Source organism: Lentilactobacillus hilgardii DSM 20176 = ATCC 8290, assembly GCF_000159315.1.
Classification (GTDB): Bacteria; Bacillota; Bacilli; order Lactobacillales; family Lactobacillaceae; genus Lentilactobacillus; species Lentilactobacillus hilgardii.
The window spans coordinates 294,380-341,094 of the sequence record NZ_GG669993.1 but is presented as its reverse complement, the minus strand read 5'-3'; the positions used below and the strand labels follow the sequence as shown (position 1 = coordinate 341,094).

Genomic DNA, 46,715 nt, shown 5'->3' with positions numbered 1-46,715 from the left:
TAACAAAGAAAGTGGTGCATATAAATGATTAAATTATATACGGATGCGGCAGTTAATCAGCAATCCGGTAAGGCTGCTATTGGCATTTTAATCATCCAAAACGGCCATCAGATTCAGCTTAACCAAAAAATTGTGTCGATGGATAATCATCATGCCGAATTTGAAGCAGCCATTGGTGGATTTCAAAAATTAATTGGCCTGGGAATCGATCCAGCCGAGTTTGTTTTCTACTATACAGATAGCAAAATCGTGATTGACAGTTTGAATAAAGCGTATGCCAAACACTTTGAAACACAAACAGAACAACTGATTACATTGCAGAATCATTTTACAACTGTTATTAACACATGGATTCCCGATACTCAAAATCATGGTGCTCATAACCTTGCCATGCAAGCTCTCCATGCTAAATAATATAGTGACTAATCGGCTTGGTATATTTATCCCAAACACCTAACTGGCCTTCAACGACAGCCCTTGCCAGAAAGTATCCGATAAGTGGCCCTGTCGTGAGCCCAGATGAGCCCAGACCTCCTCCAAGTAAAATGTTTGGGTTATCTGGTAGATGTCCAAAGAACGGCGCAAAATCATCGGTATACGCTCTTGTACCAACACGAACGCGGTCAATTTGATCCATCTGAAGATGTTGATCGAACGCCTTCGCATTTGTCAGTAAACGATTACGCGCTTCACTAGTGGGTTTTAGATCAAATCCACCATCGTTTTCATGGGTTGCACCCACAACCAGCTTGTCGTGTTCGAATGGAATAATATCAGAACTGCTCTCGGGCATTAAAACAGGTAAATGGCTCCCATAGTGTTTTGATTTAATTGTTAAATCGATTAGTTGCCCCTTTTGCGGTCGAACTTTAACCAAGTAATTAAGCGGCTTTAGAGTCCCTTTCATCCAAGCACCAGTCGCAATAATAATTTTATCAAATGATTCTAACCCTTTTGATGTCCTTAATTTGCCACTTTCATCAAAAAAGACGCGCTGCCGGCTTATTTCAACATGCCTTTTTTGTGCCTGATCCAATAGAGCTTCAACGAAACGCAAGCCATCAATCTTAGCACCACCCTCGACCAAGATGCCTGCAGGCGGGTTGGTTAAAAAAGGGAGGCGCTTACCGACGTCTTGAGAGGAAAGAAGGGCCACTGACCGCATTGCCGGTGTGTGACGGAGCTTTATTTCAGCTTCTTGAAAAAGGCTGTCAAGATCATTTGGGTCTTTTCGAGTCACAATGGTTCCGGTTTGTTGGTAAACGTTTGTCCCAAGGTTAGCATCTGTTACTAACTTTCTGTAAAAAGACGCGCCCTCTTTTGCCAAAGTATACCAACGTTTATTTCGGCGTTTGGATAACCAGGGAGAAATGATCCCGGAAGCGGCTTTTGTCGCTTGCCCCAAGTCATCGTCAAACAGTGTGACCGATAATGATTGGGTCTGATCTAAGTAACCAAGGTAAAAGGCTGCTGTTGCTCCAATGATGCCACCGCCGATAACAGCAATTCTTTTTTGCATTCACTCACTTCTTTCTACCAATAGTTCTTATTTTAGCATAAATAAAATTTGAAATGACCTTAATAGTTAGATAGACTATTCATATTCCGAACTTTTCTACCCCAATATTGAAAATAGTCCGTTCTTAGAGCGCCGTTATATAATTTTCGTCGTTTGGTAGCCTTTTCCCCGTAATATTTTTCAAATTCGAGATCAGAGGTTAAGAAGTATTTGGACCAGCTTGAAAGCGGCTTAAATGCTTTGCCCATTTGCTTATATAAATCGTGGACCTGATCTTTTTCACTCATCCGTTCACCATAAGGTGGATTTGCAATCATGACACCGTTAACTTTATCGGTTTTAAAATCAGCGACCGCCAGCTGTTTAAAGTGAATATCATCCAGAAGCCCAACTTCTTCAGCGTTTCTTTTTGAAATTTCGACCATATTACCGTCTATATCGCTAGCAGAAATATCCAATTCTCGATCGTAATCTGCTTTTGAATCAGCTTCGTCACGCACATTCTGAACCATATCCGCATCAATCCAAGGCCAATTTTCACAAATAAAATCACGGTTAAATCCAGGTGCAATATTTCTACCAATTAAAGCCGCTTCAATTGGGATAGTTCCAGAACCACACATTGGATCGATAAACGGCATATCAGGATACCAACTAGTCAGTAAAATTAAAGCTGCAGCCATATTTTCCTTTAGCGGTGCCGGGCCCTTTTCAACTCTGTAACCCCGCTTAAATAGACTTGAACCGGTTGTGTCCAAAGTTAACATCGCATGATCCTTGTTTATTGCAATTTCCAATGGGAATTTCGCACCCGTTTCTGGTAACCGGGTGTGACGATGATAGGATGTACTCAAGGAGTTTACAATCGCCTTTTTAACAATTGCTTGAACATCAGGAACACTATGTAGTTTAGAATTGCGTGAACGGCCTTCAACCGGGAATTCAGCATCCATTGGCAATAGTTTATCCCACTGATTGGCAGCGGTGGCTTCAAACAAATCATCGAATGTCTGAGCATCGAATTCATCAACAATAATTTTGATTCGATCAGCAGTCCGTAGCCAAAGATTAGTTTTAATAATATCTTTTTCGTCTCCGGAAAAACGAACTCGGCCATTTTCAACTTGGGTATCATAACCCAGATTTCGTAATTCTTTACCTACCAAAGCTTCTATTCCGGCGGCACATGTCGCAACTAAATTAAATTTCAACTTATTCACTCTCGCTTATCTTTTTTAGGTTCTAAAACTTAATCATTCTTTAATTCCGCCCTGTTATATGTTATTTGGTTAATAAAGCTCCAGGGTGATGCTCGTTAATAATATACATGATGATTCATTTTCAATACTTTACATGACTATCATACCGTATTTCAACAATAAACATTGGCTAAGAATTGTTTTTTATGAAGATATTAAAAAAGACAGGAGCAAGCTCCCGTCTTTTTTCCTGTTTAGTGCAAATCCCTATAAGCCATGTTTTGTGCTTCCTAACTTCCAGGAACAAATTAGGAAGTAGTAATTATCTATCTGAGAAATAGAACCTATTTCTCCCCCACACTTGGTTCAATTACCGTGTGTGAAGCTCCCCTACCAAAGTTTGGGTTTCCCGCTCGAGGGGTTTACCGCGTTCCATTGTCGAGATTTCTCAGGACATTCGTCACTGTGGCACCTTAAGGATTCTGCCGCATAGCTAAGCCTTAGCTTGGAATCCGCCGTAACTCTTAAAAAGAGTTCCCCGGCTTATTTTTTCACCGAGCACGAACACTACAGGCATCGCAGCCTGTGCGAGAATGGACTTTCCTCAGCCGGCATAAAGCCGACCGCAATTACTGAGGATCTGCACTGAAGTTAATCAACAAGTTAACTAATTACAACCGATGCGACTCATTTGAGCCACTATCAAGTTGCGATCCGAATACCCGTCGTTCCAAGTTTGACAAGCGTTTAAGAATGTCCATGTTTGTTGCACTGGACATTGGCTGGCTGGCAGTCTGCCGACTTGGTGTCGGATTAGCTGCACCGGTTGTTGTCATCGGTTGGTTACCAGAAACAGCAAGTTGCTTATTTAGTTCATCAACCTGAACTTTCAACCGATCATTTTCGTCACTTAGCTCCTGTAATTGTTTATTAAAGGCTTCATAGTCTTTAATAATATTATCTAGGAAGCTGTCAACATCATTTGGATCATACCCACGCATCTTTTGTCGAAACTCTTTTTGGAGGATATCTTTTGGAGTATAGTTAATGTTTTCCATTTTATTGGTTACACCTCGTCTTAATTTGCAACAAACCACTAAAATGATATCATATATTAATCATCTTGAAAACTATTATTTTGGTTTTCTTGATACTCATCTGCAGCATTTTGGAGATCATCAAATGTGATCAGCCTGTATGGATACGGATGACTATCTGCAAATTCTTTAATTTTATCGAAATCGTACTGCGATTTTCCTGGATTATCTAAATCATATATCATGATCACTTGATCCGTATGATTTAACATGAATTCTTGATAATTTCTTAACTGTTGCGGAGAATGGTATGGCTGTTGGCTAACAGACGCAGAAAAATCAACTGATTGTCTTAATTTCTGCAATTTCAGTTGGTTTTTTTCATTCCAATTATTGCCAAATTCTGCAAAAGGTAGCATCATTGAAGTCTGGAATTCATCCGGATACTCACTTTTTAAATAATTGGCAGCCTCCAAAGCCCACTGCTCCACTCCGAGTTGACCGCCTGAAATTATCCAGTCCGTACCGTCAATGATCGCCTGTCTGAGTTCGTTTGTCAATACGTAATCAATGACTTTGCGCTTTGGATCATCATCTTTAAATACGCCCAGTTCGTAGCTTCGATAGCCGGTTATCCATAGACGGCTCACAATATCACCCATTCATAAAACATTTTTCAATCACATACCCACTTGCTATAATATCATTATTAAGACTATTTTAAATGAAATTGCAGTACAATGTACATATTGATGTTAAAGGGGAGTTTGTTTTATGACAATTAAATACCCAGATGGTCATCAATTCCATCGTCAGTCCGGCTTCGAGCAGTCACATAATGATTCAATTGATTTTTCTAATCGTGGAATGACGCTTGAAGCTGAACTTAACGAAAGTAATAAATTTTATTTAAATAATGAAATTGCGGTGATTCACAAGAAACCTACCCCAATCCAAATTGTGTCGGTAGACTATCCCAAACGAAGTGCCGCAAGAATTAAGGAGGCTTATTTTCGAAGGGCATCAACAACTGATTATAACGGTGTTTATCAAGGTCATTACATTGATTTTGATGCCAAGGAAACGAAGAACAAAACGTCTTTTCCTTTAAAAAATTTTCATAAACATCAAGTTGAACATATGCGGGAATGTTTAAAGCAAAGAGGCATTTGTTTTGCTATTATCAAATTTGTCAATGATCAATCCGTTTTCCTACTTAAGGCAACGGATCTAATCGACTATTGGGATCAGCAGCAAGTCGGTGGGCGGAAGTCAATTCCGCGAAAAACTATTGAAGAAATCGGCGTTGCTGTTCCTTATCAAATTAACCCACTACTTCCCTATCTACGTGCGGTCGATTTGATCATTGAATAATCACGAAGGAGAAATCTATGTCACAGAATAATCCTCAGAATTCACGAGCGAATATGAGACAAGGTCGACAATTCACAAAGAAAAAAAAGAAGGGCCCGTTTAAACGCTTTATCAAGATTGTACTCAGTCTATTCTTACTTTTAATTTTGTTTGGAGCCGGCTTATTTGCTTATTACGCATCCAGTTCACCCCGGATCACTCAATCCGCACTTTCAAGCGATAATTCCACTCAAATTTATGATACAAATGGAAAAGTTATTTCACGGCTGGGAAGTCAAAATCGAGATTATGTCAAATCAAATAAAATACCAGGTACTCTGAAACAAGCGGTGGTCTCAATTGAAGATCGACGCTTTTATAAACATCATGGTGTTGATCCAATTCGTATTGTTGGCGCGGCCCTCTCCAATTTGACCGGTTCATCGTTAGGCATGCAAGGTGGCAGTACATTAACCCAGCAGTTGGTTAAGCTTTCGGTCTTTTCAACAGCGGCAAGTGATCGAACATTGAAACGAAAAGCTCAAGAAGCCTGGCTTGCAATTCAAGTTGAAAATCGCTATTCCAAATCCCAGATCCTTGAATTCTATATTAATAAAGTATATATGGGAAATGGTGTGTACGGTATGCAGACCGGTGCCGAGTTTTATTACAATAAAACATTGGGTCACTTAACACTGCCGCAGTTAGCGTTGCTTGCTGGGATGCCACAATCTCCAAAATATTATAATCCTTACATTTATCCCAAATACGCAACCGAGCGTCGAAATGAAGTCTTGAACGCAATGGTTAAAAATAAAGCCATTACTTCCGCTCAAGCTCAACGCGCCAAGAATACCAGTGTAAAAAGCGGTTTGGCGAAGACACATACCCAAACGAGTGGATCCGCCAAAACGTCGAAATACATTGACTCCTATTTAAAACAAACCTTGGAAGAACTAAAAGACAAGGGGTACAAAGCTAACAGTGGGTTGAAAGTCTACACGAATTTAAATATGAATGCTCAAAAGAAACTATATAAAGTTTCAAATAATGATCCAAGTATTGTTTATCCCAATAACCGGTTCCAGGTCGGGGCAACATTGGTTAACGTTAACAATGGTAAAGTAATGGCAATGCAAGGCAGTCGCAAAACCAAAGTAGCGTTTGGCCTTAATCGAGCCGTTCAAACCGGTCGTTCTTCCGGGTCGACTGCCAAGCCGATTATGGATTATGGCCCTGCAATTGAGTATCTTAAATATCCTACCTATCAGCCAGTGAAAGATACCCCTTATGTTTATCCCGGAACTGACAAAAACGTGATGGATTTTGACGATAAATATCAAGGAACAATAACCATGCGTAAGGCAATCGTTGAATCTAGAAATATTCCTGCTATTCGAACTTTGGAAAATGTGGGTATTTCCAAGGCCACTACTTTTCTGAAAAAGTTGGGCATGCCATTTAAGAAAACGTTGAGTCTTCAAAATGGTATCGGGTTATATATTTCTTCTGAACAGCTTGCTGCTTCCTACGCTGCGTTTTCAAATGGCGGTACTTACTACAAGCCTTATATTATCAATCGTATTGTTCAAGCAAATGGCGTTACTAAACGGTTCCATCCAAAGGGAAAACGTGCAATGTCGCCCGCAACTGCATTTATGATAACCAATATGTTAAAGGGTGTTATGACTGATTCTGACGGTTCGGGAACCACCGCAAAGATTTCCGGGTTGTACGAAGCTGGTAAAACAGGAACAACTCAGTATCCTGATGATTATTTAAATAAAGTTCCTGCAAATTCATCAATGGATGCATGGTTCTCCGGTTATACTAAAAATTATGCGTTGGCAATTTGGACAGGATATGATCATCAGTTTAAAGCAAATTCGTATATCACACAGCCACAAAGTGAAATTTCTCAGCAGATTTATAAGTCGGTTATGTCCTATGTTTCTCAAAACAAGCCTAATAGTGATTGGACACAGCCGAGTGACGTTGTTGCCACTAATCGTGGCGGTAACACTGAATATTACGTTTCCGGTTATCCCGGGACTGTAACGGATAATACTACGACATCTGCTGGGAGTTACTCAGTAGAAAGTAGTTCGAGCTCAAACGGGACGATTACGACGTCTCCTAGAAGCAATGAAGAAAATCGGGGCAGTTCAACAGAATCTTCACAAACCGCACCAACAACACAGCAACCAAGCGGTAGTGGTTCGTCGTCCGGTGATGGTACGGACAATAGCAGTTCCAGTACCAGTTCATCTTCAACGGATAATAATCCGGGAACGGGTTCCTCGAGTGATGGTGGTGGTTCAACCTCTGATTCTTCAAATAACCAAGATAGTAATTCGCCTGACTCGAATAACAATGATATAAATGATCAATAATAGGTCAATACAAATAGAGGACCAGCCAATGGCTGGCCCTCTATTTGTATGGTTGGGACATAAGTCCAAAAAAACACTATTTTTCAAAAAACCCCGTAAAATCACTTTACAAAAGCGCTGATTTTACGGGATTTTCACTTTGGAGTAGGAACGTTATAATATAGATTCTTGACTATTGTTCCAGCTTCTCTAGTTTGTGTCATAATCCCTATTTATCTTTATTAGGATTAGTAATATCGATAAATGGAATTTTAGGACCTTTATAAGGTTCTTCAGTTTCTGAATTATTTCGAGTACGATTTCGATTGTATTCCTCGATTTGTTGGGCTGTTTTCAAGTGTCGCTTTTCCCAATTTCTTAAAATACGATCCATATATTTAAGATTATATACTTGACTTAAAACGGCTTCTTTTAAAGCTAATTCAACCATTTTGGGAGAATAGTGATCCAAATCAATCCACTGACTAATAGATTCCATTTCTAACGGTGAAAGTGTTCTGCCAAACTCTTTCTCAATGCTTTCAAACATCTCTTGTCTTTGCTGATCACTGACTTGTGGTGCAGTTGACGGAATGGCTTCCCTTTCTTCACTGGTATTAGTAGAATCTACTTGTTCAACAAGCGATAATTTTTCATATAATGAATTAAAGTCATAGGCATCGACCTGCTGATTATCAACATTAACCTGAGTAATTTTAGCCAGCTTTTTTTGAATCATTTGATGAAAGATCTCAAAAAGTTGTTGTTTGCTATATCCCGTTAAAGCCGTTAGACCACCAATTTCAGGCATTGGGACAATTAAGGTCCGGTTGCGTTTGATTAGAATATAAAGAAGCAGTTCTTCATTGGACATCCCTATCTTGCGATAATTTTTTAACAAAAGATTCGTAATAGACGTCTGTCCGTATTGAAGCACATCGTGTGCATACCTATCCAAGTTGACTCACCTCTTTATACGACAGCATTATGGATAAATTCGGTTAAGCAATCGTGGAAACGGAATAGCTTCCCGGACGTGATCTTCACCGGTAATCCAAGTAAGCGCTCTTTCCAGCCCCAAACCAAATCCTGAGTGAGGCACACTGCCGTATTTACGTAGATCAAGATACCATGAATATTCCTTAGGATCTAAGCCGGCCTTAACGATTTGATCGTAAAGGTAATCGTAATCGACAGCACGTTCGGAGCCGCCGATGATTTCACCATAGCCTTCAGGTGCAAGTAAATCAGCACAGATGACAACATCGTCACGGGTGGGGTGCGGCTTCATGTAGAATGGTTTAATGGCTTTCGGATAGTTCAAAACAAATACGGGTTGGTCAAATTGATCGGCTAAGAAGGTTTCTTCCGGTGAGCCAAAATCTACGCCCCAGTCAAGATCGAAATCATTTTTCTTTAAGAGGTCAATGGCTTCATCATAACTGATTCGTGGATAAGGAAGGATTGTATATTTCTTTAGCGTTTCAATATCACGACCGAGTGTCTTGAGCTCCATTTGACAATTATCAATGACACGTTGAACAAGGTAAGCGATATAGCGTTCCTGAATATCTAAACTTTCTTCTTGGTGCATGAAAGCCATTTCAGGCTCGATCATCCAGAATTCAATTAAATGACGGCGAGTCTTAGACTTTTCAGCACGGAAAGTCGGGCCAAATGAGAAGACCTTGCCAAAGGCTTCAGCACCTGCCTCTTCATACAGTTGACCACTTTGGGAAAGATAGGCGTCTTTATCAAAATATGTTGTATGGAAAAGATCAGTTGTACCTTCAGGAGCACTGCCGGTCAAAATTGGTGCATCAATTTTGATGAAACCTTCATCATTGAAGAAGTCATAAGTTGCTTTGATGACTTCATTTCGGATACGCATAACGGCATGCGGCCGACTTGAACGAAGCCAAAGATGACGATGATCCATTAAGAAATCGACACCGTGCTCTTTGGGCGTGATGGGATACTCATGTGACTCACTGACAACCTCGATAGATTCAACTTCAATTTCATAACCAAAATGTGATCGGTTGTCTTCATGAATAATACCGGTAATCCACATACTAGTTTCCTGCTTAACTTCTTTTGCCAGTTCAAAGGTTTCCTCAGAAACGTTATTTTTAACCACGACACCTTGAAAATAAGCAGTTCCGTCTCGTAACTGTAAAAAAGCAATTTTCCCGCTTGATCGTTTATTGGTAAGCCAAACACCAATCTTTACTTTTTCATTGACGTATTTAGGTGCGTCAATCATGTTAATTTGTCTCAATGGAAATTCCTCCAGATACTTTTTTTTCTAAATAATGGGTCATGAACGTGTTAATACGTTTAACGGCAATTTTTAGGTCTTCCATGCCGGTTGCATAACTTAATCTTAAGTAATCGGACATACCAAAAGCACCACCGTCCACAACAGCAACGTGAGCTTCATTTAAAAGGAGTTCAACTAATTGTGATGAAGTGTCGACACCAACAATGTTCATGGCCTCTTCAACGTTTGGAAAGAGGTAAAATGCCCCTTCCGGTTTTTGTTCAATATGAAATCCCGGTACTTGTTGCAATAATGGATAAATCGTATTTAAACGTTTTTCAAACGCCTGACGCATTGTTTCAACTTCTGTTTGATCGGATCTAAATGCTGCAATTGCAGCGTACTGGCTAACTGTAGCCGGATTCCCGGTTGAATGTGAAAGAATCGCATTGATTTTGCTGATAATTTCGGGAACAGCAGCCACGTATCCAATTCGCCAGCCGGTCATTGAGTATGCCTTGGAAACACCGTTTACTAGAATAGTGGATTTCGCAATTTGTTTACCACATTGAATCAGTGAATAAAATTTGGTTTCGTTATAGACCAGTTTTCCGTAAATGTCATCGGCAATTAAAAGAACATGATGATCAACCGCCCACTGGCCAATTGTTTGTAACTCTGCTTTTGAATAGACGGTTCCGGTTGGATTCTGAGGTGAATTAATCACCAGAAGCCGTGTATGATCATTAACAACTCTATTCAGGCTATCCGTTGTGATCTTAAATTCGGCATTTGTATCAACAAGGATTGGTGTCCCACCTGCCAGTGAGACCTGCTGACTGTAACTAACCCAACTGGGTTTGGGCATTAAGACTTCATCCCCGTTGTCAACCAATGCCTGCATGATAACGTAAAGAGCCATCTTGGCACCATTAGTTACACTAATTTGTTCAGGCGCGTAATTAACATGATAATCTGCTTGAATTCGGTCGACAATTGCCCTTTTTAGATCGGGTAACCCGCTTGCAGGCGTATAAAAGCTGGTCTTACCATGTTGAATGGCATCAATTGCAGCAGTCGCAATAACTTTTGGAGTAGTAAAATCTGGTTCCCCAATGCCTAAGTTAATAACGTCAATCCCATTTCTGATCATTGCTTTAGCTCTATTTGACACGCCAACCGTTGCCGAAGGCTTAACTTGCATTGCCCGATTTGAAAATTTCATTGTTTTTTCCCTTTCATAATCTACGTCTAAATATTTTCAATCAATTTTTTAACTGACCCTGATTTAAAGTTCAAAGTCGCAAAACACAAATTGTTACTGGAATTAATGTAACTGATAACCCAGTAAGGCTTGTTGTTGATCAGCGTTAAGCCGACATTGTTAATCTTTTTTGGCCGCTTTAATTGTTGAATCCGATTTCTAATCTGGGTTTCGCTTAATCCTGCACGTTGATTAACAACCGTTACATTACCACCCTTTTTAGCAACGATGACATACACCGGCTTGTTTTTATTAGTCTTACCGGCAACCGAATAATAAGTTTTACCAAGGTTAGCCGAGTAAAAGGTATTTGCTGATTTTAAATCAGCGTATTTTTTTGCAATCGAAATCGTCTGACTTCGTGCAGTTGCCATCGGCTTTTCAGCCTGATGGATAATGATAAATGTTGTAAAACCCAGAATAAAAATCAGCAAGATGATAATCCATCTGAGTTTAACTTTGGGCTCACGCTTAATTCGCCGTTCTCGTTGCATGACATTTTCCTTTCAAATAATTTGATTGACGGTACCTCATAAAACATGTGGCTGAAAAGAATACTGGTAACAGATTTTAACTAGTTTCCACATACATTTTTTATTATATCAAATAATCAACTTATCGGGATAACCTTAATTCCTGCTTTCAAAAAACTTAACCATGTCATTAATACAATCGTCAAGTTGTCCGGTCATCACAGGAATCTCATTTTTTAAGTTGGTCAAAATTGTTTGTCCATAGCGTTTGGTTGTTAACCTTGGGTCCAATACAAAAATAGTGCCATAATCAGCCTTTGTTCGTAATAGTCGTCCCATTCCCTGGCGTAGCCTTAGTGTTGCCTTAGGCAAAGCCAAACTATAGAACGGATTCTTGCCCTTACTACGTTCAACTGAGTAAAGCGCATGATTATACGGATCTTCCGGCGTATTGAATGGAAGCTGAGCAATAATCAAATTTTCCAATAAATGAGCGGGAAAATCGACACCCTCCCAGAATGTGTTGGCTCCCAATAAAATAGCCGGCTCATTATGAATAAACTGCTTGCTTAAGCGGGCAGCGGTACCGTTAACGCCTTGAGCTAATACCAGATGAGTGGCCGTAAAACCGTCTTTAGAAAGAAATTGATGTGTTTTTTCAATTGCTTTTAATGAATTAAACAGTACTAGGGTTTGCCGGGGCGAGGCTTGATAAATTTTTTCGATTGACTGTGCAACCTGTTGCAGATAATCATCAGAGTTGGTTATAAAGTGTTCCCTTGACTGCTTATCAATTAGATAGATTCGCGCTTGATTTTTAGGATCAAAGTCACTTTGAAGCCTCCTAACAGAGGCAGCCTTTCGATCGATTCCCAGTAAGTTGAAAATAAATTGGGATCGTCTTGATGAAAAAATCGTGGCGCCTGTGAAAGTTGGAGGCTCAAATGATGCATAGATGCGGTGATTCAAGTAATCTTCGGTTTTTAAAATGCCTTGATTAATTGTAAAACTGTTAATGTCTTTTACATGATTGACAGTTACCCAAACAACATTTTGATTAATTGCTGATTCATCCATATCAATGGTGGAGAGCAAAAATGTCAGTTTTTCAGCAAACTCGTTAAAGTCCTCATAAAAGTCATATATACTGGAGTAATCACGATTAGTGAACGCATCAGTAGAATGATCGATCTCAGAGTTTAATCGAATTAACAGGTCTTCAACTTCGGACTGTTTATCCTGAAGCCGGGTAATGGTTTCGCGATTTTCGTTAATGATGGCCTTAAGGTCGCTGATTGGAATGAGCCGCACAAAGAAGCTGGCATTTTTGTGGAGCTGTTGATTAGCAATCATCTGGCTATATAGACGATGGGTCAACTGCTTGAGCAGGCTTTTAATTTGATTTAGGGATTCATCAAGATCGTCAGCAGAGTTGTTTAAAACACTGTTGCCGGAAAAGGCATCCCTCGCACTTTTATAATGGCCTTCCTGAATATCACCTCGGACCCGATTAACCGCTGACATAACGGTCAAAGGATTGATTTGTTTTTGATTATTTCGGATCGCTGTTTCAGCAAATTGCTGGGTTTCATCAATTAATAAGTATGGTTTAACTGGGAAGCCACTAAAGAACTGCCAGTTTTTTAGCAAATAGCTGTGATTTACGATAATAAAGTCGGCATTCTGAGCCTTTTTTAAATTATATCGTAAAAAGTCTTCATCATAAAAAGGTGAATTCGCATCGAGCCACTTTACTCCGGAATGTTGAATTGTCCAAACAAATGGCGTTTGTTCCACGTTCAAGTGCAGTTCGTCAAGATCTCCAGTAGTCGTCATTGTCAGCCAAACTAATATTTGCGCTTTAATGAATGCGGTTTGAACGGAACTATCGGCAACAAATAATAAATGACGGAACTTGTTAAGATCAATGTAGTGACTGGCCCCTTTCAAAATAACACTGTTAATTTTGAAAGGCAGACTCTGATTCAATAATGGCAGTGTTTGATTTTGAAGCTGAAACTGCAGATAAGTCGTTGCTGTACTAATGACAACGGGCTTTTGCGCGCTTGCCAAATAACTGAAAGGTAAACTATAACCCAAACTTTTTCCAATACCGGTTGGTGCCTCGATAACGAGTGGCTTGGCAGGATGATGACCATCGCTGGCATAGTTGTTGTAAATCATGTTCATCATCTTGTTCTGTTCAATTCGGGATTCCAAATGAGGCGGTAAAATTTTGGATTTAGCAGTTCGGGTCTTTGGGAATTTGGCTTCCGTCGTTTTGTTCTGACGTTCATTTAAAACCGGCTCCCGTTTTCGTAAAACCAATCCAGCCGATAATTTAAGTTGATCTGGCAATTTTTCTGCTAAGGATTCTGACCGATTTTCATCATTAACCTGTATAAAAACTTTCATCGTATCAAGTGGTAATGAAGGATTAATCTGAATGATTTGTTCAAGCGTTCTTCGAGGCAGCATCTTAACCTGTCGAAGTAGTATTAACAGAAGTTTGGCAGTTGCCAGTGCGTCACTATCAGCAGTGTGGGGATGATTGTGAATAATATTAAAGTAGGTGCTAAGGTCCTGAAGCCGATAGCTTGAGAGTGTCGGTAACAGAATTTGACTTAAAGTAACGGTATCAATAGCCTCGATGTCCAATTCGGGATACCCCACGCGTTGAAATTCACCGTTGAGAAACGGAAAATCAAAATTAACGTTATGAGCAACAAAGACTGTTCCACTTAAAAGTTTATATAATTTAGAAGATACCTGATCAAAAGTAGGTGCCTTCTTTAATCGTTCAGGCGTAATGCCGGTCAATTGAATAATTCGTTCGGGTACCTCACGCTGAGGATTAATATCACTCACATACGTTTCAACAATTTTACCGTGAGCCACCAACGTGCAGCTGAACTGAATAATTCGATTGTCAACACTCATATCTGTTCCGGTTGTCTCTATATCAACAACCGCATAAGTTGTTTTTGAGTTCATAATTGTTTCACCAAAATCGTTTAATTTTTAATAATGATTCTTAAACAATACACTATTTACTATGTTACTACAGTCAAGATGTGTTAGGCTACTGAAAATAAGCGTGAACGAGATTGATATTTTTATATACTAAGAAACAATTCAAAATAATCAATTGCTGTCAACTTAATTTAGTGTGGATTAAGTAATCATCATCCCCGATTATTTATGATTACTTAATCTCTATTTTTTATGAATATTTTAAAAAAATGGTTACGATTCTTTCTGCGCTTAAATTATGATAAAATTGAACTGTTTGAAAGTGAGCGGATAAAGATTGAAAGAAAATGCGAAAGCGAAAAGCTATGCAAAAATAATTTGGTTCGGTGAACATAGTGTGGTTTATGGAAAGCCTGCTATTGCCCTGCCGCTATATAACGTAGATGTCCACACCAGTATTAAGACCAATGTTACCGGTCAGACCATTAATTGCCGTTACTTTGATGGCCCCATAAGTGAAATGGCTGATAACTTAAAAGGTGTTAGTGTGCTTATTCACGAATTGTTAACGATTTTCAATGCAACCGACTTGAATTTCCATCTTGAGATCGATAGTAAAATTCCATCTGAAAGAGGGATGGGTTCTTCAGCAGCAACAGCTGTTGCGATTGTTCGGGTATTCTTTAACCTTTTTGAAGCCCCTCTAACTCGTGACCGGCTTCTTGAATTGGCCGAAGTTGAGGAAAAGATTACTCATGGTAATCCGAGCGGTTTGGATACTGCAACGGCCAGTTCCGATACACCGGTGTGGTTCATTCGAAATGAAATTAACGAACAAATCGACTTTAATTTATCCAAGTCTTCTTTAGTAATTGCTGACAGTGGTATTAAGGGAAAAACCGGCGAAGCAGTGTCGATGGTTCACGATAATTTACTTGATCAACCGGAATTTGCAAAACCCTTAATTGAGCAGTTGGCCCAAATTGCCAAGGACGCCCGCCATGCATTGCAGATATCAGATGAGCAGCGCTTAGGCCGCTTGATGACCCAGTCCCAATATAATCTGTCAAAACTGGGTGTCAGTACTCGGAAATTGGACAATTTTTGCCGTATTGCAATTCAAAATGGTGCACTTGGTGCCAAATTAACCGGGAGCGGACTTGGTGGTTGTATGATTTCAATTGTTGAAAATCAGGTAGACGCTCAAAGAGTGGCGACTGAGTTGCTTAAGGCCGGTGCCACTCAAACATGGATTCAATCTTTCACAAATTATGAATTTTCAATTGGAGATAACAATGGCAACCTTGTCAAATAATCCCGTCACTGCACGGGCCCATACTAATATCGCACTCATTAAATATTGGGGGAAGAAGGACGAATCGTTAATCATCCCTTACACCAGTAGTTTATCGTTGACCCTGGATCATTTTTATACGGACACTACTGTTCGGTTCGACGAATCGTTATCAACCGATCAGATCATAATCGATGGCCAGATACCTTCTGAAAAAAGTCGTCAGCGGGTTCGTGACTTCTTGGAAATTGTGAGAGGCAAGGCACAAATTGCCATACCTGCATCAATTTCTTCTACGAACCACGTCCCTACCGCTGCAGGCTTGGCATCATCGGCTTCGGCCTTTGCCGCACTCGCAGCATCAGCCAGTAAGGCAGCTGGGCTTCATCTGGATGCAACTGAACTTTCCAAACTTGCCAGACGTGGTTCCGGATCTGCATGTCGGTCTGTGTTTGGTCATTTTGTTGAATGGCAACGAGGAACAAATGATGCCGATTCATACGCCAAGCCATTACCAGACACCGGCTTAAATGATATTCGAGTTGTTGCACTGACCGTCGAACGTGGTCAAAAAGCTGTTTCGAGTCGACAAGGGATGCACCTGTCTGTGACAACTTCACCCTACTATCCGGCTTGGGTAAAAACCTGTCAGGCCGATCTTCTTCAGTTAAAATCGGCTATTGAAAAGGGTGATTTTACCCGTTTTGGTAAGATTAGTGAACTCAACGCGATGCGAATGCATGCATTGACTTTAAGCGCTGATCCCAGTTTTACATATTTCAATGGTCAAACATTGGCAATTATGAATTTGGTCAAGCAGCTTCGTCACCAAGGAACCGAGTGTTATTACACAATTGATGCCGGTCCAAACGTTAAAGTTCTTTGTCAGCAGTCAACGGTTGCAAAAATCTCCGCAACCTTTGCACAGGTCTTAGGTGATCAAAACGTTATTATTGCAAAGCCTGGACCAGGAGTTCAATATTTATAATTTTGAAAGGAAATGATCACTTGATAACCGCTAAGGCTCCAGGAAAATTATACATTGCGGGTGAATATGCCGTGGTTGAAACCGGATACCCGTCAATTATTGTCGCCTTGGATCAATTTGTGACTGTTGAAATTTCTCGGAGCAAGTCCTTTGGGAGCATTGTCTCCAAACAATACCGTGAAGATTCGGTTTTCTGGCGGCGTCAGGGGGATCAGATGATTCTCGATAACCGGGACAATACATTTAATTACATTATTTCTGCTATTCGGTTAACAGAAGAATATGCCCAGACACTTGGCCGACGGATGGCAGTTTATGATCTTCGTGTTAATAGCGATTTGGATAGTCCGAATGGCAAAAAATATGGTTTGGGATCATCAGCAGCTGTGACAGTTGCAACTGTGAAAGCACTTTGTGAGTTTTATCAGATTCCTTTGACCAAGAGTAAACTTTTCAAACTATCGGCAATCGCTCACTTGGATGTTCAGGGAAACGGGTCTTTGGGCGATGTGGCCGCGAGTGTCTATGGGGGCTGGATCGCCTACCAATCATTTGACCGTAATTGGTTAATGGCTGCTCATCGTCAACAAAGTCTGACAGAATTAGTTGACCAGCCATGGCCTAATTTGACAATTACACAATTAACGCCACCGGAAAATCTTCGATTGATTATCGGTTGGACAGGATCTCCTGCCTCAACTTCGCATTTGGTTGACAAAGTGGCCATTTCAAAAAGCCGTCAGCATGAAACTTACAATCAATTCTTAATTGACAGCAAGAGGTGTTTAAATGATTTGATCGACGGTTTCAAGAATGGAAGCTTATCGACCATTCAAGCAGGCATTCAAAAAAATCGTGAGATCCTTAAGCGTTTGGCGGATTTCTCAAAGGTTCAAATTGAAACGCCGACCCTCAAAAAAATGTGTGATATTGCGGTTGCTCATTCAGCAGCAGCAAAATCTTCGGGAGCCGGTGGCGGTGATTGCGGCATTGTCGTTATCGATAAAAATCAAAATATTAAATCACTTATTAAACGTTGGGAAGAAAATGGCATTACCAGATTGTCTTTAAGAGTTCACCCCGTTATTGATCTTGCTAAGGAGACAAAATGATATCAAAACATTCACATCGAAAAGACGAACATATTTCGTTAGCTGAAAAGTTTTATCAGGATACCGATGTTTTTGCCCCACTTAGATTTGTTCATCAAAGTTTGCCAAAGTATGCACTATCTGAAATTGATCTTTCAACTAAGATTGGGCCGATAAACCTTCAAATTCCCTTCTACATTGAAGCAATTTCGGGTGGCAGTCCGCATACAAAGGATATTAATCAAAAATTGGCAACAATCGCGAAAAAAACAGGACTTGCCATGGCGGTTGGCTCTCAAAGTGTAGCTCTGGGTGACGCTTCTTTGGTTGAAACGTTTACGGTTGCCCGTGAGGTTAATCCGGACGGCCTTTTATTTGCCAATATAGGTGCCGATAAAACGGTCGATGACGCCAGGCATGCAGTAGCTATGATTGATGCAGATGCTTTGGAACTTCACGTTAACCCTGCTCAGGAACTCATTATGCCGGAAGGCGACCGCCAATTTAACTTTTTAACCAACATTAAGCAAATTGTTGAGGGCCTTTCAGTACCGGTTATTGTTAAAGAAGTCGGCTTTGGAATGAGCCGTGAGACTATCCAGCAACTGGCTGACCTGGGTGTTGGCTATGTAAATGTTAGTGGCCACGGTGGAACTGATTTTGCTGAAATTGAAAACTTTCGGCGACGTGATAAAGAGATGGCTTACCTTAAAAATTGGGGATTAACAACGCCGGAATCTTTAATGGAAAGTCGGCCTTTCCAAGACCGCTTGACTGTTCTGGCTTCTGGTGGCATTAAATCTCCCTCTGATATTGCCAAATGCCTAGCGCTGGGAAGTCATGCAGTCGGTGTTGCCGGGACGTTTCTACATCTGGTTATCCACGAAAATATTGATGAAGTCATTAGGGTTATTGAACAATGGCAATATGGGTTAAAGACTATTATGATGCTGACTAACTCAAAGAATATTACTGAACTGCAAAAGAAGAAATTGATTTTACCGCTGTCCCTAGCGTCATACTTGGAACAAAGGCATTTAACTTATTGATCATTTTCTTAAAATAAACAAACACCACTCGCAAAGTGACATGTTAGTGGTGTTTGTTTATTTTGCCTCCTTAAAACTCAAACGAATTATTTGTCCATCTGACGAGTTCTACATTTTCGGTTACAATAAATTTAGTCCTTATTTTTACTCGATAAAATGACTATGAAAGGAAACGATCAATTAATCTCATGAAACTCATCATCTCCCCAGCTAAAAAAATGGTCACTAATTTAAATGATTTTGAGGTAAAGGACCTTCCAATATATTTAAGAGCCTCTCAAAAGCTTCTAAAAGCTATGCAAGACTTGTCTTACGCAGATGCCCAAGCCCTCTGGCATACCAGTGACAAGCTGACCAAAACTAATTATGATCAACTACAAAAGATGGAATTAACTAGTCGACTGACCCCTGCCGTTATTAGTTTTACTGGCATCCAATATCAATATATGGCACCGGATATTTTAACGGCCCCGGCCCTTAATTATATTCAGGAAAATCTTCGGATTCTATCTGGACTTTACGGAATTCTTAAACCATTTGACGGAGTTGTTCCCTACAGACTGGAAATGCAGGCACACATTCCTGTGATGGGCATGAAAAATCTTTATTCATTTTGGGGAAATCGTTTATATCAATCCTTAAGCATTAATAAAGAGCCCATCATTAATTTAGCTTCCAGGGAATATTCAAAAGCAATTATTCCTTTTTTAAAGCCAAATGATACATTTATAGATGTTGTGTTTGGTCATTTGGTTAATGGGCAATTAAAAACCAGGGCTACGTTGGCAAAAATGGCTCGTGGAGAGATGGTTCGATTTATTGCAGAAAACCAACTTACGATGGTTGAAGACATCAAGCACTTTGATTCTCCAAATTATGTTTTTGATTTAAAACGATCAACGAATAAAAAATTGGTTTTTATTGAGAAAACAAATCGTTCTAACAAATGAACAAAAGGCTAAATAAAAACAGCATTCATCCCTTTGAATTTAAAGGTTGAATGCCGTTTTTGAGTTTGGAATAATTAATCGTTATTTAGCATCATTAATGGAACTAGTTGGCTGAAACCGCAGTCCCTTTGGAAAGAAATTCTTGGCCGTTCCATTTACAATCTTCGAAAAGCCGATTGACTGGCCTTCACAGGCTAACAGATACCAGCCCTTTTTCAACTCCTTATTAACTGTAAAGGTATCTCCGTGGACATACTTTTTCCAATCATCAGTTGAAATGTCAATGACCCGTTTTGCCGTATCCGGTCGAAGTGCTAAGGCAAGAGCATAACTTGGTTCAAACCGATTTTTCTTGAAGAAGCCTAATTGCAAGCCATCTCTAACAATCTTTATTTTTCCAAGGTCAGGGGTTTCTAATGGTACCGAATACAACGTTTCTTTAAAAGTTCTTAAATTTCCAATCGGAAGTGTCTTAAACATTTCGGCTGCGAAATTTTCCCATAATGTTCTTTGATCTGCGGATAACGTTGTGGTATTTTTGGTATCGCGTTGGCGACGCTTCTTTTGCTTAGATGGATGTGGTATTGGACTCGAACTTTCTTTCGGTTTCTTCAATTTGGCAATGAAGTGGCCTTCACCATTAAAATGGTTTGGAAAAATGCGAACACAATTCACCAAATCCGGATTGCCATCTGCCCAATCAGGTCGACCGCTATCCATTCCAGGGAATTTTTTAACCGGTAAGATGTCAAAATGATATTGTTTGACAAGCCAAGCAATAATCTGTTCATCCTCTTCGGGTGCAAACGTGCAGGTTGAATAGATCAATTCTCCACCTGGTTTCAAGTTTTTAACGGTTTCATTTAAAATTTGGCGTTGTCTGGTTGCACATTCTTCTGGGTAATCAAGGCTCCAATAAGAGACCGCGTCAGGATCTTTTCGAAACATGCCTTCCCCGGAACAAGGCGCATCTACCAGTATTCGATCAAAAAAGTTTGGCAGTTGTTTAGCAATTATTTCAGGGGTACTGTTAGTTACAATCGTATTGGTTAGCCCAAACCGCTCCACATTTTCCATCAAAACTTTAGAGCGTTTATGATCAATTTCATTTGCGATCAGCAGTCCCAAATTTGCCATGTAACTGCCAACGTGAGTTGTTTTGCCGCCCGGTGCAGCACAGAGATCCAATACCCTTTCACCCGGCTTGGGAGCGGCAACCTCGCCTACATACATAGCACTGGGTTCTTGGCTATAGACGGCCCCGCTTTGGTGGGCAACGGTTTTACCGCTAACGTCCCCATAATACCCCAATTGGCAATGGGCTGTAGGATGACTTAGGTCGATATTAACCGGCTGATTTTGTTTTAACGGATTAAGTCGAAAACCATGGTTGGCTGTTTTTGAAAAGCTAGCAAGAAACTGCAATGCTTCTTGTTGACCAAGTAATTTTGTATATTTATTTTTAAAATCATCTGGTAACTGCATGATGGATCCTTTCTAATCATAAAATGTCAAATTATTATAGTTGGAATTCGGTAAGTTATTTTTGTACGTAACTTCTAAAATATCTTAAAGGTATTTAATTTTCAAGTCAATCGCACGTTCGAATAAATTGACGAGCGTCCTATTTTTCGATAGTATTAATGAATATGCTGGTTAAGGAGTGATAATTATTTCTAAAAAAATGATCGCGTTGGACCTGGACGGCACAACGTTGAATGACGATGCACAACTAAGTTCCAGGACACGGTCGGTAATTAACCAGGCAGTCAAAGAAGGTTGTGTGGTCAGTATTGTAACCGGCCGTCCCAACCGACTTTCTGAAAGTTTCTATGACGACCTTCATTTAAATACACCCATGATCAATTTCAATGGTAACTTAGGCATTTTACCACATAAAAATTGGGAGCGCGAATACCAGTACACAATTGATAAAGAAATTGTGATGGAGCTTCTATCCAATAGCCAAAAGCTTGGGTTAAATCTGATCGCAGTTGAAGGTCGGGACCTGTTTTTAGCCAATCGTGGCATTAGTAGTGGCTTCGGATTTTTCCCAAGCACATTACAATCCAACCAAATCTTAAATCAGAAAAGCCTTAAAGATAATCCAATTAGTATTACGGTTCAAGTTGAGCAGCCCGGACAAAAGCAAGCATTAATGGACTATGTCTTACATCATTTTGGTGATCAAGTTGAAGTTTCTCCCTGGGGTGGACCACACCCAATTGTCGAAATTGCGACCAAAGGCATCCATAAATCAACCGGTTTAAAGTTTTTGGCCGATTACTATGGCATTTTACAAAAAGATATTATTGCGTTTGGAGACGAAGCAAATGACGCGACTATGATGAAATACGCAGGCACAGGAGTTGCCATGAAAAATGCGATCGATTCCATTAAGAAAAGCGCGGATGAGGTAACCCAATACACCAATGATCAAGACGGTGTTGCCCGTTACTTGGAAGACTACTTAAATTTGGCCGTGGGATAATTTTTTTGACAGATAATAAAAAAGCGAAAGTAACGGCGTATCGTTGCTTTCGCTTTTTGTATAGACTTGAAAAATATTTTGACTTTAGTTATTTTCTGTAGGGTGAAATTGAATGGTCGCGTGAACAGCACGCTGCCAACCCGTGTAAAGATCATCACGAATATCTACATTCATTTTAGGATCAAAAGCATCCCGTACCTTAGCCGTTTTCTTGATGTCATCCAAGGAATTCCAAAAGCCAACTGCCAATCCAGCTAAATATGCAGTGCCCAAAGCCGTCGTTTCCGAAATAGCCGCCCTTCGAATCGGCGTACCAAGAATATCTGCCTGAAACTGCATTAAATAATTATTATTGGCGGCACCACCATCCACGGCAAGTGTCTTTAAATCAAGACCGGTTTCTGAAATCATCGTATCAATAACATCCCGGCTTTGATATGCCAAAGACTCTAATGTGGCACGGACGAATTGCTCCTTTGTCGTGCCCCTTGTAAGCCCAAAAACGGCACCACGGGCTTCCTGATCCCAATATGGTGCTCCTAAACCAGTGAATGCAGGTACCACATAAACACCGTCGCTGCTTTTGGCATCAATCGCCATTTGTTCAGATTCAGGTGAATTGGCAACCATTTTCATACCGTCCCTCAGCCACTGAATGGCCGAACCGGCTACAAAGATACTTCCCTCCAAAGCATAGGTGACTTTACCATTAATGCCATACGCAATGGTGGTTAAAAGCCCCCTTTTGGACAACGTCGGATGATCGCCGGTATTCATCACGATAAAAGCACCGGTACCATAGGTGTTTTTAATCATTCCCCGTTGATAGGCCATTTGTCCAAACAAAGCAGCCTGTTGGTCTCCGGCAATTCCGGCAATTGGCACTTGGACACCTGAAAAAGTATAGCCGGCCGTATAACCGTAAATTTCCGATGAAGAATGGACTTCCGGCAAAATACTTTCAGGGATGTTCAATAACTTCAAAATATCTTTATCCCACTCTAAAGTATGGATATTAAACAACATTGTTCGACTGGCGTTTGTATAATCGGTCGCGTGGACTTTACCACCTGTCAATTTCCAGAGTATCCAAGTATCGATTGTCCCGAATAACAACTCACCATTCTCCGCTCTTTGACGGGCGCCTTCTACATGATCCAAAAGCCATTGAATCTTTGTAGCCGAAAAGTATGAGTCGATAATTAAACCGGTTTTTTCGTGAATCAAATCATCATAACCATCTGTTTTTAATTGATTGGCCAAGTCTGCGGTCTGTTTTGACTGCCAAACAATCGCGTGATAAATCGGTTCGCCCGTGTTTTTATCCCAAATAACCGTTGTTTCCCGTTGGTTGGTTACACCGATACCGCGGACTTTATAAGGAGGAACCTCAGCGTTGATCAGTGCTTCGGAAATAACGGACTGAACCGCATTCCAAATCTCATTGGCATCATGTTCGACCCAACCGGATTTAGGAAAATATTGATGAAATTCTCTTTGAGCCTTACCAACAATCTCACCGTTACTATTGAAAAGGATCGCCCGTGTGCTGGTGGTACCTTCGTCAATCGCCATTATGTATTGTTGATCGTCCATGTAAACGTCTCCATTCTTGTTATTAATGCATTTATTCGAATTCTACCTAATTAGTATACAATATAACCCCAAACAAACCAATGAGAAATCCGTGACCGTTAAATACAATTCTTTGAGAATAATCAAATGGTCGTGTTGGATGCACTGTTCAAAAAATAAGAGCCTGGGAGACTTAACGTTTACCCAGGCCACTTTTATGCTTGACCGTTTAGACATGATCAATAGCATATTTTCGATTAGTCATCTTTATTTTTCGTCGCTTTTTAAAACGCCGCCTACACTGTAACGATTCTTTTGCATTTCATCCAAAATCACATGGACATGTTCTGCCGGTGCACCGGTATCCTTAACAACAGCTGCAGTAACGTCTGCGACTAATGCTTTCAATTGATCTTGTGAACGGCCAGCAATAAGTTGAATATTTACGATTGGCATGATGAGGTTCCTCCAAATTTTTTAATTGAAAAAAGTATACCGTAATTTGTGATGACCTGCAATTAAATTTCGAGCGGACAGTTTGGATTCGTTATAACATTTTTCGTGAAAAAAGATGGTACAATTAATGAAGTCAAAATCCTTAACGATTGGAGATATTCATCATGATTCCAACAAAATATTATTCAGCATGTACCAGTATGATCGTTGGCAAAAATGCCAGCATCGACGGGTCCATCATGATTGCCCGAAACGAGGACAGTAAATCGTCTTGGCCAAAGAATTATGTGATCCATGCTCGAAAAGATTTTTCCAACCCCCAGAATTTTTCTTCAAATGATAACGGATTTAAAATGCCGCTGCCAAAAATGCGTGCCAAATATTCTGCCACTCCCGAATGGACTGATAAATTCGGTCTATTCGAAGAAAACGGTTTTAACGAATATGGCGTTGCGATGAGTGCGACCGAAAGCACCTATACAAATGATCTTGCCCTGGGTGCCGACCCTTTGGAAAAAGACGGTATTGGTGAGGAGGCAATGGTAACTGTTGTCTTACCTTACGTTAAAACAGCACGTGAGGGAGTAGCACGTTTGGGTCAGATTGTTGAACATTATGGCACGTCCGAATCAAACGGTATTTTGTTTGCGGACCAGGATGAAGCTTGGTATATGGAAACCGGTGGCGGTCATCGCTGGGTTGCCCAACGAATCCCGGATGACAGTTATGTCGTTATCGCCAATCAAAGCGCCATTCAAGAAATCGATTTCGACGATCCAGACCATTTTATGTGGTCGACCGACCTACGGCAATTTGTTGAAGCCAACCATCTCAATCCCGATTCAACGGGAAAAACATTTAATTTCCGAAAAATTTTTGGAACAGCGGATTTATCTGATATGTATTATAATACGCCGCGTGTCTGGTATGGCTTAAAGCTATTTTCCCCCAAGTTGGACGTTGAGCCTACCAGTCAGGAAATGCCGTTTATCAATCAGGCAAACCGAAAATTAAGTGTATTCGATGTTCAGGACTTCTTAAGCAGTCATTACCAGGGAACCCCCTACGATCCAATTGGAGAGGGCTCTGAAGACGACAAACATCGTTTTCGGCCAATTAGCTTGGCAAAGACTCAAGAGGCCCATATCCTGCAAATACGCCCTTCTATGCCGGTTGGATTAGCAGGCATTCAGTGGCTGGCAATGGGGGTAGCTGCACAAAGCACATTTGTGCCCTTCTATGCAGGCGCTAGCGATACACCGGCTGCCTATCACAATGCACACGGTTGCTACGCACCGGATGAGGCTTACTGGACGTACAAATTAGCTGGTGTATTGGTAGATCCCCACTATGTTCAGCTGAGTCCTAAATTAAATGATACAAAAGCGGCATTGCGGGTTAAGCTGCAACAAGCTGTCAAACAGACGGATGCTGTTGCGCTCGCTGCTCAACTGAATGGTCCGGAGCTGGACAATTATTTAACAAAGGTGAACTTTAAAAATTCTGAAATCAGTTTAAATGCCTATAATAAACTCATTAGCGAATTGGTCACCGCTTCAACTGACCTTTCACCAATTAATTTTAAGCAGGATGTTAATTTATAGGCCGATCCCTTAATAAAAACACGAGTGCCCGACAATTTCTCGGGTAACTCGTGTTTTTTGTTGATTAATAATGTTTTCGATCAAACGAACCAGCGACACCATTACTGGTCTTTGTCAGCATTGTTGTAAGCAATTTTCTGGTTGCTTTAACAACATGATCGGCCGTCTTTTCATTTGCGGCCTGAAGAGAAGCAGTCAGTTTGGAACCTGATAGTCCCTCAACTTTGTTGTCAATATGGGTAATTCGCTTATGACCATAACCCATTAATTGATCTTGGTAAGCTTCGATATCATCCATCACTGCATGATAATGGTCCGCGGCAATTAATGAAATCAGCCGATTCTCCCAGTAGGCATTTTGGCTGTCCACTATTTTTGTTGTGTCTCGATAGCAATCCGGCGTATCTTGCACGTTTGTGAAGAACGGGACCAATGTATTTGACGGGTTAGCCGCAAATGCCAGCCATTGAATTGCTGAATAGTCTGATGGTACATATGGCCGCAATTGAATAACAGATAATTCCTGATTTCGATTAAAGCCGATTGGTCGGAACGGCATCTTTTGAGAATCGTTTCCAGGCGTAAAGGGATCATATGGCGTATCTTGGTAATGTGAGCTTAAAACGAATTTGATATCTTCAATCGTGATTTTTCGATTTGCATGGCATATAAATGATAGATCATGACTCATTGGGGATTTGTCTTTTACCGTTTCAGGGTTAAAGTATCGTTGGCCATACCAGGCTCGGGGCGTGTTGTAATGGTGATCAAGTTGGGTATCTGACCCAAAGATTTTTCGGAAATTAAAATTATCCGAGAGATTTAAATGATGTTGTTCCACAAAGTTTTTTAAGTCACTTGCATACATAAAATGATCCGGATCGTCAAAATCAATTTCTTGAATACCGGTTTGATTTGGCGCAATCACATAACTGTCATCTGGAATCCGTTGAGCGACCCAATGATGGCCACCTGCTGTTTCCATATACCAAATGTCATTTACGTCTGAAAAGATAATCCCGTTGGATTCGTAAGTACCGTACTTCTCCAAGAGACTACCGACACGTTCTACACCTGCCTTTGCAGATTTGATATAAGGCAGAGTAATGGTTAACAAGTCTTCTTCACCCAACCCATTTTTAACGAGTGGGTCCGCCCCTAAAATTCTCGGATTTGTTGTAATCGTTTCGGTCGCACTCATTGCAACATTATGTGCATTTACGCCGGCCTCACCCCAAATCCCTTTTTCCGGAGTAGCATCCGGTACAGATGTATAGCGAACCGGATTATCCGGTAGCTTAATCGAAAATTTGCTGAGCTTTGATTGATAATTTCTTGGCTGATCTTCAGGTTGAACGACAACGAATTTTTTAGGATTGACTGCGACGCCTGCGTCTTCATTTCTGGCAATAATGGTTGAGCCATCGTAACTGGCATTTTTACCCACCAAAATAGTAGTGCAGGTACTATGAGTTGTATAATCCATAATTTTCCTCCTAACTTTATCTTAACTTGATTTTACAACATATTGACAGGTATGAGGCATCCATGTTTTTGACGCAATCAAAAACGTACGGGTAAACAAAAGGAAGCTGGGCAATTTACATCGCCTCAACTTCCTTTTACTCACTATTCATTATTTTTGTGCGGGTTCTTCATAGTCGCCATTTGGGCAGACAACTTGGGTGCCGCCTTTAACTTTCTTTTCGACTAAGAAATGACCATCTTTTGGACAGTTTCTGCCAATTGGTTTGTCCCATGAAACAAAGTCACAGTCTGGGAAACGTGAGCAACCATAGAAGATTCTATTCTTCTTTGATTTACGCTCAATGACTTCACCAATATGACATTTTGGACAGGTAACCCCAATCTTTTTAACGATTGCTTTTGTATTACGGCAGTCTGGAAAGCGTGAGCAAGCATAAAACTTACCATAACGCCCCATCTTAATGACCATTGGTGCACCACAAATGTCACAATTAAAGCCGGCAGGTTCGTCCTTTATCTGAACCTTTTCCATATTTTCAGTTGCAGATTCAACCTCGCTGGAAAATGGTTTGTAAAATGTGTCAACAAGACGAATCCAATTTTCTTTGCCCTCTTCGACGTCATCTAATTTATCTTCTAAATTAGCTGTAAAGTCAATGTTAACAATGTCCGGGAAGTATTCAACAATAATCTTGTTAACAATTTCTCCGAGTTCAGTTGGCTCAAAACGGCGGCCAACCAGTTTAACGTAATATCGACGTTGAATGGTTTCCAACGTTGGTGAATACGTTGATGGCCGACCCACACCGTTTTCTTCCAACGCTTTGATTAGCGTTGCTTCACTGAAGCGGGCTGGTGGTTGTGTAAAATGTTGGTCCGGTTTATTAGAAACTAGCTTGACTTTATCGCCGGTTTCTAAGTCTGGAAGAAGATTATCTTTTTCTTTTCCATCACCATAGATTTTCAAGAATCCGTCAAATTTCATTTTGGATCCATTAGCTTTATATGTCACATTATTTTGTTCAATCGTGACTGCCATAGTATCCATTAATGCCGGCGTCATTTGGCTGGCAACAAATCTTGACCAAATGAGTTGATAAAGTCTGAACTGATCTCTTGTAAGATATTGCTTAAGGCTTTGAGGTGTTCGAAAAACGGACGTTGGTCGGATCGCTTCGTGGGCATCCTGGGCACCTTCCGGAAGCTTTCCTTTAATTGGTTTGGTAGCCGCATATTCTGCTCCGTACTTTTCATGCAGGAAAGTTGATGCTTCATGTTTGGCAATCGTTGCGATACGAGTTGAATCGGTTCGCATATAGGTAATCAGTCCCTGACTGCCTTCCTTACCAATGTTAATGCCCTCATATAATTGTTGCGCTGCCATCATTGTCTTTCGAGTCCGATAATTTAGTTTTCTGTTGGCTTCCTGTTGCAATGTACTGGTTGTAAATGGTGGCTGTGGTTGACGTTTACGCTCACGACGAATGACTTTTGTGATATCGAAGTCGGCTTTTGGATCAAGTTGTTTTAAAATGTCCTGAACCGCATCGTTGTTCGGTAGGTCCTTCTTTTTTCCCTTTAGTCCGTAGAAACTGGCTTTGAATTTACTGCGTCCCTTTTTAAATTCAGAATCAATTGACCAGTATTCTTGAGGTTTAAAGTTTTCAATTTCTTTTTCTCGTTTAATAATCAGCCAAAGTGCAATTGACTGAACCCGTCCAGCACTCAGACCTTTCTTCACTTTTTGCCAGAGAAGTGGTGAAATTGAGTATCCAACTAGTCGATCCAAAATACGACGGGCTTGTTGGGCGTCAACCAAGTCCATATCAATATTTCTCGGATGCTTGAATGATTCTTTAACGGCATCTTTAGTAATTTCATGAAAGACCACACGATTATCATCGTTTGGGTCAAGATCAAGAATATGTGACAAATGCCACGCAATCGACTCACCCTCACGATCCGGATCGGCTGCCAGATAAACTTTTTTTGCTTTCTTAGCAGCTGACCGCAATTCTTTAATAGTGTCGCCCTTTCCACGAATTGAAATATAATGTGGTTCATAATCGTTATCAATGTCAACGCCCATTTTACTCTTTGGTAAGTCACGAACGTGTCCCTTACTGGCAACGACTTTATAAGAATGGCCCAAATATTTTTCAATGGTACGGGCTTTAGCTGGGGACTCAACAATCACCAAATTCTTTTTTGGTGAACGTCGTTTTGCCCTGGTTTTTACTTTTGGCTTTGCTTTAGGTTTTGATTTTGTTGAAGTAGCCATTTTTTCTCCTTTCTTTCTGGATAAATATAGTAGACTTTTTTGTTATTATTTTTGAGTTCAAATCTACCACATCATATTGCAAGTGTTTTCTTGTGTCAACTAATATATTCTTCCAAAACATCATTTGACCGTAAAATTGGTTTGGCCCCTGCAGCAATTAATTCGTTGGTACCCGCTGATAAATAATGATTGATCCGGCCTGGAACTGCTAAGACATTTCGATTATTTTGGAGTGCTAAATTTGCGGTGATTAAACTTCCGGAATGGTGTTTCGCTTCGGTAACGAGAACACTCTCAACCAATCCCGCGATAATTCTGTTTCGCTCTGGAAAATGATTCTTATAACCACGACTGCCATTTGGATATTCACTAAGAAGCAACTGTTCCTCTGCAATTTGTTGCTGCAGCTGCTGATTCATACTTGGATAAGCGATGTTTAATCCTGTACCTATCACGGCAATTGTTCGACCATGATTGGCGATAGTGCACTGGTGTGCCCAAGTATCGACACCTTTCGCCAATCCAGAAACAATGACCAGTTTGTTTAAAAGCGGTCCCGGAAGTAACTGTTTCAAAATCTCCATGGAATAGTGTGTCGCGTCTCTTGCTCCCACAATGCCAAGCATCTGCTCATTTAGAAGGTTCAAGTCTCCTCTATAAAACATCACCAGAGGTGGTGTATAAGCTTCTTTTAATTGATAAGGATAGTGTTCATCACAAATGCACAGCCATTTTTCAGAATCAACAAGTTGATCAACCCTCTCCGAATTGTTCATTAATTGTATGTAGGTTGATGAAAAGCGTGTGACATTTCCCCCACGAATATTGGCAATTTTAATTAATGAGTCAACAGATGGTACGTCAAAACGAGTTGATTTCTGTGATTGAATCCAATCATAAATTTTTGATTTACCGACAATTCCAATTCCATTACACAAGTGAATTCTTAATAAAAAGTCTCTTAAAAGCATCATGTTCCATCCCCTTTAAGAATACTTACGAAAAAAAAGAAGACTTATCTACAAGAAATTTTTAATGGGCGCAAATGTTTTTCGATGAATCGGAGTCGCACCGTATTTTTTCAAGGCGGATAAATGTTTAGTTGTTCCATATCCTGCATTATGTCTAAAGTCATATTCCGGATACTGTTGTGCATATTGGTCCATTAAGTTATCCCGATAGACTTTTGCAACGATACTGGCAGCAGAAACACTGATGCTTTTGGCATCCCCCTTAATCAACCGGGTTTGATGAATCGGAACAGGAATTTGCATGGCATCTACAATAATCTCGTCCGGTTGTTGAGTTAGATTATTAACGGCCTGTTTCATCGCAACCCGTGTCGCTTCATAAATATTTAACCTATCGATCCCTTTGTTATCAACTAGTCCAAGACCAATGCTGATTGCTTCCCTCTTAATTTGGGGCGCCAGTCGTGCCCTTATTTCGGGTGTTAACTGCTTGGAGTCATTGACCTGAATCAAATCAAAATCTCGAGGCAGAATAGTTGCACAGGCTACGACGGGACCAGCTAAGGGACCACGGCCTACTTCGTCCACACCGGCAACATAGTTAACACCACGATGCCAGAAAGACCGTTCGTATTTAAAACGACTTTGAAATTCAGCTTTTTCCAATTGCCTTTTTTTGATCCGAGCAGTGGCCGTCTGAAGCAAATGTTGAACGCCCTTTCGTGGATCATCTGAAAGTGTTTTAAATACAGTGTCATCCAAATTATTGATTAATGCCAGCTTTTCTTTAATCTGATTAATGGTCTGTTTCGTCATTTTGATTAACTTTCTCCGGATCATCCAGAGTAAATCGTCCAAGTTTATTGCCTCGGATATCTTGGATGATGCGATTGGATGCCCGTTCATAATCATCACGCATGCCGATTTTTTCGGTAATGACAAGTAATAAATCGACATCAGATAAATCAAAGTCGCTGTCTGAAAGTCGGTAGCGTTCTTTTAATTGGCCCGGATTTGTTTCCCGAAAATGATTTAACCCAAATAAGGCGATGTCATCACTGGCAAAGACGCTGTCTTTAATAGCGCCTGTCAGTGCTAATTTGTTTGCTGTTTCCTGGCTTTCGAATTTAGGCCAGAGAATTCCAGGGGTATCTAGCAGCTCAAGTTCTTTTCCAGCCTTCAACCATTGTTGGCCTTTGGTAACGCCCGGGCGATTACCGACTTGAGCGGCGCGCCTATTAACCAAGCGATTAAGTACAGTAGATTTTCCAACGTTAGGAACGCCTACGCTAATTGCACGAATTGGACGTTTTTTCATGCCCTTTTGTTCCTCTCGAGCTAACTTTTCACTTAATAGCGGTGAAATGACTGATAGCACATTTCCAATATTAAATTTTGTTTTTGCATCTACTGCAATTGCCGGTTGTCCTTTCGATTTAAAGGAATCAAGCCAGCGTTGTGTTAATCGCGGATCCGCTAAATCTTTTTTGGTTAAAATGAAAAGATGCGGTTTTTCACCGGTAATTCTGGCAACTTCCGGGTTTTGTGACGCATATGGAATTCGAGCATCGATAACTTCGAAAACAATATCAACCAAGCCGATATTTTCTTCGAATTGTCGAATGGCTTTTGCCATATGTCCGGGAAACCACTGGATTGTAACAGCCATATTGTCACTTCCTTTACATATCTTCCTCGTATTGTTTCCAAACGTCATCGAAGATTTCCATACTTGGCAGATAATCAGCATTTTCTTCGAGATATTTTGATAAGGAATCAAAATCAGTCAACTGTTTTGGAAAAGATTGATCATAAAATGCGTTGTTTGCAAATTCCGCAATTGGTTCACTACTGCCTGGATTACGCTTGGTCATTAAAAATTGATAAAAAGTTTTTAGCATATTAGTCACCTTGAGCTTCCTTTGGCAAAATGATGTCAAAGGCGAATTTTCCTTTTCCGTTTAAGTTGATCTGTCGAGCACGATAATTCAAACCACGGTTGCCATTCATATGAACGATATCAAGCTCAATCATTTTCTTATCAGGAATCAGTTTGACCCATTTGGGCAATTTATAGGCATGTTTAACATTAAGGAGAACAAAACTGATTGGTACTGGGAATTTTCCCAATGACATTTTCGTGGCATGTAATTCCACATTCCCATTAGCCAAAACTTTTGGTGTAAAAAACATGGAGTAGTCGACGTCTGATCCCAATAATTTAATTGAACCGTAAACAATTCCTTGATTAGCAACTTCGAAATGATATTTGGTTTGCCCATTATTTTGAGTTTGAACCTTATTTAAATAATACTGAGACAAATTATTTAATTGTGCTTTATTCAGTGAAACTGAAACCGACCGTTCATCAGACGTTGTTGGTTGTTTGGTTGAAATGGTTTCATTAGAAGATAAGTGAATGGCAATAAAAAAGCCGCAAAAGCCAATTACAATTAATCCAATGATAGTAAAAAAGGCCATTTTCCAAGGGTTTCTTCTCTTTGGTTGATGACCCATTCGTTGATTGTTGATGTTAATCACTCCTTAAGCCAATTAAGATATTGGCGCATTTCTTTATACAGTAAATTAGTCATAATCCCGTAGCCGAGTTTATTAGGATGAAAATGATCTTCGTCAGAAAGATATTTATTTGATTCGGTTGATTGACCACCCAACATTTTTTCCAGCTCTCCGGCAGCCATATCACTATGATTAAATACGGTTGTCTGTTTTCTTAATTTTGCCCTGGACTGGGCAGTTTGATACTGACCATCTGAAAGCTTTTTGTCAATTGGAATAAAATGAACGTTGGACTGACCCAAAACGACCCGTTTAGTGATCTGATTATTGACCTGAATAGACCGACTAATAAACGATACCTGTGGGAAGTAAACGTAAACCGGATTATAAATTCCGAAGACAAACAACTGAACGTGCTTGTTTAAATGGCGAATACTCTCCAGCAATCTCGTCACCCGCTTTTGATAAACCAACGAATACTTTTTGAGCTGTTGAGACAGTAATTTATCGTTTTGGATACCAATGTTACTCTTTAAAAAGTGCAACATATCGTTTCCGCCGGTAGTAACTGTAATGACATCAGCTTGTTTAATGCTGGCCTGCAATTTTTTTGATGTGATAACCCGATGATTAATTTGATCGGTTGTTTCACCTGAAATGCCAAAGTTTGAGGTCGTCATAACAACATTGTGCTGGCTTCGGTTCACTTTTTTTCGAATTAAGTTTGTATAACCACCCTTACCGGAAGAATCACCCACGCCATATGTTAGCGAATCACCAATTGCTGTGAGCCGGACTGTTTTGGGCTTAGTCGGCTGGTTGGAGTCTAAATGACCGACCGCCCAAAACACACCTACTGTAACGAAAATTAAAATTAGGATACTCCAAATAATCAGTTTACTTTTTGACCGTTTTTTTTGATGTTTCAATCAATCACCTGCTTGACTACCTTTCTACACTTTACACACACTAACACAAAAAGGGTTGTTGACAAAACAATATCAGTTTTGTCCCAGCCCTTCAGCACTATCAAATCTGTTTTAATCAGGATCACTATAATAGATCAATGCAAAAGCACCTTCACCCGTATGCGTCGAGATAATCGGTGAAGTTACCCGATATAAAAGAGGAACATCCGGAAACTCTTCTTTAAGTTTAGTCATGGTCTCTTTGAGCACATTGGTTTCAGTTACATAGGAAATACCAATTTTCTTTAGTGCAGGTGTATTCTTCATATCTTCCAAAATTCGTCCGAAGAACTTACGGAGAGATTTATCTCCCCGGCCCTTGGAAACGATTTTCAGTTTGCCGCCGGTCACCTGAAGCCCTAACTTAATGTTCAAAAAATTGGTAATTGCTCCCGCAACAGGATGAAGACGACCACCCTTAACAATATTGTCCAATGTCATCACACACAAATACAGTCTGGTGTTTTCGCGGACTTTTGTAATCTTATTAAGAATAGTTTGCATGTCGGCACCTTGTTGAGCCAATTCGGCTGCTTCAAGGACTTGGAAAGCCAACCCCCTGTCCGTACTTTGGCTATCGACAACCGTTACATCGCTTGTACTAATTGTTGCTGCTTGTTCAGCAGCATGGATAGTGCCGCTAATTGCCTCGAGCATATTAAGACATAAGATTTGACTGCCATCTTCGCCAAGTTTATTGAAAGTTTCAACAAATTTGCCAACTGGTGGCTGACTGGTTTTAGGTAAATCCTTTGCGGCCAACATCTTGGGAACAAAAGTTTCATTATTAATTGTATCGCGTTCCACATAAACTGTATTATCGATCATCACAGTTAATGGAACAACGGTAATGCCATATTTACTTATTTCATCGTCTGTAAGCTGCGCGGACGAATCTGTTACAATCTTCACGTTTGCCATTAGCGCCACTCGTTTCTTCAAATAATTATCTAAAATTTTGAAATTAACCAGCTACAATTATATCAAAGTTTTTCCAAAACAAACATAGCCTTTGCAGGAATGCCTACTATTGAATCCGCTCAAATACTTCAAATGTGTGTGGGTAGCGGTTCCTTTCATCAACGATGCCGTCAATTGATGTCACTTGATTAAACTGGGCATACTTGATTTCGGGCATATAGGTGTCACCTGTAAATTGATGATGAATCTTTGTTCTGTAAAGTCGATCGACCTTATCCAGTAACTGGCCAAATAGGTTAGCTCCTCCCGTGACAAAATAATTTTCCTTCGGATTCTTGTCAACTAATTCACAGAGCTGTTCTACTGATGAAATAACCAATACCCCATCTGGAAAGTCTCCATGACGGGAAAGGACAATATTTTGCCTCCCCGGTAGCGGCCGATTATAACTTCGAAAAGTACGGGCGCCGGAAATAATTGGGTGACCCATCGTCGTTTTTTTAAAGAATGCCATGTCATCAGGTAAATGCCACGGTAAATTACCTGACGCACCTATTAAGCCGTTTTCATCTTCCGCCCAAATATAAGAAATCATTGCTTTCCTCCGACTTTTAAAATGATTAGCCCACTACAGTCTTAAACGGCAACCGGGGCTTTGATTGATGGATAAGGGTCATAGTTTTTTACTTTGATATCGGTCATATTAAAATCACTTAAGTGTTTCTTTTCTGGATTCAACCACAGTTGAGGTGCATCGTGGGGCTTTCGACTCAATTGCTCCTTTACCTGTTTAACATGATTCAAATAGATGTGTGCGTCACCAAGCGTATGAACAAACTCACCGGGTTGTAAATTACATTCACGGGCAATTAAAGATGTTAGAAGGGCATAGCTGGCAATATTAAATGGTATCCCAAGGAAAATATCACCGGAACGCTGATACAACTGACAACTGAGTTTGCCATCGTTAACGTAGAATTGAAACATTGTGTGACAGGGTGGCAATGCCATAGTCGGCACATCTTCCGGGTTCCAGGCAGACACAATGAGACGTCTGGAGTCTGGGTGGGTTTTAATCATATCGATCACGTTTTGGATCTGATCGATTGTTTCACCTGTCGACGTTTTCCAAGCTCGCCATTGACTGCCGTATACCAAGCCGAGGTCTCCATATTTTTGAGCAAAGGTATCATCATCAAGCACCAATTGACAAAAGCGTTTCTTTTGTTCCTGATAAAGGTCATTAAAATCAGGATTTTCCTGTGCACGATGGGAAAAGTTAGTCATGTCCGGGCCAATATAATCATTGGACTTAACATATTTTTCAAAAGCCCATTCATCCCAAATATGATTCTTATGCTGCAACAAAAATTTGATATTTGTATCACCACGCAAAAACCACAATAATTCGCTTTTAATTAACCCAAAAGGGACTTTTTTGGTTGTTAGTAATGGAAATCCCTTTGAAAGGTCGAACCGCATTTGGTATCCAAATGTACTAATTGTCCCGGTATGGGTTCGATCAGGCTTCTTATGGCCGTTTTCAAGAACATATTTTTCTAAGTTTAAATAAGCATCTTCCAACATCATGATGTCCTCCTCAGATTATGATTCAGCGTAATCGCTTAAATATTCCCAACGTTTCATTTTTTTGTCAATTTGTGAATCCAGATCGTCTTTTTTCTGTTGTAAATCAGCCAACTTATCGTAGTCATCACCACTTTGTTGCATTTGCTCATCAACGGAAGACTTTTGAGATTCTAATTTATCAATATCATCTTCGAGATGGGAATATTCGATTTCTTCTGCATAAGTGAGTTTTTTCTTTTTTGACTGACTTGCTTGTTCTTGCTGCTCAGTTGTCTGAGGGGATGATTTCTTTTTGACGCGATTTTTTTCAGCCGTTTGTTTTGCAGACTGAGCTTCCGCAGCCTTTAGATAATCCGTAAACCGACCCCGGTGTTCTTCAATTACACCGTTCCCCTTAAAGATCAATAAGCAATCCGCAACTTTATCCAGGAAGTAGCGATCATGGGAAACGGTAATAACGGTTCCCTGAAATTTAGAAATATAATCTTCCAAAACCGTTAAGGTGGCAATATCTAAATCATTTGTCGGCTCATCCAACAACAAAACATTAGGTTGTTGCATCAGTAATTTCAATAAATACAAGCGCCGTTTTTCACCACCGGACAATTTACGAATCAGCGTACCGTGCATAAATCTTGAAAAAAGAAATTGTTCCAAAAGTTCGGCAACACTTATTTTCTGGCCGTTTTTATCGGTCACTTGTTGACCAACTTCGCTTAGATAGGTGATCATTCGTTTATCATCCGGAATTGGTTCGGTCAGTTGTGTATAATAGGCTAATTTAACCGTTTCACCAATTTTTATGATACCCGAATCCAACTTTTTTCGTCCTGCGATCACGTTTAAAAGTGTCGTTTTGCCGGCACCGTTTTCCCCGCTGATCCCGATTCGTTCATTTGGTTGAACCAGTAAATTAAAGTTCTTTAGGATAGTTTGGTTATCGATAGCCAGGTCGGCATCTTTAATGTTAATAACTTCCTTGCCAAGTCGGGTTTGACCCAGAGAAATATCAACATCCTGATCAACTTGAAGCGTATTAACGTTTTTCTTTAAATCGTTAAATCGGTTAATCCGGGCCTGTTGCTTGGTTGAGCGCGCCTTGGCTCCTGTTTTCATCCATGCCAGTTCAGATTTATATAGTTGTTGCGTTTTGTGTTGCGATTCAATAGCGCCCTGCACGCGAGTTGCCTTTTGTTCAACATAATCTTGGTAATTTCCTTCGTATTGATAGAGCTTGCCAAAAGAAAGTTCCCAGATTTTATTTGCAACCCGATCGAGAAAGTAACGGTCATGGGTAACAACAATTAATGCACCCTTGTAACCGGCTAAATACTTTTCCAGCCATTCAATTGAATCAAAATCCAGATGGTTGGTTGGTTCATCAAGTAACAACAGATCAGGTGACTGGATAAGCACTTGTGCCAAGCCCACTCGGCGGCGCTGACCTCCTGAAAGTTCAGCGACCTTTTGCTGATAGTCGGTAATTTTTAATTGACTTAAAATTGTTTCGACATCACTTTGTGCATTCCAAGCATCGTCTTCGTTCATCTTGGCTTCAGCCTTCGTAAACCGCTTCAAGGCATCCTGATCTTCTGGATACTTTGAGTATTTATCCAAGGCAGATTCATAATTTCGGATAGTTTGGTAAACCTTTTGGGATCCGGAGAAAACAGCATCCATGATTGATAAACGATCATCCAATTTGGGATTCTGGGTCAAATAACCGATTGTATAGGATCTAGAGGTAATAATGTCTCCAGTTGAATCATGATCGTGGCCTGAAATAGCATTTAGCAACGATGTTTTCCCAGTTCCGTTTGTGCCAATCAAGCCAATCCGGTCTTGTTCGTTAATTAAAAAATCAAGGCTGTCAAACAGTGTTTTTTCACCATATGTTTTTGTCAGCCCTTCTACTCGCATTGTTTCCATTCACTAATCATTCCTTATTTAATGCCATTGCCGCAGCAATTAGTTCTGAATCCTGATTGTTTATTTTACCAAGTATGACTGCTTTTTCCAATGCCTCCAGCGTTTCTCCCAACTTTGGACCCGGATTTAAAATCCCCCGCTTAATTAAGTCACCACCGGTAACGTTGAGTTGCTTTTTGGTCGTAATCGGCAATTGATCATAGGCCTTAATCAATTTTGCTGAATCAAAATCTGTATAGTTGGAAATAATTGCAACAGCATTTTGAACATTTTGCTTTCCAGCTTTATATAATTCGAGATTGCCAACTTTATGGGACTTAATCTGAAAAATCAATTCAGTTGTAAGTATAACATCATTAATTATTTTATTGGCCGTCTTCCATCTTTTTAAAAAAGAGATCACCTGATCACGATTGAACTGAAACATTGATGTAAACAATGCCCAAACCTGAACTTCGTTATCCAAATCAAAATGAGTAGCGACAATCTTTTGAAGTACTGTCAAATGTTCGGAAAAATCTGGCACAAATTGATATAGCTGGCTTTTTATCATTAAGTTCAAACCATTTTTAGCGTCAACACCTAGCATCATTTTGACAAACTCCGAATGAATTCGTTCCACTGCAATTTTTTTCAGTAACTCACTGTGATCATAAATGCCGGTTAATGTTTGCTGTTCGATTTTAAAGTCTAATTGACTGGCAAAACGGACTGCACGCATCATTCGCAGTGCATCTTCATTAAAACGTTCTTCTGGATCACCTACTGCTCGAATAATTTTTTTGCTCATATCATTCAAGCCACCAAACAAGTCGGTTATTTTACCGTTCTCGCTTAATGCTAATGCATTAATTGTAAAATCCCGTCGTTTTAAATCTTCTTTTAGTGATCTGACGAAAGTAACCTTATCCGGACGACGATAATCCTGATAGCCGGATTCCGTTCTGAAAGTTGTTACTTCATATCCTGTCCCATGATCCAAAATCATCACGGTTCCATGTTCAATTCCGGTATCGGCCGTTCTTTTGAAAAGACTCTTTACCTCACTTGGATAAGCACTTGTTGCAATATCAACATCATGAATTGGCCGCTGTAATATTGTATCCCTTACAGAACCACCCACAAAATATGCTTCATACCCTGCTGCTTCGATTTTTCGCAGGATTGGCAGTGCTTTCTCAAATTCACTTGGCATGTTTTTTATTTGCACAGTATCGCCATCCATCTTGTATTTATTTACCAAACAATTCTAACAGAAATTTGAACATGAAAAAAGTTTGTCAAAAAGATTGCCTTTTATACAGATACCTTGCTATGATAAGTGTTTGTTATTATGTTCGACTTTTTAAAGCAAACTGAAAGACATAAAAATCATATTGGAGGGAAAATATGGCACAAAAAAAGAAGAAATTCCAGCTGGATATTTCGGTCGTTGATTTGGTTGTCATTGCACTTGGCTCAGCTATTTATTCGTTTGGAATTGTATTTTTTAATATTTATAATCATCTTGCAGATGGTGGCGTAACCGGTATTACTTTGATTTTGAGGGCTCTTTTCCATATGGATCCAGCCTATTCCACTATTCTGGTCAATATTCCTTTATTCGCAATCGGCTATCGCTATTTAGGTAAAAAAGACATGTTTTACACATTATACGGTACCGCAATGTTGTCAATATTTCTTTGGATCTGGCAGCGAGTTCCTATTGAAATTAACATTCAACACGATTTACTGCTTGCCGCCCTTGGAGCCGGTCTATTTGGCGGTTTTGGCTGTGGGATTGTATACCGTTTTGGCGGCACGACCGGTGGCGTAGATATTGTTGCACGCCTATTTGAACGGTTCAAGGGTGTTCAGATGGGGGAAACACTGCTGGCAATTGACGTCTTGGTTCTTTTATCATCATTGATTTATCTGGATATTCGCCAAATGGCTTATACATTGATTTATGTATGGATTTTTTCAATGATTGTTAATTTTACACAACAAGGTGCTTATGCTGCTCGGGGAATCTTAATTATCAGTAACCAGTCTGCGACCATTTCCGAAGCCATTATGGAACAGTTGAATCGTGGGACAACCTTTTTAAAGGCTGAAGGCGGTTACTCACGAAAAGGAAAAGATATCGTTTACTGTGTTGTGTCACCAAGCGAACTTCATACGCTTAAAAAGCTTGTTGAATCCATTGACAAGGAAGCCTTTATATCGGTTATGGAGGTTAACGAAGCAATTGGCGAGGGATTTACTTACAAGCGGCCTAAAAAATTCAAAATATTATAATAGCTATGTATAACTTGAGGCTGAGACAAAAGTAATTTTGCCTCGGCCCCTTTTTTTGTGATCGTAATGATAACCGACAAAAATGTGAAACAAAGGGCAACTTTCTGTCCCTTGTCTCACATTTTTTATGATGACTAGATCAAAGCTCATGTGTCACCAAGCAATATCTGATCATATTCTAAATTAGAAACGGTACGCGGAAATTAAAGAGGCTATTTGTTGAAGTAAGGTTTAATAATCTTCGTTTTCATCTTCCTCATACATCGAGGCCATTTCCATATCGTTAGGCACCAGCACCAAATAACGTTTAAGATAGCGACGTTCTTCTTTTACATGACCGTTTTCACGATAAAACAACGCAGCATGTTTTAAGAACTCAGGATTATCATTTAATTCGTGACTTGCCAGTTCGTAATTACTGGCGGCTTTTTTAAATTCACCCGCATCTTGATATGATTGGGCCAGATTATAGGCCAAATGTGCATCAAAGACATGGTCTTCTTCCAATGGCTCTAAAAGCTTCAGATTGTCCTTGTATTGTTCATGGATAATATACCAGTCAGATATCAGATTAAGGATTTCCATATCCTCAGGCGCGATCTCATGGCCCTTTTTAAGGTATTTTAGTGCCAATTCATCCTCTCCAGCCATCGTTGCAATCTGACCGGCTTTTTGCCAAATTTTTTCATTAAATTGGTCGATGGAAATGCCTTCTTGAATGGTTTTAAGTGCATAATCTGTTTGTTTTAATTCAACATATGAATCAGCCAGGTAAGGATACAGAGAACTATATTGTGGATCGGAATCTCGTAAATCTGTAAAGGCTTTAACGGCTTTTTGATAGTCTTTCAAATTAAAGTACGTAAATGCAAGTTCGAATTTGACGTCGCTATTCATATGAACCGGTTTAATTTGTTCCAAGTAGCCAAGCGCCTGTTCAAACTTACCGATCTCAGCATAGGACACACCCAACCGTTCAACCAAATTTACTGCAGATAGTTCAAGTGTTCCTGATTTAATTAAATCAAGATATAGATTAATTGCCTTACGATAATTTCGGGTATTAAAGTAAAATTCCGCGAGTGCAAACGAAATAACAGGCTCATCAGGTTCGATTCTCTGGGCTTCTAAGAGCTTTTGCTCACTCACGTCAAAGAGACCTTGAGTCTGGTATAAATCGGCTGAAACCATCAAAGAGCGAACGTATTCGGCCGATTGCTCTGAAATCTGAGAGAGATAGTTAAGTGCCAAATCATCGTTATCCACATCAATGGCTAATTCTGCTAAATTGATTTTAATTGAATCATCATCGGGAAATTTGGTTAGTAGTTGTTCATAAATTGTCTTGGAATAGTTGGAAAATCCCAACGAATACAGTTCCTCGGCCAACGAATATAATATGTCGTCAGAATCGTTTGTTAATGCTTTTTTAAAAGATTGCTCAAACTCGTCAAGTTGACCTCGTTCGAGCTGATCTAATGCAGTTTGTGAATAACTCATAAAATTCCTCCATTGGTAACAAATAGTAACAAAAAAGCCAGTCCGACAATTGCCGTTCTGACTTAACAGATGAATACTATTTAACAGCATCCTTAAGCGCCTTACCAGGTTTAAAAGCTGGTACCTTGCTTGCAGGAATTTGAATTTCTTGACCTGTTTGTGGGTTGCGACCCTTACGAGCTGCACGTTGACGTACTTCGAAGTTACCGAAGCCGATCAATTGAACCTTTTCGCCTTTTGCCAAGCTAGCTTGGATTGAATCAAATACTGCATCCACAGCTGCTGTAGCATCTTTCTTAGTCAAGCCAGTTTCTGTGGCGACGTTAGTTACTAATTCTGCTTTGTTTGCCATGAGTGTATTCACCTCCCTCAAAGATAGGTATGTAAAACATCACAAACTTGATTCGTTGGAATCAGAATTGCTAAAACGACGCAGTTGAAGCATCATTTCTTTTTCAAATATAGCAGAAGAATGCCGTCATTGCAATGTTTTTATCTAATTTACTATTGAAATCACCGAGTTTTAACAATTTTGACTCTTTTTTTTAAGAAATCAAGTCGTGATATTCTAACAAAACCTTTGTTATTCGCGAACTTTGGTCCCTTTTTCCAACCTTTTAATTCGGAAATCTCCAAGCAATCGGCAGTTTGTGATTGAGATGGATAAAATTGTTCGGATGCCTTTGAAATCAATGCTTTCGAAAGCTTCACAAAGTAAGAAATTAGTGAGAAGCTTATTTTCGGCTTCTTTTAATAATCCGAATCGGCGTTCCGCTAAAATCAAAATTATCACGAATTTGATTTTCCAGGAATCGGACATAAGAAAAATGCATTAAATCCGGATTGTTGACGAAGACAACAAAGGTTGGCGGTCCAGAGACAACCTGAGTTGCATAATAAATACGCAGCCTTTTGCCATTAACCGTTGGTGTTGGATGAACAGCGACCGCATCCATAATCACATCGTTAAGAGCAGAGGATTGGACACGTTTTTCATGATTGTCATAAACCCGTTTGATAAGAGCCGGTAACTGCTCAATTCTCTGTTTTGTTTTAGCAGATACGAAGATGATTGGTGAATAAGCCATATACTGGAACTCATTTCGAATTAAAGTTTCGAAATCCTGCTGTGTATGATTCGTTTTCTTTAGCGTATCCCACTTATTAACAACGGTAATAATTGCCTTTCCAGCTTCATGAGCATAACCGGCAACTTTTTTATCCTGTTCACGAATGCCTCCTTCAGCATTGATAACAAACAAAATAACGTCACTTTGGTCAATAGCTTTCATTGCCCGCATGACACTGTAGCGTTCGGTATTCTCGTATACCTTGCCTCGTTTACGGATTCCGGCTGTATCAACCATTGTAAACTTGATGTTGTCTGCCTCAAACCGTGTATCGATTGCATCACGGGTTGTACCGGCAACATCGGAAACAATCACTCTATTTTCACCGAGAATAGCATTTACCAGAGAAGATTTTCCAACGTTTGGCCGACCAATAATACTGAAGCGAATATCGTCGTTGGGCACATTCCCAGTTTCTTTTGGGAATTTTTCGACAATTTTGTCAAGCAAATCACCAATCCCAGTTCCATGGACACCTGAAATCGGCATTGGGTCACCAAAACCAAGTGCGTAAAAATCGTAAATATCTTCACGAGCATCTGGATTATCTGCTTTATTAACTGCTAAAACGACTGGTTTGTCACTTCGATAAAGAATTTTAGCTACCTGCTCATCATCACTGGTTAAGCCTTCTTTGGCACTGACAATAAATACAATCACGTCAGCTTCTTCAATTGCAATCTCGGCTTGATTTTTAATTTGTGTGTTGAAAGGTGCATCGCTAATTTGAATACCACCAGTATCAATCATAGCAAATTCATTTGCTAACCATTCTGCGTGAGTATAGATTCGATCTCGAGTCACGCCCGGTGTATCTTCAACAATCGAAATCCGGTCTCCGGCAATTCGATTAAAAATGGTTGATTTTCCAACATTTGGGCGTCCAATAAACGCAACCGTTGGCATAGCCATTATGAAAGCCTCCTTTATTTTTCATTTAAAGCATAAAGAAAGAGGTCAGAGACAAACGATGACGCGTTGTCTCGACCTCCCTCACAAAACAGTAAAAACTGTTTTTTAGTTATTGTTATCGTCGTCAGAATTCTTTTTCAATTCGTTACCAATGATATCACCAAACGTAAAGCCGGTTTCTTCATCAGGCGCATTGTTTCTAGAATTATTATCGACATTTGTTGATGGTCGTCTGTTTGAACTCTTCGATGATGAAGAAGATTCCTTTGGCTTATCAGTCAAAGCTTTGATCGAAAGTGCTAAACGCTTTCGATCAGGATCAACATCGAGAACCTTAACCTTAATCTTTTCACCAACTTTTAGAACATCACCCGGTGTAGCAATATGTTCATGAGCAATCTGTGAAATGTGGACAAGGCCTTCAACACCAGGAAATACTTCGACGAAGGCACCAAAATCAACTAAACGCTTAACGGTTCCTTCAAGAACGCTGCCAGCAGGTGCTTTTTCTTCGATTCCGTCCCAAGGTTCTGGAAGAGTTTGTTTGATGGAAAGTGAAATACGGTTACGATCAAAGTCAACTGACAATACTTTAACCTTAACTTCTTGACCAACTTTAAGAACATCTGAAGGCTTCTCAACTCGTTCATAAGCGATTTGGGAAACATGAACTAATCCGTCCATGCCACCTAAATCAACAAATGCGCCAAAATTGGTTAAACGAGCAACTTTACCTTCAACAATGTCACCTTCGTGAAGAGTATCCATTAACTTTTCACGTTCTTCAGCTTTTTGAGCCTGAAGAATTGCTTTGTGTGAAAGAATTAAACGGTTTGCAACTGGATCAATTTCAATAATCTTTAATTCAAGTTCTTGATTCTTGAATTGGTTGAGATCTTCAACATAATGGTCTGAGATCATTGATGCAGGAATAAATCCACGAACGCCAGCATCAACGACCAATCCACCTTTAACTGCTTGAGAAACTTTAGCGGTAATTGTTTCACCGTTCTTTGACTTTTCAGCCAACTCATCCCAAACCTTACGTGCTTCTAACCGACGTGATGAAAGTAGAAAGCTGCCGCCCTCTTTATCGCTACCGATTCTTGATGTAACTACCAACTGAAGCTTATCGCCTTGCTTGATATCATCAAAATTTTGGGAAGATGACAATTCACGTTGAGGAACAACACCTTCAACACCTGTATCGTCAATCCCAACGATCAATTGTTGCTCATCATCCTTCGCAAGGACTTCACCGGTGACAACGTCACCTACGTTAACTTCACTAACGCTATTTAAAGCGTTCAATAGATCGTTTTTATCATTATTTGCATTTTCACTCATCAAACAATTCCTCCTTGAAACAACTCTAATCATAATTTTATCTTAAATTCACTCATATTACCAGTTAATTGACCAATTAGTTAAGATTCAATTTCAAATTAATCACTTTTGCAATTTCTGAAACCACTTTTTCAATTGAAAGTGCTGTTGTATCAATCTCTGTCGCATCATCAGCTTTTGTAAGCGGAGAAATCTTGCGATGAGAATCTTTGTAGTCTCTCGCTTCGATTTCTAACTGTAGTTCTTCAAGTGGCGTATTAATTCCCTTTTGGATGTTTTCTTTGTACCGCCTTTTGGCACGTTCTTCCACACTGGCTATCAAGAAAATTTTCACCTCAGCCCGAGGTAAAACGGCAGTTCCGATGTCTCTGCCATCCATCACAATACCGCCATCTTTGGCGATTTCTTGTTGCTGAGCACTGAGTTGCTTTCGGACATCAGCGATTGCTGCAACAGCAGAAACTGAATTTGTAACATTTTCTGAACGAATGTCTTGTGTAATTTCATCGCCGTCGATGAAAACCTTTTGTCCGTTTTCATCCGGTGCAAACGTAATTTTTGAATTCCGAACAATAGCTGAGATCTCCTTTTCATTGTCCAAAGAAATCCCACTGCGGATTGTTTTTAAAGTGACTGCTCGATACATTGCGCCGGTATCACAATAAATATAATTAAATTGTTTTGCCACGAGTTTGGCAACCGTACTTTTACCAGCAGAAGCTGGTCCATCAATTGCTACTTGTAATCCATTTTTATGCATCATTACATTCCTAACTTGTCTTGAATTTAGTTAAAACGGTTTTCGGTTAACATCACCGATACCCGCATTTAATTTTAATAAATTTAGCTAATAAGTCCAGTATTAATATTATGACAAGAAAAATAAGCCTTGGCAGACTTATTTAACCTTCAACTTTTGACCTGGAT

The 46,715-nt window shown here is 40.0% G+C and carries 41 protein-coding genes and 1 other RNA gene; 11 read left to right on the top strand and 31 right to left on the bottom strand.

The window, feature by feature from the left end:
• Positions 1-24 precede the first annotated feature (24 nt).
• Complete coding sequence (locus HMPREF0519_RS05710; RefSeq protein ID WP_003560441.1) at positions 25-414, top strand: ribonuclease HI family protein; 390 nt, start codon at positions 25-27, stop codon at positions 412-414.
• On the opposite strand, the gene HMPREF0519_RS05705 is transcribed toward HMPREF0519_RS05710, so the two are convergent.
• From HMPREF0519_RS05705 to HMPREF0519_RS05690, 5 genes are all read right to left on the bottom strand, one after another.
• Positions 407-1,519, bottom strand: coding sequence for an NAD(P)/FAD-dependent oxidoreductase (locus tag HMPREF0519_RS05705; RefSeq protein ID WP_004561509.1), 1,113 nt, complete (start codon positions 1,517-1,519; stop codon positions 407-409). The two genes, HMPREF0519_RS05710 and HMPREF0519_RS05705, sit on opposite strands and share 8 nt — an antisense overlap.
• A 59-nt stretch (positions 1,520-1,578) precedes the next feature.
• The gene (locus HMPREF0519_RS05700; RefSeq protein WP_003560437.1) at positions 1,579-2,739 is read right to left on the bottom strand and encodes a THUMP domain-containing class I SAM-dependent RNA methyltransferase; all 1,161 of its coding nucleotides are present in this window, start codon (positions 2,737-2,739) and stop codon (positions 1,579-1,581) included.
• 244 nt (positions 2,740-2,983) lie between these two features.
• Positions 2,984-3,359, bottom strand: an RNA gene (gene rnpB, locus HMPREF0519_RS13310) — RNase P RNA component class B.
• Between the two features lie 30 nt (positions 3,360-3,389).
• A complete protein-coding gene (gene gpsB, locus HMPREF0519_RS05695) occupies positions 3,390-3,776 on the bottom strand; it encodes a cell division regulator GpsB (RefSeq protein WP_003560435.1) in 387 nt (128 codons plus the stop codon).
• 56 nt (positions 3,777-3,832) lie between these two features.
• The gene (locus HMPREF0519_RS05690) at positions 3,833-4,405 is read right to left on the bottom strand and encodes an SLOG family protein (RefSeq protein WP_190870505.1); all 573 of its coding nucleotides are present in this window, start codon (positions 4,403-4,405) and stop codon (positions 3,833-3,835) included.
• Positions 4,406-4,529: 124 nt separating this feature from the next.
• Between HMPREF0519_RS05690 and recU the strand changes: the two genes are divergently transcribed.
• Positions 4,530-5,129 carry a Holliday junction resolvase RecU gene (gene recU, locus HMPREF0519_RS05685; RefSeq protein ID WP_003560431.1) on the top strand — a complete coding sequence of 200 codons (600 nt, stop codon included), beginning with the start codon at positions 4,530-4,532 and terminating at the stop codon, positions 5,127-5,129.
• A gap of 17 nt (positions 5,130-5,146) precedes the next feature.
• A complete protein-coding gene (locus HMPREF0519_RS05680; RefSeq protein WP_004561507.1) occupies positions 5,147-7,501 on the top strand; it encodes a PBP1A family penicillin-binding protein in 2,355 nt (784 codons plus the stop codon).
• Between the two features lie 208 nt (positions 7,502-7,709).
• Here the strand turns inward: HMPREF0519_RS05680 and HMPREF0519_RS05675 are convergent, their stop codons facing one another.
• The 5 genes from HMPREF0519_RS05675 to HMPREF0519_RS05655 form a co-directional block, all read right to left on the bottom strand.
• Positions 7,710-8,438 (bottom strand): DnaD domain-containing protein, encoded by a 729-nt coding sequence (locus HMPREF0519_RS05675; RefSeq protein WP_004561506.1) that lies wholly within the window; start codon positions 8,436-8,438, stop codon positions 7,710-7,712.
• A gap of 27 nt (positions 8,439-8,465) precedes the next feature.
• Entirely contained in the window at positions 8,466-9,746 is a 1,281-nt protein-coding gene (gene asnS / locus HMPREF0519_RS05670) for an asparagine--tRNA ligase (protein WP_003560425.1), read from the bottom strand.
• A gap of 1 nt (position 9,747) precedes the next feature.
• Positions 9,748-10,968, bottom strand: a complete 1,221-nt coding sequence (locus HMPREF0519_RS05665; protein ID WP_004561505.1) for a pyridoxal phosphate-dependent aminotransferase — start codon at positions 10,966-10,968, stop codon at positions 9,748-9,750.
• Between the two features lie 26 nt (positions 10,969-10,994).
• Positions 10,995-11,501, bottom strand: coding sequence for a cell wall elongation regulator TseB-like domain-containing protein (locus HMPREF0519_RS05660; RefSeq protein WP_004561504.1), 507 nt, complete (start codon positions 11,499-11,501; stop codon positions 10,995-10,997).
• A 135-nt stretch (positions 11,502-11,636) separates the two neighbouring features.
• Positions 11,637-14,474, bottom strand: coding sequence for a helicase C-terminal domain-containing protein (locus HMPREF0519_RS05655; protein ID WP_004561502.1), 2,838 nt, complete (start codon positions 14,472-14,474; stop codon positions 11,637-11,639).
• A gap of 316 nt (positions 14,475-14,790) precedes the next feature.
• Between HMPREF0519_RS05655 and mvk the strand changes: the two genes are divergently transcribed.
• The 5 genes from mvk (at position 14,791) to yaaA (ending at position 19,825) form a co-directional block, all read left to right on the top strand.
• Positions 14,791-15,768, top strand: a complete 978-nt coding sequence (mvk, locus tag HMPREF0519_RS05650) for a mevalonate kinase (protein WP_004561500.1) — start codon at positions 14,791-14,793, stop codon at positions 15,766-15,768.
• Positions 15,725-16,735, top strand: coding sequence for a diphosphomevalonate decarboxylase (mvaD, locus tag HMPREF0519_RS05645; protein ID WP_003560416.1), 1,011 nt, complete (start codon positions 15,725-15,727; stop codon positions 16,733-16,735). Before mvk ends, mvaD begins: the two co-directional genes overlap by 44 nt.
• Positions 16,736-16,755: 20 nt before the next feature.
• Positions 16,756-17,847: a phosphomevalonate kinase gene (locus HMPREF0519_RS05640; RefSeq protein ID WP_040472748.1), complete on the top strand. Its 1,092-nt coding sequence runs from the start codon at positions 16,756-16,758 to the stop codon at positions 17,845-17,847.
• Positions 17,844-18,875: a type 2 isopentenyl-diphosphate Delta-isomerase gene (gene fni / locus HMPREF0519_RS05635; RefSeq protein WP_004561496.1), complete on the top strand. Its 1,032-nt coding sequence runs from the start codon at positions 17,844-17,846 to the stop codon at positions 18,873-18,875. Before HMPREF0519_RS05640 ends, fni begins: the two co-directional genes overlap by 4 nt.
• A gap of 188 nt (positions 18,876-19,063) precedes the next feature.
• A complete protein-coding gene (gene yaaA, locus HMPREF0519_RS05630) occupies positions 19,064-19,825 on the top strand; it encodes a peroxide stress protein YaaA (protein WP_004561494.1) in 762 nt (253 codons plus the stop codon).
• A gap of 81 nt (positions 19,826-19,906) precedes the next feature.
• On the opposite strand, the gene HMPREF0519_RS05625 is transcribed toward yaaA, so the two are convergent.
• Positions 19,907-21,310, bottom strand: coding sequence for an RsmB/NOP family class I SAM-dependent RNA methyltransferase (locus HMPREF0519_RS05625; protein WP_004561492.1), 1,404 nt, complete (start codon positions 21,308-21,310; stop codon positions 19,907-19,909).
• Between the two features lie 178 nt (positions 21,311-21,488).
• Between HMPREF0519_RS05625 and HMPREF0519_RS05620 the strand changes: the two genes are divergently transcribed.
• Positions 21,489-22,316 carry a Cof-type HAD-IIB family hydrolase gene (locus HMPREF0519_RS05620; protein ID WP_004561491.1) on the top strand — a complete coding sequence of 276 codons (828 nt, stop codon included), beginning with the start codon at positions 21,489-21,491 and terminating at the stop codon, positions 22,314-22,316.
• 84 nt (positions 22,317-22,400) lie between these two features.
• On the opposite strand, the gene glpK is transcribed toward HMPREF0519_RS05620, so the two are convergent.
• The gene (gene glpK / locus HMPREF0519_RS05615; RefSeq protein ID WP_004561489.1) at positions 22,401-23,912 is read right to left on the bottom strand and encodes a glycerol kinase GlpK; all 1,512 of its coding nucleotides are present in this window, start codon (positions 23,910-23,912) and stop codon (positions 22,401-22,403) included.
• Positions 23,913-24,158: 246 nt separating this feature from the next.
• Positions 24,159-24,347 carry a 2-hydroxymuconate tautomerase gene (gene thmT, locus HMPREF0519_RS05610; RefSeq protein WP_003553974.1) on the bottom strand — a complete coding sequence of 63 codons (189 nt, stop codon included), beginning with the start codon at positions 24,345-24,347 and terminating at the stop codon, positions 24,159-24,161.
• Between the two features lie 164 nt (positions 24,348-24,511).
• Here thmT and HMPREF0519_RS05605 point away from each other — a divergent pair, with 164 nt between their 5' ends.
• Positions 24,512-25,951: a C69 family dipeptidase gene (locus tag HMPREF0519_RS05605; protein WP_004561487.1), complete on the top strand. Its 1,440-nt coding sequence runs from the start codon at positions 24,512-24,514 to the stop codon at positions 25,949-25,951.
• Positions 25,952-26,015: 64 nt separating this feature from the next.
• Here HMPREF0519_RS05605 and HMPREF0519_RS05600 read toward each other — a convergent pair whose 3' ends face one another.
• The 13 genes from HMPREF0519_RS05600 to HMPREF0519_RS05540 form a co-directional block, all read right to left on the bottom strand.
• Positions 26,016-27,437, bottom strand: a complete 1,422-nt coding sequence (locus HMPREF0519_RS05600; RefSeq protein WP_004561485.1) for a C69 family dipeptidase — start codon at positions 27,435-27,437, stop codon at positions 26,016-26,018.
• Between the two features lie 150 nt (positions 27,438-27,587).
• Positions 27,588-29,720, bottom strand: coding sequence for a type I DNA topoisomerase (gene topA, locus HMPREF0519_RS05595; protein ID WP_004561483.1), 2,133 nt, complete (start codon positions 29,718-29,720; stop codon positions 27,588-27,590).
• Positions 29,721-29,815: 95 nt separating this feature from the next.
• Entirely contained in the window at positions 29,816-30,691 is an 876-nt protein-coding gene (gene dprA / locus HMPREF0519_RS05590) for a DNA-processing protein DprA (protein ID WP_375711438.1), read from the bottom strand.
• Positions 30,692-30,739: 48 nt separating this feature from the next.
• Positions 30,740-31,507 carry a ribonuclease HII gene (gene rnhB / locus HMPREF0519_RS05585; RefSeq protein ID WP_004561480.1) on the bottom strand — a complete coding sequence of 256 codons (768 nt, stop codon included), beginning with the start codon at positions 31,505-31,507 and terminating at the stop codon, positions 30,740-30,742.
• Entirely contained in the window at positions 31,488-32,360 is an 873-nt protein-coding gene (gene ylqF, locus HMPREF0519_RS05580; RefSeq protein WP_003560393.1) for a ribosome biogenesis GTPase YlqF, read from the bottom strand. Before ylqF ends, rnhB begins: the two co-directional genes overlap by 20 nt.
• Before the next feature lie 13 nt (positions 32,361-32,373).
• A complete protein-coding gene (locus tag HMPREF0519_RS05575) occupies positions 32,374-32,592 on the bottom strand; it encodes a YozE family protein (RefSeq protein WP_004561478.1) in 219 nt (72 codons plus the stop codon).
• Between the two features lies 1 nt (position 32,593).
• Positions 32,594-33,172: a YpmS family protein gene (locus HMPREF0519_RS05570; RefSeq protein WP_225428927.1), complete on the bottom strand. Its 579-nt coding sequence runs from the start codon at positions 33,170-33,172 to the stop codon at positions 32,594-32,596.
• Between the two features lie 56 nt (positions 33,173-33,228).
• Positions 33,229-34,140 (bottom strand): DUF459 domain-containing protein, encoded by a 912-nt coding sequence (locus tag HMPREF0519_RS05565; RefSeq protein ID WP_003560389.1) that lies wholly within the window; start codon positions 34,138-34,140, stop codon positions 33,229-33,231.
• Positions 34,141-34,251: 111 nt separating this feature from the next.
• On the bottom strand, positions 34,252-35,100 hold the full coding sequence (locus HMPREF0519_RS05560; RefSeq protein ID WP_003560385.1) for a DegV family protein: 849 nt from the start codon (positions 35,098-35,100) through the stop codon (positions 34,252-34,254).
• 106 nt (positions 35,101-35,206) lie between these two features.
• Positions 35,207-35,695, bottom strand: a complete 489-nt coding sequence (locus HMPREF0519_RS05555; RefSeq protein ID WP_004561476.1) for a dihydrofolate reductase — start codon at positions 35,693-35,695, stop codon at positions 35,207-35,209.
• Positions 35,696-35,736: 41 nt separating this feature from the next.
• Positions 35,737-36,687: a thymidylate synthase gene (locus tag HMPREF0519_RS05550; protein WP_040472725.1), complete on the bottom strand. Its 951-nt coding sequence runs from the start codon at positions 36,685-36,687 to the stop codon at positions 35,737-35,739.
• Between the two features lie 18 nt (positions 36,688-36,705).
• Positions 36,706-38,619, bottom strand: a complete 1,914-nt coding sequence (locus HMPREF0519_RS05545; protein WP_004561474.1) for an ABC-F family ATP-binding cassette domain-containing protein — start codon at positions 38,617-38,619, stop codon at positions 36,706-36,708.
• 7 nt (positions 38,620-38,626) lie between these two features.
• Positions 38,627-39,844, bottom strand: coding sequence for a CCA tRNA nucleotidyltransferase (locus HMPREF0519_RS05540; RefSeq protein ID WP_003560377.1), 1,218 nt, complete (start codon positions 39,842-39,844; stop codon positions 38,627-38,629).
• A gap of 164 nt (positions 39,845-40,008) precedes the next feature.
• Between HMPREF0519_RS05540 and HMPREF0519_RS05535 the strand changes: the two genes are divergently transcribed.
• Complete coding sequence (locus HMPREF0519_RS05535) at positions 40,009-40,899, top strand: YitT family protein (protein ID WP_004561473.1); 891 nt, start codon at positions 40,009-40,011, stop codon at positions 40,897-40,899.
• Positions 40,900-41,130: 231 nt separating this feature from the next.
• Here the strand turns inward: HMPREF0519_RS05535 and HMPREF0519_RS05530 are convergent, their stop codons facing one another.
• The 5 genes from HMPREF0519_RS05530 to cmk form a co-directional block, all read right to left on the bottom strand.
• Positions 41,131-42,399 carry a tetratricopeptide repeat protein gene (locus tag HMPREF0519_RS05530; protein WP_190870494.1) on the bottom strand — a complete coding sequence of 423 codons (1,269 nt, stop codon included), beginning with the start codon at positions 42,397-42,399 and terminating at the stop codon, positions 41,131-41,133.
• 76 nt (positions 42,400-42,475) lie between these two features.
• Positions 42,476-42,751, bottom strand: a complete 276-nt coding sequence (hbs, locus tag HMPREF0519_RS05525; protein ID WP_003553941.1) for a non-specific DNA-binding protein Hbs — start codon at positions 42,749-42,751, stop codon at positions 42,476-42,478.
• 382 nt (positions 42,752-43,133) lie between these two features.
• The gene (gene der, locus HMPREF0519_RS05515) at positions 43,134-44,441 is read right to left on the bottom strand and encodes a ribosome biogenesis GTPase Der (RefSeq protein WP_004561470.1); all 1,308 of its coding nucleotides are present in this window, start codon (positions 44,439-44,441) and stop codon (positions 43,134-43,136) included.
• Between the two features lie 105 nt (positions 44,442-44,546).
• The gene (gene rpsA, locus HMPREF0519_RS05510; RefSeq protein WP_003560369.1) at positions 44,547-45,788 is read right to left on the bottom strand and encodes a 30S ribosomal protein S1; all 1,242 of its coding nucleotides are present in this window, start codon (positions 45,786-45,788) and stop codon (positions 44,547-44,549) included.
• 76 nt (positions 45,789-45,864) lie between these two features.
• Positions 45,865-46,548, bottom strand: coding sequence for a (d)CMP kinase (gene cmk, locus HMPREF0519_RS05505; protein WP_375711573.1), 684 nt, complete (start codon positions 46,546-46,548; stop codon positions 45,865-45,867).
• Positions 46,549-46,715 lie beyond the last annotated feature (167 nt).

Bases quoted from the DNA above. Each gene is read 5' to 3' on its own strand.
- HMPREF0519_RS05570 (WP_225428927.1), bottom strand. From the start codon at position 33,172: ATGGCCTTTTTTACTATCATTGGATTAATTGTAATTGGCTTTTGCGGC.
- recU (WP_003560431.1), top strand. From the start codon at position 4,530: ATGACAATTAAATACCCAGATGGTCATCAATTCCATCGTCAGTCCGGC.
- HMPREF0519_RS05560 (WP_003560385.1), bottom strand. From the start codon at position 35,100: ATGGCAAACGTGAAGATTGTAACAGATTCGTCCGCGCAGCTTACAGAC.
- rpsA (WP_003560369.1), bottom strand. From the start codon at position 45,788: ATGAGTGAAAATGCAAATAATGATAAAAACGATCTATTGAACGCTTTA.
- hbs (WP_003553941.1), bottom strand. From the start codon at position 42,751: ATGGCAAACAAAGCAGAATTAGTAACTAACGTCGCCACAGAAACTGGC.
- HMPREF0519_RS05600 (WP_004561485.1), bottom strand. From the start codon at position 27,437: ATGGATTATACAACTCATAGTACCTGCACTACTATTTTGGTGGGTAAA.
- rnhB (WP_004561480.1), bottom strand. From the start codon at position 31,507: ATGACGAAACAGACCATTAATCAGATTAAAGAAAAGCTGGCATTAATC.
- topA (WP_004561483.1), bottom strand. From the start codon at position 29,720: ATGGCTACTTCAACAAAATCAAAACCTAAAGCAAAGCCAAAAGTAAAA.
- asnS (WP_003560425.1), bottom strand. From the start codon at position 9,746: ATGATTGACGCACCTAAATACGTCAATGAAAAAGTAAAGATTGGTGTT.
- HMPREF0519_RS05530 (WP_190870494.1), bottom strand. From the start codon at position 42,399: ATGAGTTATTCACAAACTGCATTAGATCAGCTCGAACGAGGTCAACTT.
- HMPREF0519_RS05535 (WP_004561473.1), top strand. From the start codon at position 40,009: ATGGCACAAAAAAAGAAGAAATTCCAGCTGGATATTTCGGTCGTTGAT.
- yaaA (WP_004561494.1), top strand. From the start codon at position 19,064: ATGAAACTCATCATCTCCCCAGCTAAAAAAATGGTCACTAATTTAAAT.
- der (WP_004561470.1), bottom strand. From the start codon at position 44,441: ATGGCTATGCCAACGGTTGCGTTTATTGGACGCCCAAATGTTGGAAAA.
- dprA (WP_375711438.1), bottom strand. From the start codon at position 30,691: ATGCTTTTAAGAGACTTTTTATTAAGAATTCACTTGTGTAATGGAATT.
- HMPREF0519_RS05655 (WP_004561502.1), bottom strand. From the start codon at position 14,474: ATGAACTCAAAAACAACTTATGCGGTTGTTGATATAGAGACAACCGGA.
- HMPREF0519_RS05540 (WP_003560377.1), bottom strand. From the start codon at position 39,844: ATGGATGGCGATACTGTGCAAATAAAAAACATGCCAAGTGAATTTGAG.
- thmT (WP_003553974.1), bottom strand. From the start codon at position 24,347: ATGCCAATCGTAAATATTCAACTTATTGCTGGCCGTTCACAAGATCAA.
- HMPREF0519_RS05665 (WP_004561505.1), bottom strand. From the start codon at position 10,968: ATGAAATTTTCAAATCGGGCAATGCAAGTTAAGCCTTCGGCAACGGTT.
- HMPREF0519_RS05545 (WP_004561474.1), bottom strand. From the start codon at position 38,619: ATGGAAACAATGCGAGTAGAAGGGCTGACAAAAACATATGGTGAAAAA.
- fni (WP_004561496.1), top strand. From the start codon at position 17,844: ATGATATCAAAACATTCACATCGAAAAGACGAACATATTTCGTTAGCT.
- HMPREF0519_RS05705 (WP_004561509.1), bottom strand. From the start codon at position 1,519: ATGCAAAAAAGAATTGCTGTTATCGGCGGTGGCATCATTGGAGCAACA.
- HMPREF0519_RS05680 (WP_004561507.1), top strand. From the start codon at position 5,147: ATGTCACAGAATAATCCTCAGAATTCACGAGCGAATATGAGACAAGGT.
- HMPREF0519_RS05660 (WP_004561504.1), bottom strand. From the start codon at position 11,501: ATGCAACGAGAACGGCGAATTAAGCGTGAGCCCAAAGTTAAACTCAGA.
- HMPREF0519_RS05550 (WP_040472725.1), bottom strand. From the start codon at position 36,687: ATGTTGGAAGATGCTTATTTAAACTTAGAAAAATATGTTCTTGAAAAC.
- glpK (WP_004561489.1), bottom strand. From the start codon at position 23,912: ATGGACGATCAACAATACATAATGGCGATTGACGAAGGTACCACCAGC.
- HMPREF0519_RS05625 (WP_004561492.1), bottom strand. From the start codon at position 21,310: ATGCAGTTACCAGATGATTTTAAAAATAAATATACAAAATTACTTGGT.
- HMPREF0519_RS05710 (WP_003560441.1), top strand. From the start codon at position 25: ATGATTAAATTATATACGGATGCGGCAGTTAATCAGCAATCCGGTAAG.
- HMPREF0519_RS05555 (WP_004561476.1), bottom strand. From the start codon at position 35,695: ATGATTTCTTATATTTGGGCGGAAGATGAAAACGGCTTAATAGGTGCG.
- gpsB (WP_003560435.1), bottom strand. From the start codon at position 3,776: ATGGAAAACATTAACTATACTCCAAAAGATATCCTCCAAAAAGAGTTT.
- mvaD (WP_003560416.1), top strand. From the start codon at position 15,725: ATGAATTTTCAATTGGAGATAACAATGGCAACCTTGTCAAATAATCCC.
- HMPREF0519_RS05575 (WP_004561478.1), bottom strand. From the start codon at position 32,592: ATGCTAAAAACTTTTTATCAATTTTTAATGACCAAGCGTAATCCAGGC.
- ylqF (WP_003560393.1), bottom strand. From the start codon at position 32,360: ATGGCTGTTACAATCCAGTGGTTTCCCGGACATATGGCAAAAGCCATT.
- cmk (WP_375711573.1), bottom strand. From the start codon at position 46,548: ATGCATAAAAATGGATTACAAGTAGCAATTGATGGACCAGCTTCTGCT.
- HMPREF0519_RS05605 (WP_004561487.1), top strand. From the start codon at position 24,512: ATGATTCCAACAAAATATTATTCAGCATGTACCAGTATGATCGTTGGC.